General features: G+C 59.6%; 57 protein-coding genes and 3 tRNA genes (1 of these 60 running past the window's edge). 24 read left to right on the top strand and 36 right to left on the bottom strand.

Annotated features, from left to right (window positions below):
• Positions 1 to 1,869, bottom strand: partial view of an AsmA family protein gene (locus tag N7333_RS12575; protein WP_129482859.1) — the 5' portion only. It extends 174 nt beyond the left edge of the window; 1,869 of the gene's 2,043 nt are visible here — the first part of the coding sequence; it begins with the start codon at positions 1,867 to 1,869; its stop codon lies off the left edge, out of view.
• 153 nt (positions 1,870 to 2,022) lie between these two features.
• On the opposite strand from N7333_RS12575, the gene N7333_RS12570 reads away from it, so the two are divergent.
• The gene (locus N7333_RS12570; RefSeq protein WP_129482858.1) at positions 2,023 to 2,802 is read left to right on the top strand and encodes a TatD family hydrolase; all 780 of its coding nucleotides are present in this window, start codon (positions 2,023 to 2,025) and stop codon (positions 2,800 to 2,802) included.
• A gap of 21 nt (positions 2,803 to 2,823) precedes the next feature.
• Here the strand turns inward: N7333_RS12570 and N7333_RS12565 are convergent, their stop codons facing one another.
• The 4 genes from N7333_RS12565 to N7333_RS12550 all read right to left on the bottom strand — a co-directional run bounded on the left by N7333_RS12565 (position 2,824) and on the right by N7333_RS12550 (position 9,257).
• Positions 2,824 to 4,854 carry a methyl-accepting chemotaxis protein gene (locus N7333_RS12565; protein WP_129482857.1) on the bottom strand — a complete coding sequence of 677 codons (2,031 nt, stop codon included), beginning with the start codon at positions 4,852 to 4,854 and terminating at the stop codon, positions 2,824 to 2,826.
• A gap of 339 nt (positions 4,855 to 5,193) precedes the next feature.
• Positions 5,194 to 6,027 carry a regulatory signaling modulator protein AmpE gene (gene ampE / locus N7333_RS12560; protein WP_129482856.1) on the bottom strand — a complete coding sequence of 278 codons (834 nt, stop codon included), beginning with the start codon at positions 6,025 to 6,027 and terminating at the stop codon, positions 5,194 to 5,196.
• A gap of 2 nt (positions 6,028 to 6,029) precedes the next feature.
• Positions 6,030 to 6,581 (bottom strand): 1,6-anhydro-N-acetylmuramyl-L-alanine amidase AmpD, encoded by a 552-nt coding sequence (ampD, locus tag N7333_RS12555; RefSeq protein WP_003242745.1) that lies wholly within the window; start codon positions 6,579 to 6,581, stop codon positions 6,030 to 6,032.
• Between the two features lie 375 nt (positions 6,582 to 6,956).
• Positions 6,957 to 9,257: a DUF1631 domain-containing protein gene (locus tag N7333_RS12550; RefSeq protein WP_129482855.1), complete on the bottom strand. Its 2,301-nt coding sequence runs from the start codon at positions 9,255 to 9,257 to the stop codon at positions 6,957 to 6,959.
• 426 nt (positions 9,258 to 9,683) lie between these two features.
• On the opposite strand from N7333_RS12550, the gene nadC reads away from it, so the two are divergent.
• Positions 9,684 to 10,532, top strand: coding sequence for a carboxylating nicotinate-nucleotide diphosphorylase (nadC, locus tag N7333_RS12545; protein ID WP_129482854.1), 849 nt, complete (start codon positions 9,684 to 9,686; stop codon positions 10,530 to 10,532).
• A 1-nt stretch (position 10,533) separates the two neighbouring features.
• Here nadC and N7333_RS12540 read toward each other — a convergent pair whose 3' ends face one another.
• Positions 10,534 to 10,866 (bottom strand): prepilin-type N-terminal cleavage/methylation domain-containing protein, encoded by a 333-nt coding sequence (locus N7333_RS12540; RefSeq protein WP_129482853.1) that lies wholly within the window; start codon positions 10,864 to 10,866, stop codon positions 10,534 to 10,536.
• Between the two features lie 128 nt (positions 10,867 to 10,994).
• Positions 10,995 to 11,336 (bottom strand): prepilin-type N-terminal cleavage/methylation domain-containing protein, encoded by a 342-nt coding sequence (locus tag N7333_RS12535; protein ID WP_129482852.1) that lies wholly within the window; start codon positions 11,334 to 11,336, stop codon positions 10,995 to 10,997.
• Between the two features lie 228 nt (positions 11,337 to 11,564).
• On the opposite strand from N7333_RS12535, the gene pilB reads away from it, so the two are divergent.
• From pilB to yacG, 5 genes are all read left to right on the top strand, one after another.
• On the top strand, positions 11,565 to 13,268 hold the full coding sequence (pilB, locus tag N7333_RS12530; RefSeq protein WP_129482851.1) for a type IV-A pilus assembly ATPase PilB: 1,704 nt from the start codon (positions 11,565 to 11,567) through the stop codon (positions 13,266 to 13,268).
• A 4-nt stretch (positions 13,269 to 13,272) separates the two neighbouring features.
• Positions 13,273 to 14,499, top strand: a complete 1,227-nt coding sequence (locus tag N7333_RS12525; RefSeq protein ID WP_279858900.1) for a type II secretion system F family protein — start codon at positions 13,273 to 13,275, stop codon at positions 14,497 to 14,499.
• A 6-nt stretch (positions 14,500 to 14,505) separates the two neighbouring features.
• Positions 14,506 to 15,375 (top strand): A24 family peptidase, encoded by an 870-nt coding sequence (locus N7333_RS12520; protein WP_129482850.1) that lies wholly within the window; start codon positions 14,506 to 14,508, stop codon positions 15,373 to 15,375.
• A 167-nt stretch (positions 15,376 to 15,542) separates the two neighbouring features.
• Positions 15,543 to 16,151 (top strand): dephospho-CoA kinase, encoded by a 609-nt coding sequence (gene coaE, locus N7333_RS12515; protein WP_129482849.1) that lies wholly within the window; start codon positions 15,543 to 15,545, stop codon positions 16,149 to 16,151.
• The gene (gene yacG, locus N7333_RS12510) at positions 16,148 to 16,342 is read left to right on the top strand and encodes a DNA gyrase inhibitor YacG (protein WP_003242724.1); all 195 of its coding nucleotides are present in this window, start codon (positions 16,148 to 16,150) and stop codon (positions 16,340 to 16,342) included. Before coaE ends, yacG begins: the two co-directional genes overlap by 4 nt.
• A 52-nt stretch (positions 16,343 to 16,394) precedes the next feature.
• Here the strand turns inward: yacG and N7333_RS12505 are convergent, their stop codons facing one another.
• Together N7333_RS12505 and N7333_RS12500 are read right to left on the bottom strand one after the other, a co-directional pair.
• Positions 16,395 to 16,610 (bottom strand): hypothetical protein, encoded by a 216-nt coding sequence (locus tag N7333_RS12505; RefSeq protein ID WP_003242722.1) that lies wholly within the window; start codon positions 16,608 to 16,610, stop codon positions 16,395 to 16,397.
• Between the two features lie 106 nt (positions 16,611 to 16,716).
• The gene (locus tag N7333_RS12500; RefSeq protein ID WP_011920933.1) at positions 16,717 to 17,406 is read right to left on the bottom strand and encodes an energy-coupling factor ABC transporter permease; all 690 of its coding nucleotides are present in this window, start codon (positions 17,404 to 17,406) and stop codon (positions 16,717 to 16,719) included.
• A gap of 126 nt (positions 17,407 to 17,532) precedes the next feature.
• Here N7333_RS12500 and N7333_RS12495 point away from each other — a divergent pair, with 126 nt between their 5' ends.
• The 4 genes from N7333_RS12495 to N7333_RS12480 all read left to right on the top strand — a co-directional run bounded on the left by N7333_RS12495 (position 17,533) and on the right by N7333_RS12480 (position 20,270).
• Positions 17,533 to 18,162 (top strand): DUF1780 domain-containing protein, encoded by a 630-nt coding sequence (locus tag N7333_RS12495; protein WP_003242718.1) that lies wholly within the window; start codon positions 17,533 to 17,535, stop codon positions 18,160 to 18,162.
• Positions 18,159 to 18,707: an MOSC domain-containing protein gene (locus N7333_RS12490; RefSeq protein WP_011920932.1), complete on the top strand. Its 549-nt coding sequence runs from the start codon at positions 18,159 to 18,161 to the stop codon at positions 18,705 to 18,707. Before N7333_RS12495 ends, N7333_RS12490 begins: the two co-directional genes overlap by 4 nt.
• Before the next feature lie 24 nt (positions 18,708 to 18,731).
• Complete coding sequence (locus N7333_RS12485) at positions 18,732 to 18,905, top strand: DUF3094 domain-containing protein (protein ID WP_003242714.1); 174 nt, start codon at positions 18,732 to 18,734, stop codon at positions 18,903 to 18,905.
• Between the two features lie 63 nt (positions 18,906 to 18,968).
• The gene (locus N7333_RS12480) at positions 18,969 to 20,270 is read left to right on the top strand and encodes an NAD(P)/FAD-dependent oxidoreductase (protein WP_129482848.1); all 1,302 of its coding nucleotides are present in this window, start codon (positions 18,969 to 18,971) and stop codon (positions 20,268 to 20,270) included.
• 413 nt (positions 20,271 to 20,683) lie between these two features.
• On the opposite strand, the gene N7333_RS12475 is transcribed toward N7333_RS12480, so the two are convergent.
• The 3 genes from N7333_RS12475 to N7333_RS12465 form a co-directional block, all read right to left on the bottom strand.
• Positions 20,684 to 20,759 (bottom strand) — tRNA-Lys (locus tag N7333_RS12475).
• Positions 20,760 to 20,765: 6 nt separating this feature from the next.
• Positions 20,766 to 20,842, bottom strand: a tRNA-Pro gene (locus tag N7333_RS12470).
• A 9-nt stretch (positions 20,843 to 20,851) separates the two neighbouring features.
• Positions 20,852 to 20,927: transfer RNA gene (locus tag N7333_RS12465), tRNA-Asn, on the bottom strand.
• 206 nt (positions 20,928 to 21,133) lie between these two features.
• Here N7333_RS12465 and N7333_RS12460 point away from each other — a divergent pair.
• Positions 21,134 to 23,479 (top strand): DUF1631 domain-containing protein, encoded by a 2,346-nt coding sequence (locus N7333_RS12460; protein WP_129482847.1) that lies wholly within the window; start codon positions 21,134 to 21,136, stop codon positions 23,477 to 23,479.
• Positions 23,480 to 23,488: 9 nt separating this feature from the next.
• Positions 23,489 to 23,821, top strand: coding sequence for a PilZ domain-containing protein (locus tag N7333_RS12455; RefSeq protein ID WP_003242710.1), 333 nt, complete (start codon positions 23,489 to 23,491; stop codon positions 23,819 to 23,821).
• Positions 23,822 to 23,917: 96 nt separating this feature from the next.
• On the opposite strand, the gene ettA is transcribed toward N7333_RS12455, so the two are convergent.
• A complete protein-coding gene (ettA, locus tag N7333_RS12450) occupies positions 23,918 to 25,612 on the bottom strand; it encodes an energy-dependent translational throttle protein EttA (protein ID WP_279858897.1) in 1,695 nt (564 codons plus the stop codon).
• A 147-nt stretch (positions 25,613 to 25,759) separates the two neighbouring features.
• On the opposite strand from ettA, the gene N7333_RS12445 reads away from it, so the two are divergent.
• The 5 genes from N7333_RS12445 to N7333_RS12425 all read left to right on the top strand — a co-directional run bounded on the left by N7333_RS12445 (position 25,760) and on the right by N7333_RS12425 (position 32,217).
• Positions 25,760 to 27,022, top strand: coding sequence for a site-specific integrase (locus N7333_RS12445; RefSeq protein ID WP_125880118.1), 1,263 nt, complete (start codon positions 25,760 to 25,762; stop codon positions 27,020 to 27,022).
• Positions 27,019 to 28,614, top strand: a complete 1,596-nt coding sequence (locus tag N7333_RS12440; protein WP_279858896.1) for a site-specific integrase — start codon at positions 27,019 to 27,021, stop codon at positions 28,612 to 28,614. The genes N7333_RS12445 and N7333_RS12440 overlap by 4 nt, the downstream gene beginning before the upstream one ends.
• The gene (locus N7333_RS12435) at positions 28,611 to 30,842 is read left to right on the top strand and encodes a hypothetical protein (RefSeq protein WP_279858895.1); all 2,232 of its coding nucleotides are present in this window, start codon (positions 28,611 to 28,613) and stop codon (positions 30,840 to 30,842) included. The genes N7333_RS12440 and N7333_RS12435 overlap by 4 nt, the downstream gene beginning before the upstream one ends.
• Before the next feature lie 2 nt (positions 30,843 to 30,844).
• Positions 30,845 to 31,243, top strand: coding sequence for a hypothetical protein (locus tag N7333_RS12430; RefSeq protein WP_279858894.1), 399 nt, complete (start codon positions 30,845 to 30,847; stop codon positions 31,241 to 31,243).
• Between the two features lie 470 nt (positions 31,244 to 31,713).
• The gene (locus N7333_RS12425; protein WP_003118387.1) at positions 31,714 to 32,217 is read left to right on the top strand and encodes a hypothetical protein; all 504 of its coding nucleotides are present in this window, start codon (positions 31,714 to 31,716) and stop codon (positions 32,215 to 32,217) included.
• Positions 32,218 to 32,677: 460 nt separating this feature from the next.
• Here N7333_RS12425 and N7333_RS12420 read toward each other — a convergent pair whose 3' ends face one another.
• From N7333_RS12420 to N7333_RS12370, 11 genes are read right to left on the bottom strand one after another with little or no spacing between them, the layout of a single operon-like run.
• The gene (locus N7333_RS12420) at positions 32,678 to 33,139 is read right to left on the bottom strand and encodes an isoprenylcysteine carboxylmethyltransferase family protein (protein ID WP_003118386.1); all 462 of its coding nucleotides are present in this window, start codon (positions 33,137 to 33,139) and stop codon (positions 32,678 to 32,680) included.
• A 4-nt stretch (positions 33,140 to 33,143) separates the two neighbouring features.
• A complete protein-coding gene (locus N7333_RS12415) occupies positions 33,144 to 33,827 on the bottom strand; it encodes a thioredoxin domain-containing protein (RefSeq protein ID WP_003118385.1) in 684 nt (227 codons plus the stop codon).
• Positions 33,827 to 34,258, bottom strand: coding sequence for a disulfide bond formation protein B (locus N7333_RS12410; RefSeq protein ID WP_003118384.1), 432 nt, complete (start codon positions 34,256 to 34,258; stop codon positions 33,827 to 33,829). Before N7333_RS12410 ends, N7333_RS12415 begins: the two co-directional genes overlap by 1 nt.
• Positions 34,259 to 34,306: 48 nt before the next feature.
• Entirely contained in the window at positions 34,307 to 35,203 is an 897-nt protein-coding gene (locus tag N7333_RS12405) for a cation transporter (protein WP_271661259.1), read from the bottom strand.
• 57 nt (positions 35,204 to 35,260) lie between these two features.
• The gene (locus N7333_RS12400) at positions 35,261 to 35,599 is read right to left on the bottom strand and encodes a class II glutamine amidotransferase (RefSeq protein WP_228380056.1); all 339 of its coding nucleotides are present in this window, start codon (positions 35,597 to 35,599) and stop codon (positions 35,261 to 35,263) included.
• A 27-nt stretch (positions 35,600 to 35,626) separates the two neighbouring features.
• On the bottom strand, positions 35,627 to 36,850 hold the full coding sequence (gene arsJ, locus N7333_RS12395; protein WP_017678240.1) for an organoarsenical effux MFS transporter ArsJ: 1,224 nt from the start codon (positions 36,848 to 36,850) through the stop codon (positions 35,627 to 35,629).
• A gap of 18 nt (positions 36,851 to 36,868) precedes the next feature.
• On the bottom strand, positions 36,869 to 37,873 hold the full coding sequence (locus N7333_RS12390) for an ArsJ-associated glyceraldehyde-3-phosphate dehydrogenase (RefSeq protein ID WP_003118381.1): 1,005 nt from the start codon (positions 37,871 to 37,873) through the stop codon (positions 36,869 to 36,871).
• A gap of 23 nt (positions 37,874 to 37,896) precedes the next feature.
• Entirely contained in the window at positions 37,897 to 38,397 is a 501-nt protein-coding gene (locus N7333_RS12385; protein WP_017678239.1) for a cyclin-dependent kinase inhibitor 3 family protein, read from the bottom strand.
• A gap of 19 nt (positions 38,398 to 38,416) precedes the next feature.
• Positions 38,417 to 39,127 carry an arsenical resistance protein ArsH gene (arsH, locus tag N7333_RS12380; protein ID WP_003118379.1) on the bottom strand — a complete coding sequence of 237 codons (711 nt, stop codon included), beginning with the start codon at positions 39,125 to 39,127 and terminating at the stop codon, positions 38,417 to 38,419.
• An 18-nt stretch (positions 39,128 to 39,145) separates the two neighbouring features.
• Entirely contained in the window at positions 39,146 to 39,616 is a 471-nt protein-coding gene (locus N7333_RS12375; protein ID WP_003118378.1) for an arsenate reductase ArsC, read from the bottom strand.
• A gap of 22 nt (positions 39,617 to 39,638) precedes the next feature.
• A complete protein-coding gene (locus N7333_RS12370; protein ID WP_003118377.1) occupies positions 39,639 to 40,421 on the bottom strand; it encodes a metalloregulator ArsR/SmtB family transcription factor in 783 nt (260 codons plus the stop codon).
• A 109-nt stretch (positions 40,422 to 40,530) separates the two neighbouring features.
• Between N7333_RS12370 and arsB the strand changes: the two genes are divergently transcribed.
• Positions 40,531 to 41,610: an ACR3 family arsenite efflux transporter gene (gene arsB, locus N7333_RS12365; protein ID WP_003460650.1), complete on the top strand. Its 1,080-nt coding sequence runs from the start codon at positions 40,531 to 40,533 to the stop codon at positions 41,608 to 41,610.
• 9 nt (positions 41,611 to 41,619) lie between these two features.
• Complete coding sequence (gene arsA, locus N7333_RS12360) at positions 41,620 to 43,374, top strand: arsenical pump-driving ATPase (protein WP_271659930.1); 1,755 nt, start codon at positions 41,620 to 41,622, stop codon at positions 43,372 to 43,374.
• Positions 43,375 to 43,425: 51 nt separating this feature from the next.
• On the opposite strand, the gene N7333_RS12355 is transcribed toward arsA, so the two are convergent.
• From N7333_RS12355 to N7333_RS12340, 4 genes are all read right to left on the bottom strand, one after another.
• Positions 43,426 to 43,698, bottom strand: coding sequence for a hypothetical protein (locus N7333_RS12355; protein WP_003118374.1), 273 nt, complete (start codon positions 43,696 to 43,698; stop codon positions 43,426 to 43,428).
• A 242-nt stretch (positions 43,699 to 43,940) separates the two neighbouring features.
• Positions 43,941 to 44,066: a hypothetical protein gene (locus tag N7333_RS12350; protein ID WP_279858892.1), complete on the bottom strand. Its 126-nt coding sequence runs from the start codon at positions 44,064 to 44,066 to the stop codon at positions 43,941 to 43,943.
• A gap of 51 nt (positions 44,067 to 44,117) precedes the next feature.
• Positions 44,118 to 44,687, bottom strand: a complete 570-nt coding sequence (locus N7333_RS12345) for a hypothetical protein (protein WP_279858891.1) — start codon at positions 44,685 to 44,687, stop codon at positions 44,118 to 44,120.
• A 65-nt stretch (positions 44,688 to 44,752) separates the two neighbouring features.
• On the bottom strand, positions 44,753 to 44,884 hold the full coding sequence (locus tag N7333_RS12340) for a hypothetical protein (RefSeq protein WP_279858890.1): 132 nt from the start codon (positions 44,882 to 44,884) through the stop codon (positions 44,753 to 44,755).
• Positions 44,885 to 45,059: 175 nt separating this feature from the next.
• Here N7333_RS12340 and N7333_RS12335 point away from each other — a divergent pair, with 175 nt between their 5' ends.
• Positions 45,060 to 45,833: a hypothetical protein gene (locus N7333_RS12335; protein ID WP_279858889.1), complete on the top strand. Its 774-nt coding sequence runs from the start codon at positions 45,060 to 45,062 to the stop codon at positions 45,831 to 45,833.
• A gap of 24 nt (positions 45,834 to 45,857) precedes the next feature.
• Here the strand turns inward: N7333_RS12335 and N7333_RS12330 are convergent, their stop codons facing one another.
• From N7333_RS12330 to phnC, 8 genes are all read right to left on the bottom strand, one after another.
• Positions 45,858 to 46,067 (bottom strand): hypothetical protein, encoded by a 210-nt coding sequence (locus N7333_RS12330; RefSeq protein ID WP_279858887.1) that lies wholly within the window; start codon positions 46,065 to 46,067, stop codon positions 45,858 to 45,860.
• A gap of 392 nt (positions 46,068 to 46,459) precedes the next feature.
• Positions 46,460 to 47,545 (bottom strand): hypothetical protein, encoded by a 1,086-nt coding sequence (locus N7333_RS12325; RefSeq protein WP_279858886.1) that lies wholly within the window; start codon positions 47,543 to 47,545, stop codon positions 46,460 to 46,462.
• Between the two features lie 144 nt (positions 47,546 to 47,689).
• Positions 47,690 to 48,310: a tyrosine-type recombinase/integrase gene (locus tag N7333_RS12320; protein ID WP_003118388.1), complete on the bottom strand. Its 621-nt coding sequence runs from the start codon at positions 48,308 to 48,310 to the stop codon at positions 47,690 to 47,692.
• Positions 48,311 to 48,363: 53 nt separating this feature from the next.
• On the bottom strand, positions 48,364 to 49,218 hold the full coding sequence (locus N7333_RS12315; RefSeq protein ID WP_003118389.1) for a LysR family transcriptional regulator: 855 nt from the start codon (positions 49,216 to 49,218) through the stop codon (positions 48,364 to 48,366).
• The gene (gene ptxD / locus N7333_RS12310; RefSeq protein WP_003152798.1) at positions 49,212 to 50,222 is read right to left on the bottom strand and encodes a phosphonate dehydrogenase PtxD; all 1,011 of its coding nucleotides are present in this window, start codon (positions 50,220 to 50,222) and stop codon (positions 49,212 to 49,214) included. Before ptxD ends, N7333_RS12315 begins: the two co-directional genes overlap by 7 nt.
• An 8-nt stretch (positions 50,223 to 50,230) precedes the next feature.
• Positions 50,231 to 51,058 (bottom strand): phosphonate ABC transporter, permease protein PhnE, encoded by an 828-nt coding sequence (gene phnE / locus N7333_RS12305; RefSeq protein WP_003298907.1) that lies wholly within the window; start codon positions 51,056 to 51,058, stop codon positions 50,231 to 50,233.
• Between the two features lie 8 nt (positions 51,059 to 51,066).
• Positions 51,067 to 51,930, bottom strand: coding sequence for a phosphate/phosphite/phosphonate ABC transporter substrate-binding protein (gene phnD / locus N7333_RS12300; RefSeq protein WP_003117866.1), 864 nt, complete (start codon positions 51,928 to 51,930; stop codon positions 51,067 to 51,069).
• Entirely contained in the window at positions 51,927 to 52,754 is an 828-nt protein-coding gene (gene phnC, locus N7333_RS12295; protein WP_003117867.1) for a phosphonate ABC transporter ATP-binding protein, read from the bottom strand. Before phnC ends, phnD begins: the two co-directional genes overlap by 4 nt.
• A 656-nt stretch (positions 52,755 to 53,410) precedes the next feature.
• On the opposite strand from phnC, the gene N7333_RS12290 reads away from it, so the two are divergent.
• The 3 genes from N7333_RS12290 to N7333_RS12280 form a co-directional block, all read left to right on the top strand.
• Positions 53,411 to 53,971 carry a hypothetical protein gene (locus tag N7333_RS12290; protein WP_003245852.1) on the top strand — a complete coding sequence of 187 codons (561 nt, stop codon included), beginning with the start codon at positions 53,411 to 53,413 and terminating at the stop codon, positions 53,969 to 53,971.
• Between the two features lie 286 nt (positions 53,972 to 54,257).
• Entirely contained in the window at positions 54,258 to 54,737 is a 480-nt protein-coding gene (locus tag N7333_RS12285; RefSeq protein ID WP_129482252.1) for a YqhA family protein, read from the top strand.
• A 100-nt stretch (positions 54,738 to 54,837) separates the two neighbouring features.
• On the top strand, positions 54,838 to 55,418 hold a 581-nt coding region (locus N7333_RS12280), incomplete at its 3' end, for a GNAT family N-acetyltransferase (RefSeq protein ID WP_279858883.1).

Genomic DNA, 55,418 nt, shown 5'->3' with positions numbered 1-55,418 from the left:
GAAGGTCCCGCGCACGTACAGCGGCGAACGCAGGGAGAAGATGCGAAAGCCCTTGGTCGCCGGGGTGATGGTGAAATCCAGGCGCTCGCTGGCGAAGTTGGCGCTGCCATCGACCTTGATCACCGCGTTCTCGGTGTCGATGACGAACAGGCGCGTGCTCATCAGGCCCTGCTTGATGCCGAGGTCGGCGGCCGCGCAGTTGATCTTCACCTCCTCGTCACCGAACAGCCGGCCCACCAGGTAATTGCCGACGTTCAGCCCGGCGATCTCCATCAGCCCGCGGCTGACCGCCCCGTCGTTGATCAGCATCTTCAGCTCGCCGTTGGCACCGCCCAGCAGGGCCGCCACCGAATTGCCGCTGCCGCTGAGACTGGCGTCGCCATTGAGCGCGCCGAGGCTGGTCTGCATCGGCGCGAAGGTGGGGAACAGCTGCTTGAGCCTGAGCTCGCGCGCGCTCAGGCGCAGCTGCCCCTGCATGGGCGTGAGCGCACCGTTGAGGCGAATCTGCGCGTCGAGCGTGCCGCCGGCCATGCCGAAGCGCAGCGGCTCCAGGCTGAGCATGCCGTCGTTGAGCAGCACATGGGTGTCGAGGTTCCTGATGGGTAGCTGCTCACTGTGCACGATGCGCTTGCCGACGAAACGCACGTCGGCGTCCATGGTGCGCCAGCGCTCGGTACGAAACTCCGCGACGGGCAGCACCTTGTTCGCCGGCTGGCGATCCTGCTCGCCGCGCTTGCGCTTGTCGGCGGCAGAGTCGGCACCGATCAGCGGCGCCAGGTCGCTGAACAGCAGTTGATTGGAGGTGAGTTGGCCGGACAACTTGGGCCGCGGCTGGCGGGCGACGAAGGTCAGGTCGCCATGAATGTCGCTGGCGCCGATGCGCCCGTTGAAATCGAGGTAGCGGAAGATCGCACCATCGGCGTCGCGCAGGTCCGCCTGCAGCCTGCCGTCGGTGCTGTAGGCGGGCGTGTCGGGCAGGGTCACGCCGGTCAGCGGGTAGAGCTGGCTCAGGCTGTTGCCGGACAGCTGCAGGCGCAGGTCCAGCGCGCCGAGGTTCTGCGGGTCGGTCAGGCTGCCGGCGACGCGGATACGGGTAGCGCCGATGCGCAGATCGGCCTGCAGCGGGAAAGGCAGCGAGGCATCGTGCAAGGCCAGCAGGCCACCAACCTTGCCGTCGCCGATTATCGGCTGGCCGCGGAAATCGCCCTTGGTCCGCCAGGCGAACGCATAGTCCTGCGCCGCCGCCCGATCGGCAGCCCCCTTGCCGACGATATCGGCAAAGGGAATCGGCTCGCCGAGCGGCTCCACCACGGCTTCGAGGCGCGTCTTGCTGCTCCGGTCATCGAGCTGAACATGCCCCCTGGCGAAGGCGATGGTGCCGATGTCCAGGGTCCAGGCCGCGGGCTCGTCGCGTGGCTCGGCCTCGGCGTCCTTGCCGAGGTCGAAGCTCCAGTTGGCGCGGCCATCGCCCAGGCGCTGCAGATCGACGAGGGCGGTGCCCAGCTCGATGCTCGGAATGCTCACCGTCTTCCACAGCAGCGGCAGCGGCGCCAGGCGAAAACGCGCGCTGTCGAGGCTGACGAAGGTGTCGCCCTGCGCCCATTCAGGGTTGCCCAGGCGCACCTGCTCGGCAGAAAAATGCGGCCATGGCAGCCAGCCGCTCAAGCCCCGTTCCCCGGCCTCGGGCCTCCAGACCACACGCAGGTCGCCCTCGATGGCGAAAGGCCGCTGCAGCGCCGTCGACACCTGCTCGTTGATCAGCGGCCGAGCACGGTTCCAGTCGAACAGCGCGAGAAACAACATCAGCACCGCCACCAGCAACAACACCACGGCGACCAGCCAGGCCAAAGCTCTGCGTATGCGCTGCAACCTTCTTCCTCCATCGAAACCAAGCCGCCTGCTTGTATCCGTTCGACTGGAAAAATGCGGCGGCGCTCCCTGCAGCTGGCAGGAAGTGGAACAATACGGCAATCCGCGCCCGGATGCCTGCTGGCCACGAGCGACATCAACCGGAGGCAAGCGATGCACCTGATCGACACCCACACCCACCTGGATTTCCCCGACTTCGACGCCGATCGCGACGAAGTGCTCGCGCGCAGCCGCGCGCTGGGCGTGCAGCGCATGGTGGTGCTTGGCGTATACCAGGCCAACTGGCAACGCCTGTGGCAACTGGTGGAGGCGAACGACGGCCTGTATGCCGCCTTCGGTTTGCACCCGGTCTATCTGGATGATCACCGGCCGCAGCATCTCGATGAACTGCGCACCTGGCTGGGCAGGCTGGCCGGACACCGCAAGCTCTGCGCCGTCGGCGAGTTCGGTCTGGATTACTACCTGGAGGATCTGGATCGGCAGCGCCAGCAGACGCTGTTCGAGGCGCAGCTTGAGCTGGCGAACGAGTTCGAGCTACCGGTGCTGCTGCACGTGCGCCGCGCCCATGCCGCGACCATCGCCACCCTCAAGCGCTGGCGGCTGAAGCGCGGCGGCATCATCCATGCCTTCGCCGGTAGCGCCGAAGAGGCACGCGAGTACATCAAGCTGGGCTTTTGCCTCGGTCTCGGCGGCGCCGCCACCTGGCCGCAGGCCAATCGGCTGCGCAAGGTGATGGCGCAGCTGCCGCTGGAGGCCCTGGTGCTGGAAACCGACTCGCCGGACATGGCCCCGGCCATGCACCCCAATCAGCGCAACAGCCCAGAATACCTGGCGGACATCTGCACCGAGCTGGCGGCGCTGTGCGGCGTCACGGCCGAGGAGCTGGCGGCGGCCAGCAGCCGTAACGCGGATGAGCTGTTCGGCTGGGCATAGTGATGGTGCGCACAGCGCACCCTACACCCGGAACGCGCCGATCAGCTGCTTGAGCCGCGCCACCAGCTCGCTGAGCTCGCGGCTGGCCTGCTCGGTCTGGCTGGCGCCGGCAGCCGTGCGCTCACCGGCATGGTTGATCTCGACGATGTTCTGATCGATATCGTGCGCCACCGCCGTCTGCTGCTCGGCCGCCGCAGCGATCTGCTGATTCTGGTCGACGATCATGCCGACCGCGCCGAGGATGTTCTCCAGCGCCTGCTGCACCTTGCCGGATTCACTGACCGTGCCGTCGGCCATCTGGTGGCTGGCGTTCATCGCCTTCACCGCGGCACCGACGCCACCCTGCAGCTTGGCGATCATCGCCTCGATTTCCTCGGTGGACTGCTGGGTGCGCTTGGCCAGGTTGCGCACCTCATCGGCCACCACGGCGAAGCCGCGGCCCTGCTCGCCGGCCCGTGCCGCCTCGATGGCCGCGTTGAGCGCCAGCAGGTTGGTCTGCTCGGCGATGCCCTTGATCACGTCCAGCACCTGACTGATGGCGGCACTGTCGCTGGCCAGCTGGTTGATCACCGCCACCGACTGGTCGATCTCACTGGCCAGGCGCTGAATCGCACCGACCTGCGCCTCGACCAGCGCGCGACCGCTGACGGTCTCCTGATTGACGCTCTGCGCACTGCCCACCGCCGCGGCAGCACTGCGCGCCACCTCCTGGGCAGTGGCGGACATCTGGTTCATCGCCGTGGCCACCTGTTCAATCTGCGCGCGCTGGCCAGCCACCGCCTGGTTGCTCTCACCGGACACCAGTTCGACGCGATCGGCCTGGCCGCCGACCTCGCCCACGGTATGCCCGACGCGCTCGATCAGATCGTGAATGCGCGCCACGGTCTGGTTGAACACCTGGCCCAGCTCGCCCAGCTCGTCGCGGCTCTGCGCGCGGAAGCTGACCGTCATGTCGCCTGCTGCCACCTTGTCCATCACCTGGCCAAGGGTCTTCAGGGTGGTGCGCGTGGACACGTAGAAACCGCTGTAGAGGTAGACGATCAGCAGGAACACCACCACCAGGGCGACCACCAGCAGCACCATCTGTGCGCGGTTATCGACCAGGCGCTCGCTCAGCTGGCTATCGAGGAAGGCCAGCAGGCCGTCGTTGAAGGCGTAGGTCTTGGCCATCTGCTGGCTGACCTGGTCGTAGAACTGGGTCCAGGGCGTGTCCAGGCTATCGGCGATGATCACCTGATCCTCGAACAGCACGGCACTGTCCTTGAGAGTCTGCCGGCTGGCCTCGGCCAGACCGCCGAGGCCGTTCTGCGCGGCGACGTTGCCGGCCAGCGCATCCTGCAGGTTCAGGCCGTACTCGGCATGCAGCTTTTCCAGTTGCAGCAGCAGATCGTCGAACTTGGTACTGGCCGCGGAGTTGAGAAAACCCTGGCCCAGGGAATAGGCACCGACCGCGCGGCCCTGACTGAGCACGTCGGTGACTTGCGGCGTGACATTGGTGATCAACTCGGTGATCTGCCGCACCTGGCGTTGCGGGTCCTGGCTGAGGCCGGCCTGGCTGGCCACCAGCTTGATGAACACCTGGGAGGAGCCGAGCAGCTTCTCGACTATCACCGTCTTGCTTTGCAGGGATGTCTCGGCCACCGCGCTTTTCAGCTCGGCCAGCAGCTCATCGCGCTTGGCGACGAACTCGGCCGCTTGCTCGGCGTCGCGCGCCACGGGTTGCAAGGCTTGCAGACTGTCGGCCAGCGACTGCTGCAGCTGACCGATGCGACCCTCGAGATCGCCAGCCTGGCCGGACTGGCCGATCATCGCGTTGATCTGCACCAGGTCGTTGAGGCTCTGCAGATCCCGACGCAGCCGCAGGCTGCCGCCGAGCAGCTCGAGGCTCTCCAGGGCCGTCTGCGTACCGACGAACTGGCGATAGGAGTCGCGCACCAGATAGAAATTGGTGACCAGCATGGGCAGGAAGAACAGAACGCTGATCAGGCTGAACTTCATGCCGAAGCTGAGGCGGTTCATCAGCGCGATGGCCGGATACAACACGGTCTTCACTAGACGTCTCCAGTTGCCATTATTGTTATTAGATCACTCGAACGGCCGCGCAGCCTCTCATGGGCTGTCGACGGTGTCCTGTGCAGCCCGACCTGTGAATGCGAGTGAACGCAACGACCACCGGCAGATAAATGTGACGCAACGCACCAAACAGGATCGGCTACGGCACCTTATATACCCGTTATCGACACCGCTCTGTGTAACTTAAGGTTAAGAGCATGCCGCGCTCCTTGTCCCCTTACCCTGGTTCGCAAGCGGATTTGCAAGGCAGTCGGGCGGCGCAACCCGTGCGTTAGTGGACCAGCGCTTCTGCCGGAGCGCTGTATCTGGAAGGCCGTCTTAGACCAGTAGCACCCACAGCGCGTAGCCGGCGTACCAGACCACCGCCGCGCGAATCAGCAGCTGCCACAACTGATCCAGGGTATCGACGCCCGCCTCGCCCATCACCGGCTCGGGCATCTCCCCGGCGGCGCGCCCTGCCCTGATCACCACCTGCGCGGCCGAGATGTCCCAGCTCAGCAGTTCATGCAGCAAGGCGCGGCTGACCGCCACGAAGTTGCCGACCAGGGCAAAGCTGGCGGCCAGTACCCGCGCCGGCAGCCAGTCGAAGGCATGGCGCAGCTGCACGGCACGCTCGCGTAGCGCCGGCTGCTCGGCATGCTCGGCGCTCATGGCCAGCAGACGGTAGGCCAAGGCCGCCATCGGCCCCAGCAGCAGATACCAGAAGATCACCGCGAAGAAACTCTGATAGGCCTGCCACAGCAGATGCCCCTGAACCTGCTGCAGCAGCAGCGTGCCGTCCTCGGGTTGCAGGGCGAGGTCGCGTTCAGCCACATGATAGGCGGCCTGCCCGTCGCCACGCCGCCAGGCATCGCGAAACGGCCCCAGTGCAGCCAGCAGGTCGCCGCGGCCCAGGCTGTAGATCAGCACCAGCAGATGCACCGGCAAGGCCAGCCAGCCATATGCCAGCGGCTCGAGAATCAGCAGCACCAGCCCCAAAGCCAGCACGGGCAACAGCACCAGCACCGCCAGACACAACCAGGGCGCCTGTTGCAGGCTGCCCTGCTGCAGGCGCTGCAACTGCGCGAGCCAGGGACCATCCTGCTGGATGCGCAGGCGCCAGGCGGAAAATTTCTCGACCCACAGCACCAGCACAATCACCAGAAAACTCATCGCTACCGCTCCTTCAATGCGTTGTGCAGGCGCGTCCAGTCGAACGCCGGGCCAGGGTCCGTCTTGCGCCCCGGCGCTATGTCGCTATGGCCACGAATGCGTTGCGTCGACAGCGCCGGGTAAGCGTCCAGCAACTGCCGCGTCAGCGCGGTCAGCCTGGCGTATTGCGCGTCGGTATAAGGCTGATCATCGGTGCCCTCCAACTCCACGCCGAGGGAGAAATCGTTGCAGTTGTCGCGCCCCTCGAACCAGGACACGCCGGCATGCCAGGCGCGGTCCAGACAGGAAACGAATTGGGTCAGCGCGCCGTCGCGCTCGATGAAGAAGTGCGCGGAAACCTGCAGCGTGGCGATCTCGGCGAAGAAGGGATGTTCGTCCAGCGGCAGACGGTTCTGAAAGAATGCCTGCACCCTGCCGGTACCGAACTGCCCGGGCGGAAGACTGATGTTGTGCACCACCAACAGGGATATCTCGCCGTCAGGACGAGCATTGAAATTCGGCGACGGGCAATGGCGAATGCCCTGGAACCAGCCGGTGGAAGGGTCAAGCTGCATGCGGCGCTCCTGATCGAGTCACCACTCTAGAGCAGCCAATCGCAGCGGCCAAGAGCGAGACAGCAACAGGATGTGCGCAGGCGGGGAGGCAATGCTATTCACTCAGAGACCAGGGGATTGGCTCTCCTCTCCCATTTATTGGGGGCACGCCGAGTGGAGAGCGGCCGAGAGAACGGCGAAACGACCTGCCTCCCCTCTCCTCGCAGGAGTGAGAGGCTGACCGTGTCAGAACATTTCTTAGGGGAACGGCATTACACCGAGAGGGAAGCAGTTCAAGGCAAGACGTATACAGGTCGAGACCTGACGGGCCAGACAACGGCCCGCAGGCAACGCGTACGCCAAGCATCTCGCAGGAAGCACTCCTGCGAGAACCCGTCAGCTGTGCTTGAGCTTGCGCAGATTGCCGATGACCGATTCCAGAGCGCGGTCGAACAGCAGAGCATCGTCGAGCAGGCGTACGGCGTTACGGCGGAACTCCACGGCCAGCGCATTGCGCGTCTTTTCCAGCACCTTCATGCCGGTGCGGTTGACGAACACATACTTGCCGGTGGGCTTGATGATGGCCGCCAGCTTGCAGCGCAGCTTGTGCTCCTCATCTTCCTGGATTTCCACCCAGCTACCCACACGCAGACTATCCACCTGCAGCAACGCCTCGTCGTCGTCCGGCAGCACCACGTCAGGCTCCTGCGGACGGGTCTGGCCCGGTGCGAGCAGAACGATCTCCTCGACCACCTCGACCATAGCCGGGGTATCCTCGACCTCTTCGGCCGTCGGCAGCTCCAGCAGCGGCAGTTCGATGCCGGCTTCGCTCGGATCGGTATGCACCGCATCTTCGGCAGCGGCCGTCTCGGTTTCCGGGGTGGCGCGCTTGAAGCGCTGGAAGGCCTGCACGTGCAACGCCTCCAGCTGGCTGAAGAATTCGCTGGTGGAGAACGGATCGAAGGCCGCGCTGGCCATGCCCTCGCGCAGGGACTTGAGCAGGCCGGGCACCAGCTCCAGCAAACGCAGACGGGCTTCCGGATCTTCGTGCGGCGAAACGCTCCAGACCAGATCGTCCATGGTCTGCAAAGCAGCCTGCCACTCGTCCGAATCCACGCCATGCTTGAGGCAGGTCAGCATCAGCACCTTGCTCCAGGCCTCCTGCAGCAGACGCACCACCACTTCCGGCAGAGTCTTGCCCAGCAGACGCTCGTTAAGCGCCTGCTCGACCTGGCGGCGAGCCAGCTCGGCCTTGGCGCTGCCCTCTTCGGCGTCGCGGGTGCGCTGTTCCAGCAGTTCGCTACGACGACGCTCATCGCCAGTGAAGGCCATGAACTCGGCAAGCAGCTCGGAGAAGATCGCCGGGTCATCGACGAAGTCGTTGAGCAGACGCTGCACCACCTGCTCGATCTTCTGATACAGGCTGTCGCGCTGGGCGTCGTCCTGATCGACCCAGCCCAATGCCGCAGAAGCGATTTCGTTGAGCAGGCGACGAGCCGGATGGCTGCCACGGCTGAAGAAGGTCTTGTCCAGCACCGCCACCTTGAGCATCGGAATTTGCAGGCGGCCGATCAGCGCCTTGAGCGAATCGGGCAGCGTGCGGTCGTCGAGAATGAATTCGAACAGCATCGACACCAGGTTGATCACGTCCTCGTCGACCTCACCCACCACGCGCGCCTTGCCAGTCTTGGCACTGGCACGGGCGAGCAGCTGCTCGAGCTGGTCGCGCAGGTCGAAATCCTCGAGGCTGACCTGCATCGGGGTACGCTGCTGCATATGCGACAACAGGCGCATCAGGTCGTTGCTGGTGATCGGCAGTGCATCGGCGACCTGGGCGCGGCGCGGCATGGCACTGCCGCGCACCTGGGAAAGCAGATCCTGCAGGGCACCGAAGACTTCCTGCACGCTCTCGTCAGCCCCTTCCAGCAGGGGCATGCGCTCGTCACCGGCAGAGTGGGCATGACTGGTGGCAGCCGGACGTTGCTGGCGGCGCGGCGGCGCAGACTTGAGTTCGGGCAGAACACCGGCGCTGACCAGCGCCTGGTTGGCCTCGGCGTAAAGCTGGTCGCAGCCGCCCAGCACGTACTTTTCGAACAGTTTGAGAATGATCAGTTTGACCTTGATCTCCACGCCCAGGCCGCTGCAGGCGTCGAGGAAATATTCGCTGAGCAGGGTCGGACCGAGCGGGTTGCTCTTGTCGTCGAGCTTCTTGCTGATCACCGCATTGAGACGGGTGGTGAGATGGCCCAGCGCCATGGCGTCGCGGCTCATCACCTTGGCCACCATGGCGTCCAGCGCCACGGTTTCCTCGAGTTCGTCGTTCTGCACCAGGCTCAGGCTGTCGAACGACACCGCATCCAGCGCAGGCTGCGGCTTGCCGATTTCGTACTGATTGAGGGTGGAGAAGGCTTCGAACACCTTCTGCAGGAAACCGCGCTCAATGTTCTTGCGCTTCAGACGCAGGTCGCGCATCGCCTCGAAGAAGGCATTCTGCTCGGCATTGGTGGTCGCCCGATCCGCCATTTCGAAAAGCGTATCGTCGGCATTGTCGAACAGGCTCTGCAGGCTCTGCTTGAGCTGTTGCGCGGCTTTGTCACGCACCTGAATCAGCGCCACGGGCAGTCTTCCTACCGGCGAAGTTGGCGATTGCTCTGTGGCCGCCTTGTTCAGGTGAACCACGTTCGCGTCGGTCTTCATTCTAGTCTCCCGCAGACTGCTCGAACCCGAGCCTCCTGGTCTGCACAGCGTCAACCGAGCGTCGTCCGTAACGTCAAAGGCCTGGCGTCAATAATGAAAAAAGTAAAGGCATTATAGGGAGGCTGCGCGCCATACCAAGCCAATTTTTCACGCATACATGATGCAGATCACAGATAGCACCCAGCCACCTCCAGACGGTCGTTCGCGCAGGACCGGCGTGGCGCATCTACAGCGTATAGCGCTCGGGCAATAGGCGCTGCACCGGCGGTCGGCCCGAACCATGCCCGCTCACAGCGTAGGAGCCGTGCGCCGCGGCAAAAGTGCCGGGTTTCTCGCGAATGAATCCGATAAGGCGCAGCCCCTGCCGGCCATTGCCCTGCATCCGCCTGCCTCTATAATCGCGGCTCGCCTACACCGGAGCCGATCATGCCCAACCTGACCCTCGCCGACCTCAGCAGCGAAATCGAAGCCAACGTCCGTCGCGCCCTGGCCGAAGACATTGGTAGCGGCGACATTACCGCCCAGCTGATTCCGGCCGAGCGCCTCGCCAGCGCCCGGGTGATCACGCGCGAGGCGGCTGTAGTGTGCGGCACAGCCTGGGTGGACGCGGTGTTCCGCCAGCTCGACCCACGCGTGGCGGTGCATTGGCAGGTCCAGGACGGCGACAAGGTCAGCGCCGACCAGACCCTGTTCCGCCTCGAAGGCCCGGCGCGCGCCCTGCTCAGCGGCGAGCGCAGCGCCTTGAATTTTCTGCAAACGCTCTCGGCAGTAGCGACCCGCTGCCGCCATTATGCCGACCTGGTCGAGGGCACCCAGGTAAAACTGCTGGATACCCGCAAGACCCTTCCGGGCCTGCGGCTGGCGCAGAAATATGCCGTCACCTGTGGCGGCTGCCATAACCACCGCATCGGGCTGTACGACGCCTTCCTTATCAAGGAAAACCACATCGCTGCCTGCGGCGGCATCGCCCAGGCAATCAACACCGCCCACCAGATCGCCCCCGGCAAGCCGGTGGAAGTGGAGGTGGAAAGCCTAGAAGAACTGCGCGAAGCGCTGGAAGCGGGGGCAGATATCGTCATGCTCGACGAACTGTCACTGGAAGATATGCGCGAAGCGGTCAGACTCACCGCCGGCCGCGCAAAGCTGGAAGCCTCGGGCGGGATCAACGACAGCACATTGCGCGTGATCGCAGAAACGGGCGTGGACTACATCTCGCTAGGCACGCTGACCAAGGATGTGAAGGCGGTGGATTTGTCGATGCGGCTTACACTCTGAATCAATTGAGCATTATTGACTGAAGAGCCACGCCAGGTTGTCTAGGCGTCCCAACCAGCGGCACTCCCAATGCAGCTCCAGCACCACCGCCACTAAAAGTACTGCAAGCACCATTAATTGGCTGAGCTGGCAAATCCGAAAGCACGCCCCCTTCATGCAGCCAAACTGTTAGCACAGAGGCATAAGCTCTAGTTTCACTCAAACATGCCCGCTCAGCACTTCGAATGGTATAGGCCTGATAAGTAGGTAATGCGATTGCCGCCAATATGCCGATAATAGCGACTACTATCATTAGCTCTATCAATGTGAATGCTTTTTGAAATTGGCCGCGCATTTAAACCCCACAACTAAACAACAACGTGATGTCAAAGCCGTCCATTACCAGAAGCGCCCCGAGAGCGGGGCGCTTCTGCATCACCTAGACGCAGCTTACGCGAACGCCTGTGACTTGAGCATTAAGAATTATTGCAGCGGGACAGATTGGGTCGCGACGCCGGGTGCGCGGGGAGTACCCACTACCGGAGTACCAAATGCAGCGGCGTTACCGCCGCCGGTAAAGCCAGTGCAAGCACCGTTAGCCGGAGCAGCCGGAGCTACGTTATTCGGAGCGGCTTGGTTGGTCCCCCCCTCATGCAGCCACACCATCAGAACATTCGCATATGCTTTGGTCTCAGCCAAGCAAGCACGCTCTGCGCTGCGTACGGTGTAATTCTGGTATTGAGGAATCGCAATAGCAGCCAGGATGCCGATGATCGCGACAACGATCATCAGTTCGATCAGGGTGAAACCCTTTTGAGCTTTCATGAAAAATCTCCTAAGTTGGTATCAGGCTCTATGACCTACCACATGCGCATGCACGCACCATGCCAACAACCACAACACGATAGATAGAGCTCTTGGAAAGCGGAGACTCCACCCGACCTCCATCTAAAGGCATTAGTTGACCTTTTTTGTCACCATGCCAATCTAAATTTGGAAGTTGCTGACTGCTAGGCTATAAGGCTCGGATTCGCATCACGCAGGCCCCTTCCGATGAACGAAGCGATTTCCCTTTCTGGACTAGCAAAGCAGCTGGTTACCGCTCAATTGCTAGATGAGAAAAGCGCCCTACAGGCCCAAGCACAGGCCAAGCGCAATCAGGTGCCACTGGTAACCTACCTAGTACAAAGCAAGCTAGCTAAAGGCCGCGACCTGGCAGAGCTAGCATCTGAGCAGTTTGGCGTGGCGTTTGTTGATCTCACCGCCGTCGACAAAGAAGGTCAACCTAAAGAGTTAATAAGTGAGAAATTGATTCGCCAGCACCGTGCGATACCACTATGGCGGCGCGGCAACAAGCTCTTTATCGGCGTTTCCGATCCTACCAACCATCAGGCAGTTACCGATATTCAGTTCAGCACTGGCCTGAATACTGAAGCCGTGCTGGTTGAGGATGACAAGCTGGGCGATGCCATCGAAAGGTTCTTCGAAAGCGCCAACAGCGGCATGGAGGACTTGGGCGATGTAGATCTGGACGGCCTGGATGTGGAGGCGGTCGACGACGACAAGAACGACACATCCACTGGAGGCGATGCTGATGATGCCCCGGTGGTGCGCTTCGTCAACAAGATGCTGCTTGACGCCATCCGCATGGGCTCCTCCGATCTGCACTTCGAGCCATACGAAAAGGCCTACCGGGTGCGCTTCCGTACCGACGGCATTCTGCATGAGGTTGCTCGCCCTCCCATCCAGCTATCGCCACGGATTGCCGCACGCCTCAAGGTAATGGCCGCTCTGGATATCTCCGAACGGCGAAAGCCTCAAGACGGCCGAATCAAGATGAAGATATCCAAAAGCAAGGCCATCGACTTTCGTGTCAACACCCTGCCCACCCTGTGGGGCGAAAAGATCGTGATGCGGATTCTCGATCCCACCAGTGCGCAGATGGGTATCGACGCACTGGGATATGAGGAAAGCCAGAAAGAGCTGTATATGAATGCGCTCAAGCAGCCACAGGGCATGATCCTGGTAACCGGCCCCACAGGGTCGGGCAAAACGGTTTCGCTCTATACCGGCCTGAATATCCTCAATACCCCAGACGTGAATATCTCCACCGCCGAAGACCCGGTGGAGATCAACTTGGAAGGCATCAATCAGGTCAACGTCAACCCAAAGCAGGGCATGGATTTCACGGCAGCGCTACGCGCCTTCCTACGCCAGGACCCGGACATCATCATGGTGGGAGAGATCCGCGACCTGGACACTGCTTCCATCGCAGTGAAAGCGGCGCAGACCGGCCATATGGTGATGTCCACCCTGCATACCAACAGCGCCGCGGAAACCCTGACCCGCCTGCGCAATATGGGCGTGCCCTCGTTCAATATCGCCACCTCGGTCAACCTGATCATCGCTCAGCGCCTGGCGCGCAAGCTGTGTAATAGCTGCAAGAAAGAAGTGGATGTGCCCCGTGAAACCCTTCTGGCAGAGGGCTTCCCCGAAGGAAAGATCGGCACCTTCAAGCTCTACGGGCCGGCCGGCTGCGAAAACTGCAAGAATGGCTACAAGGGTCGTGTCGGTATTTATGAAGTGGTTAAAAACACGCCCAACCTGCAACGGATTATCATGGAGGAAGGCAACTCCATCGATATTGCAGCGCAAATGCGCAAAGATGGCTTTAATGATTTGCGTGCCTCCGGCCTGCTCAAAGCCATGCAAGGCGTGACCAGCCTGGAGGAAATCAACCGCGTGACCAAGGATTAGCCCCATGGCGACGACAAAAGCTTTAAAAACCAGCACCTTCGTCTGGGAAGGCACCGACAAGCGCGGCGGCAAGGTGAAGGGAACGCTTAGTGGACAGAACATTGCATTGATCAAGGCTCAGCTGCGCAAGCAAGGCATCAATCCGACGAAAGTCCGCCCCGAATCCAGCTTCTCACTGGGCAAAGGTAAGAAGATCAAACCACTTGATATCGCCCTTTTTACCAGACAGATGGCGACGATGATGAAAGCTGGCGTTCCACTGCTGCAAAGCTTTGATATCATCGCCGAGGGCTTTGAAAATCCCAATATGCGCAAGCTGGTAGACGATCTTAAGCAGGAAGTCTCTGCAGGCAATAGCTTTGCGTCAGCACTACGCAAGCAGCCACAATACTTTGACGATCTGTATTGTAATTTGGTCGAATCAGGAGAACAGTCCGGCGCATTGGAAAACTTACTAGATCGAGTTGCGACTTATAAAGAAAAAACTGAAGCTCTCAAGGCAAAAATCAAGAAAGCAATGACCTATCCGATAGCGGTAATTGTAGTAGCCATCGTGGTCAGTGTAATTTTGCTCGTAAAGGTAGTCCCCGCCTTTGAATCCGTCTTTCAAGGGTTCGGCGCTGAACTACCAGCCTTCACCCTGATGGTACTAGGTCTATCAGAAGCCCTCCAAAACTGGTGGCTTCTAATGGTCTTCATTGTTTTTTCCTTTTCCTTTTTAATCAAAGAGCTAAACCAGCGCTCAGAGAGATTTCGCGACACAAAAGACAGAGCCCTACTAAAACTTCCTATAATTGGAGATATTCTTTACAAGTCCGCAGTAGCCCGCTACGCACGAACCCTATCCACGACTTTCGCAGCAGGTGTTCCCTTAGTGGATGCGCTAGACTCTGTTTCCGGAGCCACCGGAAATGTAGTTTTTCGAAACGCCGTACACAAAATAAAAACCGATGTCTCTAGCGGCACTCAACTAAATTTTTCAATGAGAACCACAAATGTATTCCCCTCAATGGCAGTACAAATGACGGCCATTGGAGAAGAGTCTGGCGCACTGGATGACATGCTCGACAAAGTTGCAAGTTTCTACGAAGCAGAAGTTGATAACATGGTAGACAATCTAACAGCTTTAATGGAACCGATGATCATGGCGGTGTTGGGCGTATTAGTTGGCGGCCTCATCATTGCCATGTATCTACCGATCTTCCAGCTTGGCAATGTGGTCGGCGGCTAAATACGTATGTCCGTTTTTAATGTCATGGCCAGCAACCCGCTGGCCTTTGTTTTATGCGCCCTGCTGCTGGGCCTGCTGGTCGGCAGCTTCCTTAATGTTGTGATCTATCGATTGCCCCTGATGTTGCAACGTGACTGGCAGAGCCAGGCGCGAGAGGTACTGGAGTTACCGGCGGCGCCCCCTGCACAGACTTTCAATCTGATCCTCCCCAACTCATCCTGCCCACAATGCGGTCATGAGATTCGCCCTTGGGAGAACATCCCGGTCATCAGCTACCTCTTCCTGCGCGGTAAGTGCTCGAACTGCAAGACCCCGATCAGCAAGCGTTACCCCATCGTCGAGCTGGTCTGCGGACTGCTTTCCGGCTACATCGCCTGGCATTTCGGTTTTACCTGGCAGGCCGGGGCCATGCTGGTGCTGGCCTGGGGGCTGCTGGCGATGAGTCTGATAGATGCCGATCATCAGATTCTGCCGGACGTACTGGTGCTGCCGCTGTTATGGCTGGGCTTGATCGTCAATTACTTCGGACTGTTCACCAGCCTGGAGGACGCGCTGTGGGGGGCGATTGCGGGCTATCTGAGCCTATGGTCGGTGTATTGGCTGTTCAAGCTGATCACCGGCAAGGAAGGCATGGGTTACGGTGATTTCAAGCTGCTGGCCATGCTCGGCGCCTGGGGCGGCTGGCAGATCCTGCCTTTGACCATCCTGCTGTCCTCGCTGGTCGGGGCGGTGCTTGGGGTGATTCTGCTGCGCCTGCGTGGTAGCGACTCCAGTACGCCGATCCCCTTCGGACCTTATCTGGCCATTGCCGGCTGGATCGCCCTGCTCTGGGGTGACGTGATTACCGGTAGCTATCTGAAGTTTGCCGGGTTCTGAAATACCGGTCCCGGATTGCACCGGGGCCGGCCGCAGGCAGTACGCCTGCGCAGAAACTGCAACTCCCCCACCGAGGCGGTACGCATGGCGCAGCCTACGGCCTCGCATCACTGGCGAATCCCCCCTACAATCGCGGCCTTGAGCAGCAACGAGACCGCAACGGCGTGATGAAACCCTGGATACTCGGCCTGACCGGCGGCATCGGCAGCGGCAAGAGCGCGGTGGCGCAAGGCTTTATCGATCGTGGTGTACACGTGGTGGACGCCGATCACGCTGCCCGTTGGGTGGTGGAACCGGGCCGGCCGGCGCTGGCGAAGATCGTCGAACACTTCGGCACCGGCGTCCTGCAGACGGACGGCCAGCTCGACCGCGGCGCCCTGCGCAAGCTGGTGTTTGCCGACGCCGAACAGCGCCGCTGGCTGGAGAGCCTGCTGCATCCGCTGATCGGGCAGGAGATCGCCCAGGTGCTGGCACGCGCAGAATCGCCTTATGCGATCCTGGTGTCGCCCTTGCTGATCGAGTCCGGTCAGCGCCATCTGACCCAGCGCGTACTGGTAGTGGATACGCCTGTAGAGCTGCAGGTGCAGCGCACCGTTGCCCGCGACCAGAGCACTGAAGAGCAGGTTCGCGCCATTCTCCAGGCCCAGGCCAGCCGCGAAGAGCGGCTGCGCCATGCCCATGACGTGCTGGTCAATGATCGCGATATGGCCTGGCTGGATGCCGAGGTCGGTCGCCTGCACTCCTTCTATCTCACTCTACGCGGAGGCCAGCCATGACCACCACCGTTCAATGCCCCACCTGTGGCGCGCCAGTGGAGTGGAAAGTCGAAAACACCTACCGTCCCTTCTGCTGCGAGCGCTGCAAACTGATCGACCTGGGTGCCTGGGCCGCCGAGGAGCATGCGATTCCCGGCAATGATCTGGAAGACGACCTGTTTAGCGGCGATCTGCCAACGCGGCCGCATTGACTACCAATCGGAGCCGATACGGAAGCGGTGCGCACAGCGCACCCGACGGTTCTCAGGGGCGCATAAAGGCGTAGTCGCGCTCGTCATCGAGGTTGTCGGCGAGAAACTGCAGCTCGTGGGCCAGTTCCTCGGGATCGCGCAGCGCCTTGTTCATCTGCACGACTTCGGCCAGCAACGCGCGCAACGCCGGCACCGGATCGAAACCCTGGTCTTCGGCATCCTGCAAATCGACTTTCAGAACCGCTCTGGCCCAGCTGTGAATGCTCATGTTCGCGTCCTCGGAGGCGTTTTGCACAGCATGGCGGAGGACTCGCTCCAGGCATTGACCAGGATCAAGCTGCCTGCGCCCATTCAAAAGGCCGATAGCGCGCCATTCACTCGCCGCGATCCTCTTCCTTCCAGGGGGCCTGCAGGTAGCGGGTGCGGTTGAAGGTTTCCAGCCAGTCCGGATAGAACACCACCAAGGCGGTGACCACGGTGCCGTTGATAAAGGCCTCGGGGAACGCTACCAGCCACAGGTAGCCGGCAAAGTCGTCGAGCCAGGGTGGCATGGGAAACAAGCCATCCATCCATAGCAGCCCAAGGCCGCCAAGCAGGGTCAGGAGCGTGGCCAGCGCCGCCGGGAAGAAGCCGCAGAAAAAGATGTAGACGAACAGGTTGCGCGGCTGCGCACGCTCGACCCGCAGTGCACAGAGTTCGGTGACCAGCACCGGGATCAATACCAGCAGCACGCCGTTGACGCCGAGCGCGGCCAGATCCAGACGCCCGATGGCCAGCAGCCCCACCTGAGCCGCCAGCCCCGCCAGCACGGCCAAAGGCCAATCCAGCAGCAGCGTCACCGCGGTCATGCCGATGAAGTGATAGGACAGGCCCGAATCGAAGTCGCGGCGCACCAGCCACAACAGGAACAGGGCGAGCATGGTGCCGAACAGTAGGTGCTGACGCCGCAGATCGCTGAACAGCTCCAGCCAGGGCGCGCGCGTTACCGCCCAGAGCAGCGCCATCCCATAGATCAGCCAGCCAGCCAGCAGAGTGCTGAACGCCAGCAGCTCAGACGCGATCATGCCTATCCACCTTGTCGTTGCTCCGTCATCTGCGCAGTCACGCCAGGCAGTCTACACCGGCCCTCGGCACCGGATCAGCAGCACGATGTCTGGCATCCCGGGCCGCGCTGCGGCTAAGCTTTCGGCATGGACGATTCCGACTACCTGCGCCTGCTCACGCACCAGGCTGAACAAGCCAACGCCTTTCTCTCCAACGCCAAGAAGTGGGAGCGTGAGCGCTGGGTCTGTCAGCGTCTGCTGCAGGCGCTGAACGTGCGTCATCAGACCGAGGACTTCACGCCCGGCGCCCAGGAGCCACCGGACGTGCTCTTTCGCGACGCCAACTTCGAGGTGTTCTTCGTGCTGGACGAAGGCCGCAGGCTCAACGACGAGTGGCGCGCCGAACTCGAGCGTCGGCGCAGCGCCTTTTCGCTCAGCCAGCTGGTGCGGCGCGAGGCGCGCCCCAAACGCATTCCCGCCAGCGAGCTGCAGGCCCGCCTGGCCCCTACCCTGCGCAAGAAGGCGCATAACTACCGCGAGCGCGGTCTGGACTTGAGCGAGCTGGACCTGATCGCCTTCGTCAGCCTCAAGCGTGCAGTGCTGGACTGCAACAGCCACTTTCCGCCGCCCACTGAATACCTGCGCCAGGGCTGGCGTTCGCTGTCGCTGGTCGGCCCACGCTTCGCCCGCGTGCTGTTCGCCCATCCGGATGCTCCGGACTTCCTGCGCCAGAATCTGGGCCGCAGCCTGCTGTTCGATATAGGGATCGGCCTGTGAGCCCGCTGCAGCAGTTACTGGCCGAGGTGCCGCAGATCGGCCAGGTGCGCTGGATAGGAGTAAGGCCCAGGGCGCGCGAAGCGATGCTCGAGGTGGAGGCGGTAGAGGCGCGGCGCGAGGCCGGCCTGACCGGCGATCACAGCCGTCCCGGCCCGCGCAATGCGCGGCAGGTGACGCTGATTCAGTGGGAGCACCTGGCGGTTGTCGCCGCCCTGCTCGGCCGCGATGCGCCTCTGCACCCCGACGAGCTGCGCCGCAACATCGCGGTTGCCGGCATCAACCTGTTCAGCCTCAAGGGTCGGCGCTTTCGCATCGGCCAGGCGCTACTGGAAACCACCGGCTGGTGCCAGCCCTGCGCGCGCCTGGAGGAACGCCTCGGCCCCGGCACCTTCCAGGCCATGCGCGGCCACGGCGGCATCACCGCACGGGTGATCGAGGGCGGCATCATCCGCCTGCACGACGCCGTCCAGGTCAGCCCCCTCGCCCTGCCATCTGACCCGCAGGACAACGAAGCTCGCCAAGGCTGGCGGGCAAGCCTAGAATAGCCGCATTCAAGCAGAGGCCTACCGATGACCAGCCGCCTGAGCCCCGATGACCAGCAGAAAGTCGACCAGTACCTGAGCGCGCCGCAGCATCAGGTGGAGCGCCAGCCCTTTCACGTCTGGCGCCTGCTGGTGGTGGTCGTGGCCGTGACCATTGGCCTGGGCCTGCTGAGCCGCTTTCTGAGTCGACTGGTGCTATGAGCTGCCTCGCGCTCGCCCTCTCGCACTCACACCGACTTTTTCAAAGCCTTGTGAGCGTTATCCATGTCCCATCGCATCGTGATTGTCGGCGGCGGCGCCGGCGGTTTGGAGCTGGCCACCCGTCTGGGTAGAAAACTAGGCAAGAGCGGCGCAGCCCGGATCATCCTGGTCGACGCCAATCTCACCCACATTTGGAAGCCCCTGCTGCACGAAGTGGCCGCCGGCTCGCTGAACTCCTCCGAAGACGAACTCAACTACGTGGCCCAGGCCAAGTGGAACCATTTCGAGTTTCAGCTCGGGCGCATGTCCGGCCTCGACCGCGCAGGCAAGAGCATCACGCTGGCAGCGACGCTGGACGACGACGGCCAGGTACTGATGCCCGAGCGCCGCATCGCCTATGACAGCCTGGTGATCGCAGTAGGCAGCACCACCAATGACTTCGGCACGCCGGGCGCGGCCGAGCACTGCATCTTCCTCGATACCCGGGCACAGGCTGAGCGCTTTCACCGACGCATGCTCAGCCACTATCTGCGCGCCCATGCCAACGAAAGCGAAGCCGGCGGCCAGATCGATATCGCCATCGTCGGCGCGGGCGCCACGGGCGTGGAACTGGCGGCGGAACTGCATCACGCAGCCAAGCAACTGGCCGCATACGGCCTCAATCGCATTCGCCCCGAAGACATGCGCATCACCCTGATCGAGGCGGGCCCCCGCGTATTGCCGGCCCTGCCCGAGCGCATCGCCCGCCCGGTGCACAAGACCTTGGAAAAGCTCGGCGTCACCGTGCTGACCGGCGCCGCCGTCAGCGAAGTGACCGCCGACGGCCTGAAGACCGCCGACGGCAATTTCATCCCGGCCAGCCTCAAGGTCTGGGCTGCCGGCATCCGCGCGCCGGGCTTTCTCAAGGATCTGGATGGCCTGGAAAGCAACCGCATCAACCAGCTACAGGTGCGCCCCACACTGCAAACCACGCTGGACGATGACGTGTTCGCCTTCGGCGATTGCGCTGCCTGCCCGCAACCGGACAGCGACGGCCGCAACGTGCCGCCACGGGCTCAGGCTGCGCACCAGCAGGCTTCGCTGCTGGCCAAGTCGCTGCGGCTGAAGATCAGCGGTCAGGCGCTGCCGGAGTACCGCTACCGCGACTATGGTTCGCTGATCTCGCTGTCGAGCTTCTCCGCGGTGGGCAACCTGATGGGCAACCTCACCGGCAGTGTGATGCTCGAGGGCTGGCTGGCGCGGGTGTTCTACGTCTCGCTCTACCGCATGCACCAGATGGCGCTGTACGGCACCCTGCGCACGCTGTTGCTGATGCTCAGCGACCGCATCGGCCGCAGCACCGAGCCGCGCCTGAAGCTGCATTGATAGCGACCGCCGTGCGGCCTGCTGGTGACCCTCTTCCATTCATGGAATAGGGAGCCGCAGGTGAATCTGCAAATTGCCCCTCTCCCCCAGCCCCTCTCCCGCAAGCGGGAGAGGGGAGACAAGCAGCAAGCACGTAGCCCGGATGAGATCCGCAACGACCATTCAACTTTGAGAATTTCCCCGGATTGCATCCGGGCTACAAAACGCCGACCACCGTTGGTGGACTAAAGCCCACCCTACGAGCTGAAGCGCCCGCACGGAGAATGTTGGAATTACCCTTGTAGACAGCCGACCGCCCGTGATGCGCATGGCGCACCTGCGCGAACCGGCCAGCGCGGCCGCGGCAACGCGAGACGGTCGTATGAGGCGCAAAAACGACAAAGCCCGCACAAGGCGGGCTTTGTCGTTCTATATGGTGGGTCGTGTAGGATTCGAACCTACGACCAATTGGTTAAAAGCCAACTGCTCTACCAACTGAGCTAACGACCCGAAAAATGGTCGGGGTAGGGGGATTCGAACTCCCGACATCTTGCTCCCAAAGCAAGCGCGCTACCGGACTGCGCTATACCCCGTCTGGAAGTTGGCTCCGCGACCTGGACTCGAACCAGGGACCCAATGATTAACAGTCATTTGCTCTACCGACTGAGCTATCGCGGAACTTCGGTCTTCCATCTCTGCCGCGTTTCGGCTTTCGCTTTCCCGCTTCAGAGGCGCGCCATTTTACGTAGCAAAACGCCCCTGTCAACCCCTACAAACTGCTTTTACGACAATGCTTTGCAGGCAGAGCATGGACTACTATATGTTTCATCGAACTGCGGCCCGACGCAGGACGCGCCAGCCGACGCCCCCAGCCAGGATAGTCCATGAGCAACCAGGACAAGCCCCCCGTTCATCCCAAGGTGGTCAGCCTCGCCAGCCGCGGCATCCAGCCGCGCTTCAGTGATCTGGTGCAGAGCTGTCGCAAACTGGTGATGAACCGTCTGGCGGAACACCTGAGCGGCGTGTTCGGTCAGGTCGACGACACCCTGTTCGAATGCGCCGAGAAGGCCGAGAACAACAAGGTGCAGACGCTGTTCTTCGACAGCATGCGCGAGATTCGCCGGCAGCGCCCACAGATCGAACGCAGCTACCACCAGACCATCGCCAACAACTTCTCCGACTTCCTCGAAGGCAAGCTGCAGAATCAGACGCAGGCCGAACTGGACCCGGAGCAGCTGGCTCTGGTGCAGAACGAGGATTACGAGGAGACCCTGCAAGTCACCAACATGGTCAGTCGGGTCAAGGCGCGCTGCACCCAGCCGCTGTTCGCCCTGGAGCAGCGCCTGGCGCTGCTCAACAATGGCCAGAAGCTCGGTGAGGACAGCAATCCCTTCGGCCCGCAGGCCATCGCCCAGGCCTTCCGCGATGCACTGGCGCCCTGCCCTTTCCCGCTGCAGATCAAGACCATTCTCTACATGCTCTTCGATCGCCACGTGATGCAGAGCCTCGACTCGCTGTACGGCGCGCTGAACCAGCGTCTGATCGATGCCGGCGTGCTGCCCAATCTCAAGTACAGCGCACAGGTCAATCCGAGCGTCAGTCGCCCGGAAACGCCGAAGACCGAACCGGCGCCGGCAAGAACGGCGCCTCCCGGCAATACCGGACCCCCCGGCAACCCTGGCAGCCCCGGTATCGAGCCAGCCGAGCCGGCACTGCTCGACCTGGACCTCAGCGCACCACCACCCAGCGACCCGGCGGCCCTGTTCAGCGGCCTGTCCAGCCTGCTTGGCGAACATCGCCAGAGCTCGCCGGATGCCCCCTTGCTGGGCGGCACGCGCAGCATCGTCAGCTTTTCGCCGCGCGGAGCCAGCCGCACCTACAGCGCCAGCGAACTGCTCGCCGCGCTCAACCGCATGCAGCAGCAATCCGCCCATGAGCTGGCCCAGCGCCTGCACAAGCCGCAGGCGGTCGAAGGGCTGAAGGCCGATCTGCAGCAGCAGCTGGAATCCCACAGCAGCCTGCCCGGCGACAGCAAGGTGTCCGATCAGGAAGCCGACGTGATCGACCTGGTGGGCATGCTGTTCGACTTCATCCTCGACGACGAGAACCTGCCGGACAGCTGCAAGACCGCCCTCTCCCATCTGCACACGCCCTATCTGAAGATCGCCCTGCAGGACAAGGCGCTGTTCACCCAGCATCACCATCCGGCTCGCCGGCTGCTCAACACCATGGCCCAGGCCGGCGTGCTCTACGGCAACGAAGGCGACGAACGCGGCCTGCTGGCGAAGATGCAGTGGGTGGTGGAGCGGGTCATCCATGGCTTCGTCGGCGACCTGAACCTCTTCGACAGCCTGATCGAGGAGTTCAACGAATACGTCGCCACCCTGCGCCACAAGGTCGAGCTGCGTGAGCGCCGTGCGGTTGAGGCGGCCAAGGGCCGGGATCGTCTGCTCGGCGCTCGCGAACAGGCGCTGGAGGTGATCCAGCAATGCGTCGGGCAGCGCGACCTGCCGGCCATCATTCGCAACTTCCTGGAGCTGACCTGGGCCGACGTGCTGGTCTTCGTGCTGCTGCGCCACGGCGAGCAGAGCGCCGAATGGCTGCGTGCCTGCGAAGTGGCCGAGCAGCTGGCCCGCAGCGGCACGCCGCTGGGCGAGGCCGAGGTGCTGCAGTTGCAGGAACAGCGCGTGCCCATGCTCGCTGATCTGCGCAAGGGTCTGGAGCTGCTCGGCGGCTACCACGAGGACGGCATCCGCCGCCTGCTGCAGGATCTGGTGGCCTGCCAGCACGCAGTGCAGGCCAAGCAGCCGCAGCTGGCTGCCCAGCTCAAGCCCACCCTGCCGGAAAGCCCTCTGGGCGCCATGCTCGGCGAAGACGCCGACCTGGTGCGCCAGGCGCCGACACGCGCCAAGCTGTCGGCACGCGCCCAGGCATTGGCCAGGGAGCTGGCCGATGTCGAGTTCGGCACCTGGTTCGAGTTCGTCAACGACGGGCAGAGCCGCGTGCTCAAGCTTTCCTGGTTCAGCCCCACCACTCACAACTACATGTTCGTCGACCACAGCGGTCAGCGGGTGGCGATCAAGCCCTTGAACGTGCTGGCCAGCGAGATGGAAAAGGGCCTGGCCCGCATCGTTACACCCGAACGCGCGACACCGCTGATGGATCGCGCGCTGACTGCCATTTACCGCGTGCTGCAGCGTTTCACCGGGCGCGCGGCCGAACCCCGCTGAGGAATTACCATGGAAGAGCGTCGCCAACACAGCCGCCATGGCACCGAAATGCAGCTGGAGGTCTTCGACCTGAACAGCGGACAGCGCCTGGGCCGGATCGTCGATCTGTCCGCCGACGGTTTCATGCTGTTCAGCGACACCCCGCATGCAGCCGATGCCGTGCTGCAGTGCCGCCTGGTCTGTACTGCCGGAAAAGAGGAGATACAGGAGGTTCGCCTGGGCGCCGACTGCCTGTGGAGCCGCCCCGGCGCCGACGGCCAGCACTGCTGGGCGGGCTTTCATATCATCGATCTGGCCGAGGACCAGGCCAAGGCGCTGGAAAGCCTGCTGGCCAAACTCTGATCGCTAACAGGCCGAAGGCATCGGTGCGCAGGGCGCACCCTACGCCGCCAACGAAAAACGGAGCCCGCAGGCTCCGTTTTTTCTTCCACTGAACGCTTACTGCGCCAGCTTCTTGTAACGCACGCGGTGCGGCTGCGCGGCGGCATCGCCCAGGCGCTTCTTGCGATCGGCTTCGAACTCGGTGTAGTTGCCTTCGAAGAAGTTGACCTTGCCGTCGTCCTCGTAGGAGAGGATGTGGGTGGCGATACGGTCGAGGAACCAGCGGTCGTGGGAAATCACGATGGCCGCGCCGGGGAAGTCCAGCAGCGCTTCTTCCAGCGCACGCAGGGTTTCCACGTCGAGGTCGTTGGACGGTTCGTCGAGCAGCAGCACGTTGCCGCCCTGCTTGAGGGTCAGCGCCATGTGCAGACGACCGCGCTCACCGCCGGAGAGATCCTTGACGAACTTCTGCTGGTCGGCGCCCTTGAAGTTGAAGCGCCCGACATAACCGCGCGACGGCACCTCGTAGTTGCCCACCTTGATCATGTCGAAGCCGTCGGAGATCTGCTCCCACACGGTCTTGCTGCCGTCGAGCATGTCGCGGCTCTGGTCGACGCTGGCGATCTGCACGGTTTCGCCGATCTCGATGGTGCCGGAGTCCGGCTGCTCCTTGCCGGTGATCATGCGCAGCAGGGTCGACTTACCCGCGCCGTTGCCGCCGATCACGCCGACGATGGCGCCTTTCGGGATGCTGAAGGACAGATCGTCGATCAGCACGCGGTCGCCGAAGGACTTCGACACGTTGTGGAAGTCGATGACCTTGTCGCCCAGGCGCGGACCGGCCGGGATGTAGATCTCGTTGGTCTCGCTGCGCTTCTGGAATTCCTGCGACTGCATTTCCTCGAAACGCTGCAGACGCGCCTTGGACTTGGCCTGACGCGCCTTGGCGCCCTGGCGTACCCATTCCAGCTCGGCCTTCATGGCCTTGGCGTGCGACGCCTCGGCCTTGGCTTCCTGGGCCAGGCGGTTGGCCTTCGATTCCAGCCAGCCGGAGTAGTTGCCCTCGTAGGGGATGCCGTGGCCACGGTCGAGTTCGAGAATCCAGCCGGCGACGTTGTCGAGGAAGTAACGGTCGTGAGTAATCGCTACCACTGTGCCGGGGAAGTCGTGCAGGAAGCGCTCCAGCCAGGCAACCGAGTCGGCGTCCAGGTGGTTGGTCGGTTCGTCCAGCAGCAGCATGTCGGGTGCCGACAGCAGCAGGCGGCACAGCGCCACGCGGCGCTTCTCGCCACCGGACAGGTGTTCGATCTTGGCGTCCCATGGCGGCAGGCGCAGGGCATCGGCGGCGACCTCCAGCTGACGCTCCAGGTTGTGGCCGTCGGACGCCTGCAGGATGGCTTCCAGCTTGGCCTGCTCGGCGGCCAGCGCGTCGAAATCGGCATCCGGCTCGGCGTAGGCGGCATACACTTCATCGAGGCGGGCCTGAGCCTGCTTGATCTCGCCCACGGCCTCTTCGACGATGTCGCGCACCGTCTTGCTCGGGTCGAGCTGCGGCTCCTGCGGCAGGTAGCCGACCTTGATGCCCGGCATCGGCCGGGCTTCGCCGTCGATCTCGGTGTCGACGCCGGCCATGATGCGCAGCAGGGTCGACTTACCGGCACCGTTGAGGCCGAGCACGCCGATCTTGGCGCCTGGGAAGAACGACAGGGAGATGTCCTTGAGAATTTCACGCTTCGGCGGGACGACCTTGCTGACCCGATGCATGCTGTAGACGTAAGAGCCTGTTTTGCCTGCTTTGTCACTTTTGGACATGGTTTGATTCGCCTTTAATCCTGTTTTTTCAGTGCTTTATGGTAGCGGCAAGCGCTTAAATTCTGGAAAGCAAAACGTTAGGTTTTGCGTTGACCTTATCTTGTTCCTGACTATACTTAAAAAAGTTATTTTTTATGAGGGAGCAATATGGGTTTCCAGGTCATAGAGCAGGTGGTGAATGGTGCTCGTAGAAAGCTGCTGGTGCAAGACTACATCCCGGTTTACTACCCCAACCTCTACATGACCATGGAGCACTCGGGCAGAGCACTGGAAACAACAAAGAAGTACCTTGAGCATCTGGTTGTGCTTGAGCAGTTTCTGGCTTTTTCCTCTATTGATCTGATTTCTCGCATCGAACAGCGCCCTGCCAGCCAATACCTGACAGACAGTGAGCTTTCCAGATTTGTGTCGGACGCAGGGTTTAATAAGGAAACCTTGGCCATGAAGTATGCGGGGATGCGTTTGCATCCGACTGCCTACAAATCAGTTGGCAAAGTCCATGCGCAGCAGCGAATCGAGGCGGTACGCGACTATCTGGCCTTCCTTTATGACAAGTTGGGTGATCACTCAACACGATATGAGGCGATTGACGACCTGAAGGGGCGCATCAAACGCAAGATCAAAGCGGCCCGCCCTTCGTGGAAAGAAACGCGAATCGACGAAATGAAAGGGCTTACCAGCCAGGAGCGAACTCGATTGCTGGAAATCATGCATCCGGATAGCGCCGAGAACCCCTTTTCAGATGAAGCTATCAGGCTACGTAACTACATCATTTTGCTGCTGGGTCTCGACATGGGGCTGCGCCGCTCCGAGATGCTGCTGATCAAGACCAGCGATATTCACTGGCACAGTCGTCAACTAGCGGTGGTCAACCTAGAGGATGAGAGCCTCGACCCAAGAACCATGGCCCCGCAATTCAAAACCAACGAGCGCATGCTGCTCATGACCGATGACCTGTATGACGCAATCACTGAGTACGAATCGAAATATCGCCACAGAAAGCCTCGTAGCGGCACATCGCAAGCGAGAAAGCATCCGTTTTTGCTGGTGGCCCACAAGCGAAATGAGGGCGGACCTCTGACCATCAAGGCAGTTGATGGCGTCCTGTCCAGGGTCCGAGAAATAGCGCCGGAACTGGCTCATGTGCACCCGCATATTCTGAGGCATGACGCGGTCTACACGATGCTGGAAAGCATGCGGGAGGAACTGGCAGCGCTCACGCCGGAGGATCGCACCACGCAGGTTCAAAAAACCCTCACATGGATGTTCGGCTGGAGTCCCGGATCGGACATGCCTGGCCTCTACGGCGAGAAATTCTGGAAAGAAGAGGCGGACAACGCGATACAGAAGCGGGCCGAGAGGTTTAAGGCCATCCGTCAAAAGGCCGAGACACCGGGCGGTTCAAAGTGAAAATCTCCGTCGAAGCACTTCAGGCACCCACGAAGGACAGCCTCGATGCGTGGCTGAACACGCCTCGCCTAGCGAAATGTGGGAAGGTGTTCACACCCGCCGAACCGATGTGGAAACCCGATCAATCAGCTAATCATTCAGTCAACTGGAAAGCGGCTGTTGCCTGCGTCTCGCTAGATTGGCAGCCTTGGTTGCACGCCGCCCTGGCGTACCGAATGGCCGATATGGCAGCGGGCACGGTAGCTAGCGCCGCCAGTGGGTTGTCGCGGGCTGCACAAGCCGGGCTTGACCCGCTCAACGAGGATCACCTGATCGCTCTGCGGGAGCGCTTTAACCATTCTGAGTTTAGTGTCATTGCCTCTTTCATGGCGTTTTGGCACGACTGCGAATCCCTCGAACAGCGCCCGTCGCAACCCCTTATCGATGCCTACCAAGCATTGCCCAGGAAAAAGAGATCCAGCCACGATGTGATCCTCAGCCTGGACCCCGAACAAGGCCCGTTCACGCAGGTGGAGCAGGACGGTCTGTACCAATGGATACATGAGCAGTTTTGTCACGGGCAGTTAGATTGCGAGCAATACCTGTACCTGCGCATATTGATGATTTACGGGTCGCGAGGCACTCAGGTGCGAGCGATGGTTTTTGGTGATTTCACGAAGAGCGATCAGGGCTGCATGATCAGGATACCCTGGGCAAAGCAAAGATGGGACGAGGAAGGCTGGCGAGTAAAGTTCGAAACATTCAGCCTGGATGATGACTTCTACCGCGTGGTGCAGGCCTACAAGGCAATGGTACTGGCGCAACTCTGGCAAACGTATCCAGACGGTACCGATTGGAATGTAGCCATTGAGAATGTGCCCCTCTTTCGTCGGAAGCTGGATGATGAAACAGAACTTAGGGAGCGGATTAATCCCCCTGTTTTGCTCGATAGTCACCTTCAAAAAAGCCTCGAAGACGCGCCGCAGGCGATCTTTCATGCCGGAAAAACAACGATCAGCGCTTGGCTTGAGCGCATCGAGCGGATGGAGGGCTTTCCGATTTCGCCTCGCACCCATCAGTCGCTAAAAGTGACGCGGGGTCACCGGTTCAGGCACACCCTCGGCACGGACCTGTCCAATGCAGGGATGAGTGAGTGGGCGATGGCCCGCGCATTGATGCACAAGGGTACTCAGACAGTGCGAAAGTACCGACAGGTGTCGGCAGAGTTGCTGGCGTTGATCGACGCGAAGATGACCGACCATCTGACCTTGGTTGTGAATGCGTTCACCGGGATCATCGTCACAGATCGTACCTCAGCGAAAAACGGGGAACTAGCGGATCGACTAATCGAGGATCTGGCGGTGTGTGGTGCCGATGCCGCCTGCCATCTCGATGCGCCTTTTACCTGTTACGCCTGCGGAAAGTTTCAGCCACTTCTGGACGCTGACCACAGTTCGGTCCTCGAGCGATTGGAACGTCGTCGGGAGCAAACCATTGCCACGGACAAAACCACCGGCGTCCTCTGGGATCGGGCCATTTTGGCTTGCCGCAAGGTGATTCTGGATTGTGAGGCCATGCGCCAATCATCGAGCTCTGGGAAGACAGAAGAATGACCGAAGTGTTTGATTCTGAACCGTCTGAGCCGACGAACAACATTGTCGATTTTAAGCCCAGAAGCCAGCTGGCTGCGGAGGCTCAGCTCGTGGCGTTTATCGAATGGGCAAAACAGACCCTGCCCAAAGGCATTCCCAATCGAGTGCACGCGAGTATTCGCTGGGAGGACGACAGTTGGCACCCGCATGGCTTCAAAGGCTGTAGCTTCACGGCGCTCGGATCGACCAAAGTTGCCCCAAAGGCGATGCAGGCACCCTTCACGGAGTTTGCCAAAGCACTTGTGGTGTACCGAAGGGTGTATTTGCAGAAAAAGTCGGTGGATGAGTGGCTGTTCGCCCTGAGGGAACTGGAAGCCGTCCTGTTCGAGCTGACCGGCACGCGGGATGTGACACGGGTGTCCGCCGCTGTCTGTAGTACAGCGTGCGAGCATATGAACCGTCACTGGACAAAAGGCAATACCGCATACGGTATCAGTAAGGCACTTGAGGCCATCATCACCCTGATGCGGGACAAAAAATTGCTCAAGTCGGATTTCCGATGGACTTCTCCGCTGAAGCTGAAGCCGACTGGCACGCTCAAGCAGCAAAGAGCCGATCGGGAACAGAAGCTGCCCAACCCTGAAGCAATCAAAGCCCTCGGGGAGGTGTTCAATAACGAATTGACCCGCCCCCTCGATATCGTTGTGACATCCGCCTGTGCGCTGTTGCTGAGTGCACCTAGTCGCGTTGGTGAATTGGCTGATGTCGAATTGGATTGCCTAGTATTTAAAGAGGATACCCAAGGCAACCCGCGCATGTTCTTGCGCTGGTACGCGGAAAAGAAGAACCAGGTAATGCTGAAGCCCGTCATTACGCCTGAGATGGAGCCGGTAGTCGAGCGGGCCATCACGTTACTGAAACCGATCACCGATGAGGCGCGGGCTTACGCCGCCTGGCTGGAGGATCATCCTGATGAGTTTCCGCCCCATGAAGGACTGCCATCCAAGGGGCCTGATGAACCGCTCACTTACACCGAAGTCTGTGCCGCGCTGAAACTCAGCGCTGGTAACGGCCCGCGAAGGAGATTCAATGCCAAGTTCTTGAAAGGCATGGAGAAGCAAAAGGCACTCAGCCCCGTCGCCCGAGCCCTATTGGCCGAGATCCGAGACGGGTGGGATTCCAGCGCGGGGAGGCGCATATTTGTTAAGGGCAGGATAGAGAGCTATGAATTTGACGACCGGTGTGTCATCACGCTGCGCAAGCTCAATGTACTGCTGCGGGAGAAGTATCTTCCAAAGGATTTTCCATACACCACGCCGTACACTGAGGGCAAAGCTCGGGTGAAGTACCGTGATGCGTTGTTTACCGTGCGCACGGGAGCAATGGCTGAAGACTCAGCTTTCGTTGTGACACACGGGTTTGGCGTGGAGATCGCGGCGAACACTAAACGAATGAATACGCAATTAGGTGGCACGAACGACCCGACAAAGAAAAGCCTGTTCGAGCGCTATGGCTACCCTGGAGTCAAGGTCAACACGCATGCGTTTCGGCACGAACTGAACACGCAGATGCACCGGGCGGGCCTGTCGCAGCTACTGATTGACGCCTTCTCCGGGCGCACGACGTTGGGGTCGGTCTACAACCATGAAACCGTCGAGGAACGCACCCAAAGGGTTGCGGATTACCACCCACAAACGAAGCACAGCACCGCTGCTCAGCGCCTGGAAAAGGTCAAAACCAATCAGCCGCTGAACCTGATTGAGGTGAGGGAACTGCGCGAGGGTGAGCAGGACCGCATTATCCATCTAACCCCTTACGGCGTTTGTGTGCACAACTTTGCTTCCGAGCCCTGCCCGAAAATGGGTGCCTGTTTGGACTGCGGGCGGCTCGGTTGCGTCAAAGGGGATGACGTAAAGCTGAGCAATCTTAAGGAAGAACGCGACGACCTTAAACGTCGTCTCGATAAAGCCCTGGATGCGCAGTCTCGGGGCTTGTTTGGGGCATCGGAGTCGGCCAAAAAACTGGGTGAGAAACTCTTTAAGTGCGAGGCGCTCATCCATACGCTGGAAAACCCCGAACTCGAAAACGGTGCCATCGTGTGGAACGCCGATAACGGTTGGACGCTGACCAAGAACGCCGCTGCAATGTCGGGGCTGATCGAAGTCAAAGTCATTGAAGAGAACCAGGCGCAAGAGGCGTTGCCATCGTTGGATGACGTCTTGGCCTTGCTGGATGAGATCGAGGGTTAACGATGGGGCATTTAACGCCAAAGGATGAGAAACGCATCATTAAGCTAATTGAGGAATGGTCAGAGCCGAAGCTGACCTGGCCTTTGCTTGTTGATGCCTGCAAAGAAAAACTGGGTATCAGTCGTGCTCGCCAGTCCCTGATGAATCTACCTGCCGTGGATTTAGCAATGAAGAATGCCAAGGCGGGATTGAAGGCTCAGAAGCTGAAGCCGGGCTGGATTAGCGATATTCAGGCAGCCAACGAGCGCATTGAGGAACTGACAGAGAACAATCAGAAGCTGTCAGCTGCTGTTCGAGATATGTATCGCCGGTTTTTGATCTGGCAAGCCAATGCGGATATGCACGGGCTAACGCAATCGATGTTGGAGCAGCCGGTTTCACAGCTTCAAAAGAAGATCTGATCCGGTGTTCGGAAACTTATACCTGGAAAAGACTCATGGCTGCTACGTCCTGAAATTCGAGCACTTGGACCATGCTCCGCGCTCAGTTCTGGAGGGGTGCGAGTTGATGACCCGGCCATATTGCAAGCCATAGCCGGGGATGAGGGTACCAGAGGAGCAACAGTAGCAAATCACATACTCAATCATGGCTACCGTCGCCAGCGATTTGATTTCCATGCTCACACCTGAATATTTTTCTTGTGAATGAAGCGGTCTGTTGCCGCTGGCCAACAATGACCGCTTTTGACCGCTTTGAGCCTGTCGGATTAGGCAGGAACCGGCCAAAAGCGGCCATGCACGCCCCTCATCATTGCGTGTGTTGAGGCGTCAGGTCACCCTTTGACTTACATCAGTTTGCGCCCTGAATCGAGGCCTATATTGATTAGTGGCAATCCACTCCCTGCCCACTATCCCGTACAAGGATCTGAATTATGAAAGCATCCAAACTCGCCGCCCTCGCTTTGGCGGCTGTACTTTTCCCAGCCTTAGCTTTTGCGCAGCAGGACGCTAACGCCGCCAAGCCGACTCAGCAGTCTATGAGCATCGAGCAATTTGACCAGGAGATGGCGAAGGCGCAGGAAAACCTGAAGAACATGCAGGAGCAGATGAGCCTAATCCAGAAGGCGGCCGATCCTGCGCAGCGCCAGAAATTGATGCAACAGCACCAAGTCATGATGCAGCATGGAATGCAAATGATGAACGGGATGTGGGGCGACGGAATGATGGATTGCTGCGGAGGCGGCAAGATGGGTGGGCAAATGATGGGGGGCGGCCACATGATGGGCTGGGGCCAAATGGGCAGCCACTACTCCCAGATGTCGCCTGAACAGATGAGGCAACATCAATACATGATGGACAGATACATGGGTATGCAACAGATGATGATGGATCAGATGATGCAGCATCAGCAGCACATGGGCACTCCGCCTCGCTAAGCCCTAACGCTTGTTCCACGGGAACCGCCCGACTCCCATCACTAAGCGTCTGCCCACCTCACCTTGCGTGAGGTGGGCAGGACCTCATGCGGTAGCAACTGCTCGGTCTCACTCGCCCGCTGCGTCGGCTGCCGCGTTAGCACATCTTTCAATTACCCAGTAAGTGCCCTCGCTCCAGATGCTAGGAAGCTCTGCGGGAGCCAGCGGGCTGAAACTCGGTAATGGTGATGCAGTCTGACGCCGAAGACGTGGCGTGCGTGAGTATTCGCATTGGTTCTGGGGTTAGTCGGGAGGTCTTGGAGTCAGTCGAGCGTGATGTACTAGATAGTGGAGGCTCTGCATCGCTCTTGCCGATCAATGATCCTAAGGGCGAGCGCTTTACCTCTCGTCGATCGAGGCGACGATTACTCCAAGTTGCGCTCGGAGGTTGAGCCACAGCCAGAAGCAGACATTCGATGATTTAGAGCCAGCGCCTCACCTGCGAGCAGTAACGGGCGAAATCCACACCGAACAGCATCGTTAGTGCCCGTTCCTCGGGAACAATCTGGAAGCGGTTCATGTACAGCACGAAGACGACCACACCGAGCAGTGTGAGTGGCGAGGCCAGCAGCAGCGACCAAGCCACCAGGGCGGTGGCAAAGCCCAGATACATTGGGTTGCGGGTGTACTGGTAGATGCCACCATCGACCAGAGCGGAGGCGCTCTCCGGACGTAGCGGGTTGACCGTGGTGCGAGCACGATGAAATGACAATACACCAGCAAGACATACGCCGAGCCCGAGTAACAGCACCGGCAGAGCGGCGGCTAGGCGCCAGCCAAGCGTCAGCTCAAAGCCTGGCAGGTAGCGATAGGAAGCCCCCATCAGCACTCCAATGATGGTTGCAACCAAGGGCGGCGGAATTCGGTTTTCTAACACGCCCATCGTGTCACTTCCTTACCTTGGCGACTTCGCTGCTCACCAGCTGGCGCAGCGGCTCTAGGCCGAACTCATCCAACGGCTGGCCATTGACGAAGAAAGTCGGCGTGCCCTGAACGCCCACGGCCTTAACATCTTGCATATCCTGCTTCAGTACGGCGTCGACACCAGGACTATTCATGTCCGCACGAGCCTTCTCCACATCCAGACCGACTCGTTCGGCGACGACCCAGGCCTCTTGGGCCTTGGGGTCGTCGTGCCAGCCCGGCTGGGCTTCTAGTACCGCTTCCAACACCTGCGGATACAGGTTCTGTTTACGCGAGGCCTCCAGCAGGCGCGCCACCTCCTCGGATACTTGGTGGAACAGCACATAGCGCAGCACCAAGCGCACTTCGGCGGGGTTCTCGGCGAGGATTTTCTTCACATGCGGGTAGAAGGCCCGGCATGCCTCACAAGACGGATCGAAGAACTCGACAATGGTCACCGGGGCTTTAGCTGGGCCGAACACCGGCGAGTGGAAACGGACCAGGTTGCTGCTGTCTGAGGTGGCTTCCGTTGCGGCTTGTGCTGGCGCGGTTGCCTGGGGCTGCTGCGATGTCTGGGACGATTTGGATGGCGCGTACAGGTAAGCGGCGGCAGCGAAGACAGCTAGGATCACCACACTGATGATCAGGACCAGGGGGCGGCGGTTCATTAGATGGTTCTCCGGCGGATGATGATGAGTAGAACGGTGATCAGGATGAATGCGAGCAGAGCCAGCACTGGCAACGGCACGCCGCCGAATATGGTCATCTCGGCTCCTGAGCAGGACGGGCCGGTAGCCGTGCAAGGCTGAATCGGCTGGGGAATCAGTCCGGCGTAGAGCAGCGTGTGGGCGAAGGCCAACACCGCGCCAATAGCGGCCAGCGGCAAGGCATAACGCCAAATGGCGAAGTCTGAGCGGTAGCAGGCGATAGCCAGAACCACCGCCAGAGGGAACATAAAGGCACGCTGGAACCAGCACAGCACGCAAGGTGCCTGACCCATTACCTCGCCGATGAACAGCGCGGAGAGAGTCGACACCAAAGCTACTAACCAGGCGAGCAGCAGCAGATTCCAGCTGCCGGAGGAAGGTTGAAGGCTCATCGTAATTTCCTTATGCCTAGCGGGCGCTACGGCAGACGATCCTGTTGATCAGGCCTTCAAGGCCAGTATGCGGCGCGCACCGTTCAGCACGAACAGTCCTACTACAGTGCCAATGACCAGATCTGGGTAGGGTGAGCCTGTCCAGGCAACCAATGCCCCTGCAGTGATTACACCGATGTTCGCGAGCACGTCGTTTGCTGAAAAGATCCAGCTCGCTTTCATGTGAGCACCACCTTCGCGGTGGCCATAGATCAGCAAAAGGCAGCTGACGTTTGCCACCAGTGCGACTAGACCTACCCCCAACATCAGCATCGACTCAGGCTCACTACCGTAGAAGAAGCGCCGAATCACTTCTCCGAGTACACCCAGAGCCAATACGATTTGAAGGAAGCCCGCCAGATGGGCTGCGCGCACTTGCAACTGCGCGCTGCGGCCGACCGCGTATAGAGCCAATCCATAAACGGCAGCATCAGCAAACATGTCCAAAGAGTCGGCAACCAGGCCAGCCGACTGAGCGATTAAACCAGCGGTCATCTCGGTGACAAACATCGCGCCATTGATGCCGAGCAGGATTTTCAGCGTACAGGCCTCTTTCGAAGCAGTTAGCTCTTCACTAGCACTGTTGGCCGAGACGGACTCCTGGCTGGCTGGTTGAGTGCCTAGCAGTGTTGCGCCCAGGCCAAGTGACTCCAGCTTGCTGGCAATCTGATCAACCGACCCATCATGAAATGCGCGTACTTGCCTGCCGGCTAAATCAAAGGACAACGAGTGAAGTTCAGGCAAGCCATTGAGTGCGAGCCGAATCATCCGCTCTTCGGAAGGGCAATCCATTTTGGGCACAGAAAAACTGCTGACCCAGCTTCCTTCACTCGAAGATATGGCCGCTGCTTCAATGGCTTCCGCAGTAGAACCGCAACCACAGGACTTTTCACAAGAGCTCACTATCCATATCTCCTATTGAACTTGAGCCTGCGGATTACAAACCATGTAGTAGCTACAGGGTCAAGCATGCATGCCATTGTGTGCAAATACGTGCATTCGACCCGCTAACTCTCGGGTAAAGGGTGCAGTGTTAGCCAGCGTCCTGGCACCTTGGGTTGCATGTCGAATATGCCCGAGTGCCAGTGTCGTGCAGGGCCCTCCAGCCAGCAGGAACTGTACTAGCGGGCTCTCGCTAGCCCGGCCAGTTTCTCTAAAAACTGCCACGTCGCGCTCATCGTAGAGCGCAATGCCCCAGCCATCGCTGTTCCTGCTGGCACCCCCTGCGTGTGCTGCCAGACTCATCAGTGACGAGGTCAGTCTCGCGGGATACCGACTAGACATTCCCAGCAACTCACACATGGCGCGTGCTCCGGATAGGGTATTGGCTTAGCTCACCAACTGCTGATGCCTGGGCAGACCGATGGATATCAGCGCGGCCAACACGACAAAGGCGCTGGAGACCCACAGGCAGGCTTCCAGGCCGTATTGCTGGAAGACCCAGCCGGACAACAGCGTCCCGACCAGCCGGCCAAGCGCGTTGGACATGTAGTAGAAACCGACATCCAGTGACACGCCGTCTTCCTTGGCGTAGCTGACGATCAGGTAGCTGTGCAGCGACGAGTTGATGGCAAACACGGCACCGAAGATCAGTAGACCACCTACCAGTACCGCCTGCTTGGGTAAATCGCTATCCAGGCCCAGAGCAATCGCAACCGGAATGCCGGCTAGCAGCGCCGCCCAGAGAAACGCCGCACGGCCATCGGGCACATGCCCGCTGCGCTTGCCGGTCAGGGCCGGAGCGAAGGACTGCACGATGCCGTAGCCGATGATCCAGCTGGCCAAAAAGCCACCCACCATCCAGAAGTCCCAGCCGAAAACCGTGCTCAGGTAAACCGGCAAGGCAACCACAAACCAGACATCGCGGGCGCCAAAGAGGAACAGGCGCGCGGCGGAGAGGATGTTGATCGCCCGGCTTTTGGAAAGGATGTCCTTGAACTTGGGCTTGGCTTTGGCCTTGCCCAGATCCTTCTTCAACAGGAACAGACTGGCGATCCAGATCACCGCCAGCACGCCGGCCATGGTCAATACCGCGCCGGCAAAACCCAGCACGGCCAGCAGGGCGCCGCCGAGGAAGAAACCCACGCCCTTGAGCGCATTCTTCGAGCCGGTGAGGATTGCCACCCACTTGTACAGCGTGCCCTGCTGGGCATCGGGCACCAGGAGTTTGATGGAACTCTTGGCCGACATCTTGTTGAGGTCTTTGGCGATCCCCGACAGCGCCTGTGCGCCCATGACCCAAGGCACGGTTAGCCAGGCGGCGGGCACGGTGAGCATCAGTAGTGCGACCACCTGCATCGCCAGGCCGATATTCATGGTGCGATTAAGGCCCAATCGGGCGCCGAGGTAGCCGCCGACCAGGTTGGTGACTACGCCGAAGATCTCGTAAAACAGAAACAGCGCGGCAATCTGCAAGGGGCTGTAGCCCAGGCTGTGGAAGTGCAACACCACCAACATGCGCAAGGCGCCATCGGTGAGGGTGAATGCCCAGTAATTGCCGGTCACCAGCAGGTACTGTTTGACCTCCGGGGCCAGGGCTGACAACGCCTTCATGCTTGCATCCCTACTTGGTTAAACGGCCAGGCCGACCAGTTTGGCCAGCTCCACGGTGCGGTTGGCATAGCCCCATTCGTTGTCGTACCAGGCATACAGCTTCACCTGAGTGCCGTTGATGACCATGGTCGACAGCGCATCGATGATTGAGGAGCGCGGGTCAGTGCGGTAATCGATGGAGACCAGCGGGCGTTCCTCGTAGCCGAGGATGCCTTTCAGCTGGCTGTCGGCAGCAGCCTTCAGCAGTTGGTTGACTTCCTCCACCGTGGTGGCCCGTTCGACTTCGAACACGCAGTCGGTCAGCGAGGCGTTGGCCAGCGGCACGCGCACGGCATGGCCGTTCAGCTTGCCGCGCAGCTCGGGGAAAATCTCGGCGATGGCGGTGGCCGAACCGGTGCTGGTCGGGATCAGGCTCATGCCGCTAGCGCGTGCACGGCGCAGATCCTTGTGCGGGGTGTCGAGGATGCTCTGGGTGTTGGTCAGGTCATGAATGGTAGTGATCGAGCCATGGCGGATGCCGAGGTTCTCGTGAATCACCTTGACCACCGGAGCCAGGCAATTGGTGGTACAGGAGGCAGCGGTGACGATGCGGTGCTCGGCTGGATTGAACAGCTGCTGGTTGACACCCATCACCACGTTCAGTGCGCCTTTCTCCTTCACGGGCGCGCAGACCACGACCCGCTTCACGCCCTGATCCAGGTAAGCCTGCAATACCGCCACGGTCTTCATCTTGCCGCTGGCCTCGATCACCAGATCGCAGTCCGACCAGTCGGTGTCGGCAATCGCCTTGTTGGCGGTGACCTGGATGCGCTTGCCGCCGATCACCACGCAATCGCCTTCGCTGCCGGCTTCGTGGTGCCAGCGACCGTGCACCGAGTCGAAGTTGATCAGGTGCGCATGGGTGGCGGCATCGCCTGCCGGATCATTGATGCGGACAAATTCGAACTCGGGCCAGTCCCAGGAGGCGCGCAGCGCCAAACGACCGATGCGACCGAAACCGTTGATACCAATTTTGATAGCCATGTTTTTCGACTCATCTACTGGAGTTAGTGGGCAGCATCGAACTGGGTGATCCAGTTGATGTGGGCAGGGTGTTGAATAGCCTTGGGACGCAGGGCTTGCACCAGGGCAATGGCATCGGCGCGGGGAATGCCGGCCTCGATCATGATTCGCGCCGCAATCAGCCCGGTGCGTCCCGAGCCGCCCTTGCAGTGGATGGCGATGTCCTGGCCCGCATTGAGCCGCTCAAGGATGCTCTGTTTGCAGGCTTTCCAGCCCTGGCCGAAATCTTCGAGCGGTACTTGCTCATCCGCCACCGGCAGGTGGAACCAGGCCATGTCCTGCGCCTGGCATTGCTTGCCGATGTCCTCGGCCCCGTTGGAGGCCAGTTCGCTTGCCGGCATCAGGCTGATCACGGCAGAGGCACCGGCCTGTTTCAGCGTGGCCAGCGAGTCGACAAGGCTGCTGTCTTTGGTGCCGGGACAGGGCGTGAAGATGAGTTTGCCTTGGATACCGGGAATGCTGAGCCGGTCGTAGGGGTGATTCATTGAGAGGGTTTCCTGGTAGTCAGATGGCGCGCTGGTTGACGCGCTTGGAGAGTTCTTCAGCGGACTCTTTACGTTCCGAGTAACGGTCGACCAAATAGTCGCTGTGGCCGCGCAGCAGCAGGGTGAACTTGACCAGTTCCTCCATGACGTCCACAACGCGGTCGTAATAGCTGGAAGGTTTCATGCGCCCGGCCTCGTCGAATTCGAGGTAGGCCTTGGGCACTGAAGACTGGTTGGGGATGGTGAACATGCGCATCCAGCGCCCCAGCACACGCATCTGGTTAACCGCATTGAAGGATTGCGAGCCTCCACAGACCTGCATCACGGCCAGGGTCTTGCCCTGACTGGGACGGATGGCACCCATGGTCAGCGGTATCCAGTCGATCTGCGACTTGAATACGCCGGTCATAGCGCCGTGGCGCTCGGGTGAACACCACACCTGACCTTCAGACCAGAGCACCAGGTCGATGAGTTCCTTGACCTTGGGATGGCTGCTGTCGGCATCGTCCGGCATGGGCAGGCCGGAAGGATCGAATATTCGGGTTTCCGCGCCGAAGGCTTCCAGCAAGCGCGCCGCTTCCTGGGTCAGCAGACGGCTGTAGGAGCGCTCACGATTGGAGCCATAGAGCAGCAGAATGCGCGGCTTGTGCTCGCCTTCGGCGAGGCCCAGGTTTGTCGGGATAGAGCGGGCAAACAGCTCCTCGGCGACGTTGGGCAGGTTGTCGATCATGGGTTCTTACCTCTTGGGCTACAACGAGCCGATCCTGTTCAGCTCGGCCTTGAGCGCATCGCTGTCGAGTTGAGCAAAGGGCAGCGCGATAAATGCGCTCACTCGCTTCTGGATCTGCTGGATGGTGGCTGCAAACGCTGCGTTTATTTCCGCCTCAGATCCGTTAACGTCGGATGGGTCACTCAGTCCCCAGTGACAACGAGACGCCGGGCCAAAGAAAACTGGGCAGGCCTCTCCGGCTGCCTTGTCGCAGACGGTAATGACGATGTCAGGGGCGAGAGCCTGATGGGCATCGGTTGATTTGCTGTACAGGCCTTCAACATCGAATCCAGCATCAAGCAGTGCCTGCAAAGCCAACGGATTGACCTCCCCCTTGGGGTAGCTGCCTGCGCTAAAGGCCCGCATGCCCTTGGGAGCCATCGCATTGAAGATAGCCTCCGACAGGATGCTGCGGCAGCTATTGGCGGTGCAGAGAAATAAAACTTTCATGGTCATCCTCAATGGCTGGTATTCAATCGCAGGCCGGCTTGCGCCCAGGGCGATCTCGCATTTGCCAGAGGCGTTGCACATCCTGGCGTAACCACTCGGCATTGTTGTCCAGGGCCTGTTTGAGGATATCGGTCACCCATTCCGGCAGCTGCGGGTGCAGGCGGTAGTACACCCACTGGCCATTACGCCGATCCTCCAGCAGGCCACAGCCGCGCAGCAGGGCCAGGTGACGAGATATCTTGGGTTGCGCCTCTTCCAGTGCCGAGGTCAGTTCACAGACACAGAGTTCCTGTTCCAGGGTCACCAGCAAGGCGATTCGCGCCCGCGTTTCCTCGGCCAGACATTTGAAGACTTCGGTTGGCGACATGGCATGCAGAGTGGAAGCTTCTTTAGCCGGTTTGCTTTTGATCAGCACGAACATCTTTATCCGTTCATGAATCTCATGCAGGGTCTTGCGATAGGCATCTTTCTGCGAGCTGGTTGCCGGGTCTTCAAAATTCCAGGCGATGTACTCACCAGCCCCTGGCAGGGCCTGGCACTCCAGGGCGGACTTGTCACACAGGGTGATCACGTAGTCGAAAGGCTCGCCAGCGACCTGTTCGATGGACTTGCTGTAAAGCCCATCAGTGGGAACACCAAGCTGCTCCAATGCGTTGCGGGCTCGGGTGTCGACTTCAGTGGGGGCGGAGCCTGCGCTGTAGACTTCAAAATGTTCTGAGTCGGTGTGGCGCAGCAGGGCTTCGGCCATCTGCGAGCGTGAGGAGTTCGCGACGCAGAGGAACAGGACGCGCTTTTTCTGGCTCATGTTGATCCCTATCAAAGATGCACATGAGCAAATATATTATTTTTCGAATATGCAGTAAAATGAATATTCGGCGCGTTGCGCGCCAAGGGAACGAGGATAGGCAGCAAAGATGACAAATGCGTGTGAAGTCGCGATGAAGCAGGCCTCTGGGGCTCCACTGGGAGTTTTTGAGCGCTACCTGACCCTGTGGGTGTTCCTGTGCATCGTGGTGGGCACCGTGCTTGGCTTGGTTGTGCCGCAAGCGGCTCAGGCCGTCGGCGCCCTGGAGGTGGCGAAGGTCAATATCCCGGTTGGCCTGCTGATCTGGGTGATGATCATTCCGATGCTGATGAAGATCGACTTCAGCGCCATCAGCGAAGTGCGCCAGCAGAAGAACGGCATGTTCGTCACCCTGTTCGTTAACTGGGCGGTCAAGCCGTTTTCCATGGCGCTGATTGGCTGGTTCTTCATCAAGCAGGTGTTTGCGCCCTGGCTGCCCGCCGAAGAGCTGGATAGCTACATGGCCGGCTTGATCCTGCTCGGTGCGGCGCCCTGCACGGCGATGGTGTTTGTCTGGAGCAACCTGTGTAAGGGTAATGCCAACTTCACCCTGACCCAGGTGGCACTGAACGATCTGGTCATGGTGTTTGCCTTTGCGCCTATCGTGGCGCTGTTGCTGGGCGTTTCTTCGATCCCGGTGCCTTGGGACACCCTGCTGCTTTCCGTGGTGATGTACATCGTCATCCCGCTGGCCATCGCCCAGTTTCTGCGGGCTCAACTGATGAAGCGCGGCGAAGCCTATTTCGAGAATGTGCTGGCGAAGATTTCGCCATTTTCCATCATCGCTCTGCTGGCCACTCTGGTTCTGTTGTTCTCCTTCCAGGGTGAGTCCATCGTCGAGCAACCCCTGATCATCGGCATCATCGCGATTCCTCTGTTGGTGCAGACACTGTTCATCGCGGCACTGGGTTACTGGCTCTGCCATACACTGAAAGTGCGCCACGACATAGCGGGCCCGGCCACCATGATCGGCGCCTCCAACTTCTTCGAGCTGGCCGTAGCCGTGGCCATTGTCTTGTACGGATTCAACTCGGGTGCCGCCCTGGCAACCGTGGTCGGCGTACTGATCGAAGTGCCCGTGATGCTATGGCTGGTACGCATGGTCAACAGCACACGCAACTGGTACGAGAGCAGCCTCAACAATCGCTAGGGGGTCAGCATGCGCTTTATCGACAATGCACCACGCTTCCTGTTCTTCACCGGTAAGGGCGGGGTCGGAAAGACCTCCATTGCCTGCGCGACAGCCCTGGAACTGACCCGTCAGGGCAAGCGCGTGCTGCTGGTCAGTACCGATCCGGCCTCCAATGTCGGGCAGGTATTCGGTCTGGAGATCGGCAATCAGATCACCGCTGTACCCGCCGTGGAAAACCTGGCGGCCCTGGAGATCGACCCACAGGGCGCAGCTCAAGCCTATCGGGATCGGATTGTGGGCCCGGCGAGGGGTGTCATGCCTGCTGATGTGGTCAAAGGCATGGAGGAGCAATTATCGGGAGCCTGCACGACCGAGATCGCAGCCTTCGACGAATTCACCTCACTGCTGGTCAACGATGAACTGAAGGCCCGCTTCGATCACATCATTTTCGATACCGCCCCGACCGGGCACACGATTCGACTGCTGCAACTGCCGGGTGCCTGGAGTGGATTTCTGGAGGCGGGGCAAGGTGATGCATCGTGTCTTGGCCCGCTGGCCGGTTTGGACAAACAACGTGATCAGTATCGCGAGGCGGTAGAGGCACTCTCTGATCCAGCCAAGACCCGTCTGGTTCTGGTTGCCAGGGCGCAGGCCGCCACCCTGCGCGAGGCTGCCCGCACACGCGAGGAGTTGGCAGCCATCGGGCTGCAAGAGCAGTACCTGGTGATCAACGGCGTGCTGCCGGCGAGTGAGGCGCAGAAGGATGTACTGGCCGCCGCCGTCTATAAACGTGAACAGGCCGCAGTCGCTGCCATGCCGCCAGCGCTGCGAACACTGCAGCTCGACCTGTTGCCGTTGAAAGCATTCAACCTGGTGGGATTGGATGCCCTGCGACAACTTTTGGTTGAGGGTTCTGCTGACAGCACGCAGGCACCGGCCAGTGCGCCGATTGAATTGAACGCTCCACGACTCAAGTCCCTGATCGACGAGATCGCCGCCGATGGTCATGGCCTGATCATGGTGATGGGCAAAGGTGGTGTCGGTAAAACGACTTTGGCCGCAGCGGTTGCCGTCGAATTGGCTCGACGTGGGCTGCCCGTGCACCTGACTACTTCTGATCCTGCCGCGCACCTTGCCGAGACACTGGATGGCACGCTTGAGCACCTGACGCTGAGCCGCATTGACCCGCATGCCGAGACACAGCGCTATCGTGATCACGTCATGCAAACCAAGGGCGCGGGCCTGGATGAGCAGGCTCGGGCGCTGCTGGCCGAGGATCTGCGTTCACCCTGTACCGAGGAGATCGCTGTATTCCAGGCCTTCTCGCGAATCATCCGTGAAGCCGGCAAAAAGTTCGTGGTGATGGATACGGCCCCGACCGGCCATACCTTGCTGTTACTGGATGCCACCGGGGCTTATCACCGCGACATTGCTCGGCAGATGTCGGGCAGCAACATGCGTTTTTCCACGCCGATGATGCAACTCCAGGATCCTAAGCAAACCAAAGTGCTGCTGGTGACCCTGGCTGAAACCACTCCCGTGCTGGAGGCCGCGAGCCTGCAAGCTGATCTGCGTCGTGCCGGCATTGAGCCTTGGGCATGGGTGATCAACAATAGCGTGGCAGCCGCAAGGACAGAATCACCGCTATTACATAAGCGGGCGGTCAATGAGCTGAAGGATATTGAGCATGTCGCGACCGAGCACGCGCAACGCTATGCGGTCATCCCGCTCATGGCGGAGGAGCCGGTTGGGGTTGAGCGTTTACTCGCTCTCAGCAAGTAATCTGCACCAATGAAAAGGCCCGCATTCTGCGGGCCTTCTGCTTGAAAGCGCTTACTTCTTGATGACCTCAAGGTAATCCTTGAGGGTTTTCTCGTCAGCCGCTTTGACCGTCATGCCATTCGGGCCGGAACCGATATCGGTGAACTGCTTGGCTGGCTCGCCAGTGGCTTTGAAGTCCTTCAGTTCCTGAGAGTCTTCGCGGAAAACCCAGAGACGACCATCCTCAACCTCGGTAACAAAACCAGGCTTATCGAATTCGCTGGCCATAATGGAGCCGGTGAACAGGGACGAGAGGAGCAGGGCTGAGAGGGTGAGGTTCTTCATGGCACTACCTATTGAGTGGGGAGAGCCATAATTTACTAAGGCGACCATTTCAGAAAAGTTACAATATGCGTTAATTCGAATGTGCGTATGTAACCATTCGTTTCAGGCCTCAAAGAGCTTCGCCGAGCTATGAAGAAACCAAGGCAATGGCTGCTTCTGGCCGATCTGCGCCCCTTGCGAGAGGCCTCCTCCGACCAGTCGAGAACGGATTGCTCTGTAAATAAGCCCGATCTATTTTGGGCTCAGCTGTCCGACTCGTAAGCCGCTACTCCCTCGCCGAACGGAATCCACTCAGCCTCGGGCGCCGACCCTTCGCGGCAGATGAACAGCTCGGCCGGCTTGATGCGCGCCAGGCGGTTCGTCTTCACGCCGAGGATCTAAGAGCCAAAAAAGAAAACCTTCACTACGGCAGAACGACACTATCCCTGCTTCGCGTCAATGCAGGCATCGTAAGCCTGAAGCGCCGTGAGAATGATTTGTGCAAGACTGATAGCCATCGCAATGGAACCTATACCGGTTGCGGCGGTTGGCACCACCAGAGCTGCTGAGAGCCCTGAGGCAGCCAAGTCGGAAAGCGCCGCTATACACTTCGCCTGCTTGTCATCTTTACCGATCATCCCAAATGCAATTGCGGTTTTTTTAGCGAATGCAGCTCCTATGGCTGTGGCTGCAGACCCCGGCCCCTTACCCACCTGCGTGATGAGGTTTGCCGTAACTATCAATAGTTGAGCGGCGGAGAGCCCAATGATTACACTCGTTGAGTCGGTCGCCTTGCCGGCCAGTTTCCCAGTGGTCACCGCCTTGTTGCTAGCAGCAAATGCAAATTTCAGAGTATCGTCCGGCGCCATCTTCAGTGTGCTGTTAAAGATGCCTAGCAAGGCAAGATAGAGCTCTCTGTCTCTCTGTACCGCCCTTACGTTTTCTGACTTTACCGCTACTGCCTTTATGCTGTCGCTCAGTACCTGTTCGGTAGTCAACTCATGAGCCATGATGCTCTCCACGCTTGATCCAGCCGACCGGCTAACACCCGCAAATGTAGTTCAGCTTTCGAACTTCACCACCTGGGGCTCGGGCACGTCAGCACCTGGCCGGCGCAGCTCAATAGCTCGGCCTCGGCGGCGTCCAGCGCCCGCCGCCAGTCGTCATTGATCACCAGCGGCAGGCGGGCCGGGAGGCGGCACGGCACCAGGCTGCACTCCAGGCGGGGCGGTGTAGGCGGTGGGGAATGTGCGTAATAATCGGCCGGAGCGGATTCAACCAGCCACGGACGAATAGGACACCAATATCGCAGCCAGACAGCGAAGGTGGCGATTCACTGCTAAACATTCAGAAGCCACTGAATAACGCAGGGACAGCAAACCATGCGCAGACTAAAGCAAGCCTCAACCCTGGTGGTTGACTTCATCACCAACCACAAGCTCGGCGCCGGTGTTTCCTTGGTCGGCGGTGTAATCGGTATTGCCACCGCGCTATGGGGCACGAACGCCCCCATCGTCATCGACAGAGACTCGCTTCAGTTGTCATTCAGCCAGCCTGGGGTACGGGTTGGTGAGTCGCTCAAGGCCACCCTATCCAGCACCACTGAACTGAATTTCAAAGACCTGGAATGCGAGTGGCACCTATCGCCTGCCGGCTTTATGAGCATCACCGAGCAAGCAACCTTGAGTGATCGCTGCACCGCTACCGTGAAGTCAGTTTCCAAACCGAGCGCACGGCTGGGTCAGATGGGCAGTGCGGACGCACACCAGACCTATACAGTCGAAGCTGTATTGAAGTACGGCGACAGTGTACTAGGCCGAGTCATTGGTAATCTGAAAGGCATCAACTACCTGACGCCAAAAACCAAAGTCACAGGGGCTAAGCTCTCCATATCCACCCCTGTTAAAATTTCATTGGTCGACGCCAACAACGAAAGCCTGCACTCAGACTACACATGCGTTTGGCCACAACTCCCTCCAGTGTTCCTATTTGAAGCGGACATACCGGACGGCTGTAGCGGCACTTACAGAATGACGGCAGAAAAACCGGTCAACGGAAACTTCGACACGCTGCAGATATTCCAGAACGTAGTCTCTATCAATCTTGACGGTCAGCGCGTCGGGGTTAGTCGTTTTCAAATCCCCATCCAGAGATAAGGCAGGCTCATCAGCAGCCGGGAGCTACGCATTGCTGCTGACAGTCGCGTCGCCGCTCTCCTTCCGAGCAAGCCACACCGCCGAAGCCCGCTCAAACCCTACCCACTTGCCCCGCTCATCCAGACCCCGCCCAGCCATCAGCTTGGCGGCAACCTCCTGCACATCCACCTCCCCCCTGGCCATGGCCTTGAGCAGCTCGGACGGCAGCGGTTGCAGGTGCTCGTGCAGGGTCATGGTGACGCTCCTTGATAGTTTCTGCTGGCACCAGTAACGCTCTGGTGCCAAGGCATAGCAAGAGGTTCAGGGCCCATCGAACAGACCGACCAGCAAAACCAATTGAATGGTGGATCCAGAGAAGCGCTTGGCGGAAATAGTGAATCGCCCCAGATTTTGTAGAGACCTCCAAGCCTCAATTAAGGTCTTTTTGGCCACTGAAGAACCGTCCGCTTTTGGCCGTTTTGAGCCTGTTGTATCAGACTGGAGTCGGCCAATAGCTCCTCTCACCAACAGCTGCTATCGGTCGGGTTATCCCCTCGACCGGCGAGCACTTCTGCCCCATACATAAGCTCTTGAAAAGGCACACGTAAGCCACTGACACGGATTACAACCGGGTGGTGGCTATTCCTTCAGTCGGCGACAGCATTCGATCGCTGGAGAGTGTGTGTCGGATGGCGTCCTACCTGAAGCTTGTAAAGATGAAATAGGCCCTCCGGCATCGGCAGACCATCTTCGTAGTCTCGCCAGCGATCTTCGGTAACGAACACCAGCGCTGCTGCTTGGGCTTGGGTATGCTCCATTGCCTCACGCAGAGCAATAATCTCCTCAATCTTCGGTTCACGATGACTACGGCGGGGCCAAAGCCGTGGAAGGCTGCTGTTCTTATCGACAAGCCGAAGTCGAACGTCATCCCAGTCCAGCAATAGGGCGACATCTGCGCTGGTATCCCCGACGCGTCGAGCGCCAAGACCGATGGCTGACGTTGCACCAGCTTCCTTGTATTCGCGGATTGCCAGCTCAATTGCTGACCTAGCTCGCGCTACCTGGTCTTTGGACAAGTTGCGTAGAGCCATATGCACCTCGCCTACCGCTTGCACACTTCGTCGCGCACGCCGCCGAATATCGATCTTCTCCGGTTGCTCATCTAGAACTCGGAGCTTGAAGTCCTTATCTGCCCTAAGAGTCACTTTGTTTGCATAAAAACTGACTGTCTCGACCCAGCCGTTGGCATCTCTCGTCCCATCATCGTTCGCTATAAAACCGTGAACAGCAGTAGCCTTATGCTGAACGTGGTTCCTTAAACTGTACATAAATCGATAGTCCGAGCTTCGGGCAAATGCCTCATTTAGCTCCGACTTAGCCACCTCGCTGAAGCTAGGAACCAGCCCCAAGCATTTGAAGTCCTGCACTACCTGGTCGGCATAGGCTCGCATAGCCGTAAGCATATTCACGACATGGCGATTTGCTTCCTCTAGGATTTCTGCTGAATCCACATACCGATGTTGAGGCTCCACTTTGGTACGCAGGCAAATTTCGGTGAAAGCCAGTTCCATGGCCAAAAAATTACCAATCAATAATTCGTAGCGTTGCTCGAAAGCCAGAGCCTCGGACAACACGTTTCGTGCATATGCAAGCTCCTTGTAGCGCTCCTCGGAGATGCTCAGCTGCAAGCGCGGGCCAATAATGAATTGTTCAAGAATGTACTCAGCAGACACTTTCCAACACCCTCTATTCGATCTTCCGTGAGCATAGCTTCACCGCCAAACCGGTGGCTAGGCTCTACTCGCAGCGGCTAGCTGAATCACCGTCCGCTCTTGGCCGGTTAGCGACGGCCTGACTTTGGCCGTCGCTAAACATGGTCACACTTCGGTCTGTTCCGCCATTTCCAAGGCGTCATCGACCTCAATTCCCAGATATCGAACGGTGCTCTCCAGCTTCGTATGGCCGAGCAGCAGTTGAACGGCCCGCAGGTTCTTCGTCCTGCGATAGATCAGTGATGCCTTCGTGCGTCTCATTGTGTGAGTGCCATACATGGCTGGGTCAAGGCCAATGGCTTTCACCCAGCCTTTGACGATACGGGCGTACTGACGAGTGGATAGATGGTCTGAGTTATGCAGTCGACTCGGGAACAGGTAGTCCTCGCCGCGGAGCTGTACTTGATGTATCCAAGCCGCGAGCGCCGCCCGAGTTTGCTCAGTGATCTCGAACTGCACTGGCCGCTGTGTTTTCTGCTGCATCACTATTGCTCGTGATGACACCTGCTCACCATGGGCAACGTCCCGCACACGGAGCTTGGTTAAGTCGCAGGCTCGAAGCTTGCTGTCGATGGCCAGGTCGAAGAGAGCCAGATCCCGAGTTCTTTCTGCAATTTGAAGCCTTACTCGGATGGCCCAGATATCTCTCAGTCGGAGTGGGGTTTTCTGTCCGACCAGTTTTCCTTTGTTCCAGGGCTGGCGGCTGCAGGTAGCGATGATGTTCATAGCAAGTCCTCCACGTGTGGGAGGACAAGAATGGCTAGCCTGAACGGTGGTCGCTAACCGGCCAATAAGTGCCGCACAAATCCCGGCGGGTGCAGATTTCCGGGCGGTTTGCGCCAGATCAGTTGGAGACGCTTTTCAAGCCCCGGGATGGGAAGAGCTACCAGCGCGCCACTGCGAACTTCGTCTTGTACTGCGGAAGCCATCACCAACGACACGCCGAGTCCCGCCCTGACTGCTTGTTTGACTGCCTCGGTGCTGCCTAGCTGCATACCGCTGCGAGGCACGCCCAGCTCGCCAAAGTATTCGGTCAGAAGCCGTCCGGTACCGCTACCCGGTTCACCTCCCAGCATCGGCAGGTCCACCAGACGATCGCGTTCTATGCACCCTGCTTCAGCCAGCGGATGGTCGGGGCTGACGATAAGTACCAGCGGCTCGACCCGCCAGAGGCGGTGTTCGAAGTCGGGGTGAGGTAGCCACCATTCCATGATCGCGGCGTCGAGCTGGCCCGCCAGTAGCTGGTCGGCCACATCCGGGTTGGCGGCGATGCGCAGATCCACCTCGCCCCTCTCATTTGCGGTCGTCAGATAGCTGCGCACGAATGGCTGGAGAAGGTAGGTGCCGATGTTGGAGCTGGCCCCGACGCGCTCACTATTTCCATGCAGGGCTTCTAGCGCCCGGGCGTGCATGTCGAGCAAGGCGGTCGCATGCGGCATGAAGGCCAGCGCACGTGTGGTAGGCTGGCAGCCGCTACGACTGCGCTGCACCAGCGTTACGCCGACCTGCTCTTCAAGCTTCTGCAAGTGCTGCGACACCGTCGGCTGGGCCAGCCCCAACGCCCTCGCCGCGCTCTGAAAACTGCCTGTTTGAACGATCGCTACCAGGCTCTTCAGCCAGACCGGATTCAACATGCGGCAGGCTCGGCCTGGGGCAGACGGTTCGCAGCGTTGATTGGGCGCGCACCTGCCAACGCCTGGATGATGCTCTGCGCTGCACAACGTTCAATCTCCAGGCGCACCGCGCGCACTGCCGACCCTATGTGCGGAGTGAAGAGCGTATTCGGATGCGCGAGCAGCGCAGGATCGATCAGCCGCGGCCGGTCCGCGCGAGCCCAGTCTTCCATTTCGAATACATCCGCCGCATACCCGCCGAGCTGGCCTCGCTCAAGCGCCGCGAGCACGGCGGCTTCATCCACTACCGAACCACGACAGGGGTTTACAAGCAGAGCGCCCGGCCGTACGAGGGCAAGCAGCTCGGCGTTGACCAGATGCTCAGTATCGGCATTCAAGGGAAGCGCCAGCAGGATGAAGTCCGAGCTGGCGAAGAGTTCGCTGCACGCCACCTGGCGCAGGCCGAGCCGTTGCTCGGTTTGTGTATCCAGAGCCTTCGCCTCGTGGTACTGCAGGGTCGCGCCCCATCCCTGCAAGCGCTCAGCCATGGCCTGTCCGATGGCGCCCATGCCAAGGATGCCGACCGTCGCGTTATCCAGCCCCGTGCCGTAGAACTGTGGTTGCCAGCCCTGGAACTCGCCAGAGCGGACGAACGCATCTGCTGCGCGCAGATGCCGCCCCAGCCCCACCGCCAGTCCGATCGCCAGCTCGGCAGTCGGGACCGTCAACAGATCAGGCACGAAGGTCAACCAGACCCCGCGGGCAGTACAGGCGTCCACATCGAAATTGTCGAAGCCCTTGAGCGCGCAGCCGACCACACGCAGCTCGGGGCAGGCTTGGAGAAATTCTGCATCGACCCGATCGGGCATGAACGCCATCATCGCCTGAGCATCGCGGCAGCGGCGCAGAATTTCCTCGCGCGTCAGCGTGCTGTCGCTCTGGTTGGTCATCAGCTCGCAATGTGGCGCCAGCAGTTGCAGGATCTCATCGTGTACTCGGTGAGTTATAACGAGTTTCGGCAGCATGGTTTGTCCTATTTGAAACGTTTGCGCAGCACGCCACTGAAGGCGTCTACTAGCGTGACCATGGCCAGGATGACCAGCAGGATTGCTGCAACCTCCTGGTACTGCATGATGCGCAGCGAGCCCATGAGTTCGAAGCCGATACCGCCGGCGCCAACCATGCCCATCACGGTGGAGGCGCGAAAGTTGTATTCCCAGCGGTAGATCGCCACGTCGGCGAACTGCGGAGTCACCTGTGGCAAAACCGCGTGCAGCAGCACTTGCATCGGCGTAGCCCCCGCCGCCCGAGCGGCTTCCACCGGCGCTTCGTCGACGTGCTCGATGGCCTCGGCGAAGAACTTGCCGACCATGCCGATCGAATGCAGACCCAGGGCAAGCACGCCCGGCAAGGCGCCGAACCCTACGGCTGCAACGAAGATGATGCCCATGATCAGCTCCGGCACCGACCGCAGGGCATTGAGCAGCACCCGGGCAACACCGAACACAAGGGGGTGCGGCGCCGTATTGCGCGCTGCAACGAAGGCCACCACCAGCGAGAACACCACTGCGATGGCCGTGCCGGCGATGCTCATCGCCAGCGTGTCGATCAACGGGCGAATCCAGCTTCGATAGCCCGAAAAGTCTGGCGGCATGGCCTCGCCTGCCAGGGTCGCGATGGAGGGCAGCCCGTTCAGCAGCGTGGTGGCATCGAGCAGCCCCACGTACCAGCAGGCCAACAGCACCACTCCGAGTACAATTGCCACCTGCCCCAGCTGGCGCCACCAACCGAGGCCGAAGCCTCGAAGGATGTGCTCGCGTTGCTCTGCAGGCAGCGCCTGCACGTCATGATGAGTAGACATATCGGTGCTCACATCGTGGCGAAGTCGAGGCCGAGCAGCGATCCCATGTTGCGAATCACATCGTAGTCGGCGTCGGTGATTGGCGCGAAGGCCTCGGCTTTGAAGTTGCGCAGCACTTCGGGATCGTCGATACCGACGAATACATCCCGCACCTTGGTTTTCAGCTCGGGGCTCAGGTTCGAGCGCATCGCCCAGGGGTATTGGGGATATTCGCCGCTGTAACCAAGTACTTTCACCTTGCTCGGATCGATTAGGCCACGTTCGGCTACTTGATTGAAAATTACCTCCGACAGCCCACCCGCATCGGCGTTTCCGTTCGCCACGTTGACGGCAACGGCGTCATGCGTGCCCACAAAATGTTGTTCGTAGTCCTGCCCACCCGTCAGCTCGGCCGTCTCAAGAAGCACGGTTTTGGGAATCAGATGGCTGGACGTCGATGCCCGGTCACCATAGGCCATCTTCTTGCCCTTAAGGTCGGCATACTCATTCACGCCTGACGCCACATTGGCGATAATCACTGAGCGATAGGTCGGCTTGCCGTCGATGACCATGGCAGCGAAGGGCTCGATGTCGCTTTTGCTTTTGGCCATGACGTAGGACAGCGGACCGAAATACGCCAGGTCGATACGGCCAAAGCGCATCGCCTCAATCATCGAGGAATAGTCGGTGGTTACGATCAGCTGCACCTTCTTGTCCAGATGCTCTTCCAGATAATCCTTCAGCGGCTGGTTTCGCTTGATCAACTCCGAGGCGTTTTCGTCCGGCAGCAGCGCAACCTTTAGCACATCCGGATCGGCATCGGCCGCTACGGCGGACAGACTTGAAACAGCGGACAGCAAACAGGTCAATAAGAGAGCGGATAAGCGTTTCATCGGGACATCTCCAGTGAAGGTGCGAGCATGACAGGGGTTTCAGCCGGAGCAGTTGCTGGCTGAGTCGTAGAGCGGCCTGCATAGATGCGCTCAAGCTGCGCATCGGTGAGTTCCGAGGGCGCGGCATCGAAAACGATCTGAGAATCGGCCAGCCCGACGACGCGATCGGCGAAGCGGCGGGCATATTCGAGTTGATGCAGCGAAACGATGGCGGTGATGCCGTCTTCCTTGCAGATGTCGCGCAGCAGTCCGAGAACACGGACCGAAGTGGCCGGGTCGAGACTGGCTACCGGCTCATCGGCAAGAATGATCGCGGGCTGTTGCGCTAGCGCACGCGCGATGCCTACCCGCTGCTGCTGGCCACCGGACAGTTTGTCCACCCGGCTTAGCGCCTTGTCTGCCAGACCGACCCGAGCGAGGCAACTGAGCGCAATCTCCTGATCGGCACGCGGCAGAGGAAACAGCGAGCGGAGCGTGTTGTGAAAGGCCAGCCGACCGGTAAGCACATTAGCCAGTGCGCTTTGACGTTCGATTAGCTGGTGGTGCTGAAAGATCATGGCGGTACGCCGACGATGCTGACGCAAGGCCGAGCCGCTGCCGAGCTCACCGAGCTCGCTGGTGACACTGCCGCGAGTGGGCGTGACGAGTCGATTGAGGCTACGGAGCAAGGTCGACTTGCCTGCGCCCGAGAGACCAAGCAGCACGGTGAACTCACCACGCCGAAATGCAATCGAGGTATCGCGTAGGGCTGTCACGCCGCCTGGGTAGACGACGCTCAACCGGTCGACCCGCAGCACGGCGTCCTGTATCGGATGGGGCGTCATTTGATCACCTTTCGCAATATTGCTGGCCGCACAATTGCGGTTCGCGATGCAAAGGGTAGAAATTCCTTGTTAACGCACTGCTTCTAAATGATGACATTTCGATGAATGCTTCGAATCTGCCGTAGCGGGGCGGCAAGCGAAGCCGTGGAAGAACGGGCGCAACGTAGCGTCTTTCTTCACGCGGGATACAGGAGGCTTTGATTGATACTGCTGCGGATTCGCTACAGTAACGTTGGGCCAGAACGTAATGCCATCCAAGCAAGAGAGCGCACACTAGCGGCCAGAAGCGGCCACTAATTTCTTGGCAATCAACAGCAGAAAAAGCATTATGGAAACAACTGCTCACGCGCAGTCCCATCTTCGGCGGCATGAATGCCTTGCTTATCTCACACAAGCATTCATTCCTGCTAGCTTTGGCGACATGCTGTGAAGCGCGGGCTTATGCCGCATTCGGCTATAACTGGCTTATACCGCGTTCGATATAACGTCGCAGCAGAAGGGAGTGAAAGATGCATAAAACACTGATCCGCAAGAGAAAAGTCAACATTGTTAGCGAAATGTTAGGCTGCGTATTAGTCGAGCGTTCGGTCTAATCACTGTTAGGCACAGTCAAACACGCAACAATCCAATTCTTTCAACCCAGAGGTCTCCCAACTATGAAAGTCAAACTTGTAGCATTAACAGCATTAGTCGCACTTACCTCAAATATTGCGAACGCAAACGAGCCCATCGTTGTAAATCAGGCAGTAACAGAGAAGGAAGCATTAACAGCTCAGCAAGCATGGTGTGCTGCTCTTCTTGATATCAACGCCGCATACGAAAAGGATGGAAAAGTAGCAGCGAGAGCATTGGCCGAGAAAGTCATAGATTCCGCTTACGCCTACCAAATGGGCGCAGTACTCTTTAAGCCTACGCTCACGGTGAACCCTCAAACATTTCGCCCCACACGTGCCGGTGCGCTATCTTATTTCGTTGGCGGTGACCCATCCTTCCCTGCCGACACAGGTTTTGCTCTAAAAGGCTGGAAAAAATGTGAGCCTGTCACTTCTGCTATTTTTCTTGATGGCAATAGCGCAATTACTATGGGGAAAGTTCACTTCACAGATAAAAATGGGAAAGTGACTACCGTTGACAAAACGTGGGGTTACGTTAAAGACGATGCGGGAAATTTGCGCATTAACCTTCACCATTCATCATTGGAGTACCAACCTAAGTAAATCCGCTATAAACCCATAGGCAGTGGAGTTGTTGCCTAACAAGTCATTCCAGCGGACTGCCTACGGCAGCCGCTGAATTCCAACGTTAGTGGCTTTTCTCCAGGTCATGTCAGGGTCACGAACGTTTGAAGTAATCCAGCAGTAATCCGACAGCTCCAGTGTTCGGCTAACGCCGTAGAAAGCACAATCTAGAGGTTGATTAACGAGATAGTAGATAGTCCGGTGAAACCGACTAAGAGAAAATTGTGAGTCTGTAACTGACGTTGTGACGCGGCCCGGAGAAATTATGATCGAGAGAGTTTTCAGAAGTAGTCGGTTTATGGTGTGGGTGGCAGTCGTTATCTGTGCGGTGTCATCTTTGCTCTTGTATGGTGCCTCGGTTAACATAATCTGGAATACCGCACTGGATGTAGTACGTGATATACCTGTCTCTGCTGACAACGGCAAGAGCCTCGCGGTTCGCCTCCTGAAGCTGTTGGATCTCCTGCTGATCGCTATTACTTTTCAGATCATGGCGGTTAGCCTGTATCGTCTGTTCATCCGTCCGGTGTCTGATGATGACAGAGAATCCCAAAACCCTCTGGACATTAAGAGCTTCCATGATTTGAAGATAACAGTAAGCCAAGTGGCTGTTGTGATACTGGTGGTTCTGTTCCTTGAGCAGGCGGTAGAGATTGGCGCTACGATCGCTACATTATACTTGGGTGCTGCCATCGGTATCATTATTTTGGCCTCGGTATTCGCGTGGAAGAATATGAAAGACTGATGCACAGCACGCGGTTAGACGTCACCTGCTGGTTGCCTGAACTAGAGAGGCAACCACTCCGCAGAGAATGTAGGCGGCCAACGCTTCATGGGAGCCTGCTTTGGGCAAGAGCCAACGTCACGGGCGTCTGCCACTAACCAATCCAAGCATAGCGACACCATTTCGGTTGCGGCTTCGCCTTCACTACAAAGCTGCGCGTGTTGGCGGCGTTATGCGCATCCATAGAGAGGGTACTCTTATTATTGAAATCAGGAAGGCAGAAAAAGCGGACGTTCCTGCGATACTCGACCTTGTTCGAGGAAAAGCGGAATTCGATGGGTGTTTGAATTCGCTTCAATCTACGGAAGCTGACATTGAGGAAGCTTTCTTCTCCGAACAACCCAAGGCGTTTGCGCTCTTGGCCATGAAGTCAGGCGAGGCCGTGGGTATCGCGACGTACTACAGTATCTATTGCACGTTCATTGCCAAGCCTGGCATCTGGCTAGACGATCTGTTTGTCTATCCGCAGTTCCGGGGAAGCGGTGTGGGCGAAGCTCTACTCTCAGAGCTGTGTATCCTCGCTCAGAATACTGGCTGCGGGCGTATTGACTGGATCGTGGCTACCGACAATGATCGAGGAAGGAGCTTCTACGAGCGCTCGGGCGCTCGGATATTCGAAGAGGTACGGCGTGCCCGGTTAGA

The sequence above is a fragment of the Pseudomonas sp. GD04158 genome (assembly GCF_029834875.1).
GTDB classification, from domain to species: domain Bacteria; phylum Pseudomonadota; class Gammaproteobacteria; order Pseudomonadales; family Pseudomonadaceae; genus Aquipseudomonas; species Aquipseudomonas hydrolytica.
The sequence above is the reverse complement of the archived record's forward strand: the minus strand, read 5'-3'. Positions and strand labels throughout refer to the sequence as shown.

Excerpts from the sequence above, each read along its gene's own strand:
- arsJ (WP_017678240.1), bottom strand. The coding sequence starts at position 36,850 with ATGAAGGCGTTGTCAGCCCTGGCCCCGGAGGTCAAACAGTACCTGCTG.
- N7333_RS12355 (WP_003118374.1), bottom strand. The coding sequence starts at position 43,698 with ATGAAGAACCTCACCCTCTCAGCCCTGCTCCTCTCGTCCCTGTTCACC.
- N7333_RS12410 (WP_003118384.1), bottom strand. The coding sequence starts at position 34,258 with ATGAGCCTTCAACCTTCCTCCGGCAGCTGGAATCTGCTGCTGCTCGCC.
- ettA (WP_279858897.1), bottom strand. The coding sequence starts at position 25,612 with ATGTCCAAAAGTGACAAAGCAGGCAAAACAGGCTCTTACGTCTACAGC.
- N7333_RS12520 (WP_129482850.1), top strand. The coding sequence starts at position 14,506 with ATGTCCGTTTTTAATGTCATGGCCAGCAACCCGCTGGCCTTTGTTTTA.
- N7333_RS12315 (WP_003118389.1), bottom strand. The coding sequence starts at position 49,218 with ATGTTGAATCCGGTCTGGCTGAAGAGCCTGGTAGCGATCGTTCAAACA.
- arsH (WP_003118379.1), bottom strand. The coding sequence starts at position 39,127 with ATGATCGACAACCTGCCCAACGTCGCCGAGGAGCTGTTTGCCCGCTCT.
- N7333_RS12500 (WP_011920933.1), bottom strand. The coding sequence starts at position 17,406 with ATGATCGCGTCTGAGCTGCTGGCGTTCAGCACTCTGCTGGCTGGCTGG.
- phnE (WP_003298907.1), bottom strand. The coding sequence starts at position 51,058 with ATGTCTACTCATCATGACGTGCAGGCGCTGCCTGCAGAGCAACGCGAG.
- N7333_RS12435 (WP_279858895.1), top strand. The coding sequence starts at position 28,611 with ATGACCGAAGTGTTTGATTCTGAACCGTCTGAGCCGACGAACAACATT.
- N7333_RS12535 (WP_129482852.1), bottom strand. The coding sequence starts at position 11,336 with ATGAAAGCTCAAAAGGGTTTCACCCTGATCGAACTGATGATCGTTGTC.
- N7333_RS12445 (WP_125880118.1), top strand. The coding sequence starts at position 25,760 with ATGGGTTTCCAGGTCATAGAGCAGGTGGTGAATGGTGCTCGTAGAAAG.
- N7333_RS12335 (WP_279858889.1), top strand. The coding sequence starts at position 45,060 with ATGCGCAGACTAAAGCAAGCCTCAACCCTGGTGGTTGACTTCATCACC.
- N7333_RS12495 (WP_003242718.1), top strand. The coding sequence starts at position 17,533 with ATGGACGATTCCGACTACCTGCGCCTGCTCACGCACCAGGCTGAACAA.
- N7333_RS12480 (WP_129482848.1), top strand. The coding sequence starts at position 18,969 with ATGTCCCATCGCATCGTGATTGTCGGCGGCGGCGCCGGCGGTTTGGAG.
- N7333_RS12370 (WP_003118377.1), bottom strand. The coding sequence starts at position 40,421 with ATGAGCCAGAAAAAGCGCGTCCTGTTCCTCTGCGTCGCGAACTCCTCA.
- yacG (WP_003242724.1), top strand. The coding sequence starts at position 16,148 with ATGACCACCACCGTTCAATGCCCCACCTGTGGCGCGCCAGTGGAGTGG.
- arsB (WP_003460650.1), top strand. The coding sequence starts at position 40,531 with ATGACAAATGCGTGTGAAGTCGCGATGAAGCAGGCCTCTGGGGCTCCA.
- N7333_RS12540 (WP_129482853.1), bottom strand. The coding sequence starts at position 10,866 with ATGCGCGGCCAATTTCAAAAAGCATTCACATTGATAGAGCTAATGATA.
- N7333_RS12505 (WP_003242722.1), bottom strand. The coding sequence starts at position 16,610 with ATGAGCATTCACAGCTGGGCCAGAGCGGTTCTGAAAGTCGATTTGCAG.
- N7333_RS12345 (WP_279858891.1), bottom strand. The coding sequence starts at position 44,687 with ATGGCTCATGAGTTGACTACCGAACAGGTACTGAGCGACAGCATAAAG.
- coaE (WP_129482849.1), top strand. The coding sequence starts at position 15,543 with ATGAAACCCTGGATACTCGGCCTGACCGGCGGCATCGGCAGCGGCAAG.
- pilB (WP_129482851.1), top strand. The coding sequence starts at position 11,565 with ATGAACGAAGCGATTTCCCTTTCTGGACTAGCAAAGCAGCTGGTTACC.
- phnD (WP_003117866.1), bottom strand. The coding sequence starts at position 51,930 with ATGAAACGCTTATCCGCTCTCTTATTGACCTGTTTGCTGTCCGCTGTT.
- N7333_RS12570 (WP_129482858.1), top strand. The coding sequence starts at position 2,023 with ATGCACCTGATCGACACCCACACCCACCTGGATTTCCCCGACTTCGAC.
- nadC (WP_129482854.1), top strand. The coding sequence starts at position 9,684 with ATGCCCAACCTGACCCTCGCCGACCTCAGCAGCGAAATCGAAGCCAAC.
- N7333_RS12420 (WP_003118386.1), bottom strand. The coding sequence starts at position 33,139 with ATGGGCGTGTTAGAAAACCGAATTCCGCCGCCCTTGGTTGCAACCATC.
- N7333_RS12425 (WP_003118387.1), top strand. The coding sequence starts at position 31,714 with ATGAAAGCATCCAAACTCGCCGCCCTCGCTTTGGCGGCTGTACTTTTC.
- arsA (WP_271659930.1), top strand. The coding sequence starts at position 41,620 with ATGCGCTTTATCGACAATGCACCACGCTTCCTGTTCTTCACCGGTAAG.
- N7333_RS12330 (WP_279858887.1), bottom strand. The coding sequence starts at position 46,067 with ATGACCCTGCACGAGCACCTGCAACCGCTGCCGTCCGAGCTGCTCAAG.
- N7333_RS12455 (WP_003242710.1), top strand. The coding sequence starts at position 23,489 with ATGGAAGAGCGTCGCCAACACAGCCGCCATGGCACCGAAATGCAGCTG.
- N7333_RS12290 (WP_003245852.1), top strand. The coding sequence starts at position 53,411 with ATGAAAGTCAAACTTGTAGCATTAACAGCATTAGTCGCACTTACCTCA.
- ampE (WP_129482856.1), bottom strand. The coding sequence starts at position 6,027 with ATGAGTTTTCTGGTGATTGTGCTGGTGCTGTGGGTCGAGAAATTTTCC.
- ampD (WP_003242745.1), bottom strand. The coding sequence starts at position 6,581 with ATGCAGCTTGACCCTTCCACCGGCTGGTTCCAGGGCATTCGCCATTGC.
- N7333_RS12385 (WP_017678239.1), bottom strand. The coding sequence starts at position 38,397 with ATGAATCACCCCTACGACCGGCTCAGCATTCCCGGTATCCAAGGCAAA.
- N7333_RS12460 (WP_129482847.1), top strand. The coding sequence starts at position 21,134 with ATGAGCAACCAGGACAAGCCCCCCGTTCATCCCAAGGTGGTCAGCCTC.
- N7333_RS12430 (WP_279858894.1), top strand. The coding sequence starts at position 30,845 with ATGGGGCATTTAACGCCAAAGGATGAGAAACGCATCATTAAGCTAATT.
- phnC (WP_003117867.1), bottom strand. The coding sequence starts at position 52,754 with ATGACGCCCCATCCGATACAGGACGCCGTGCTGCGGGTCGACCGGTTG.
- N7333_RS12525 (WP_279858900.1), top strand. The coding sequence starts at position 13,273 with ATGGCGACGACAAAAGCTTTAAAAACCAGCACCTTCGTCTGGGAAGGC.
- N7333_RS12285 (WP_129482252.1), top strand. The coding sequence starts at position 54,258 with ATGATCGAGAGAGTTTTCAGAAGTAGTCGGTTTATGGTGTGGGTGGCA.
- N7333_RS12375 (WP_003118378.1), bottom strand. The coding sequence starts at position 39,616 with ATGAAAGTTTTATTTCTCTGCACCGCCAATAGCTGCCGCAGCATCCTG.
- N7333_RS12320 (WP_003118388.1), bottom strand. The coding sequence starts at position 48,310 with ATGAACATCATCGCTACCTGCAGCCGCCAGCCCTGGAACAAAGGAAAA.
- N7333_RS12415 (WP_003118385.1), bottom strand. The coding sequence starts at position 33,827 with ATGAACCGCCGCCCCCTGGTCCTGATCATCAGTGTGGTGATCCTAGCT.
- N7333_RS12485 (WP_003242714.1), top strand. The coding sequence starts at position 18,732 with ATGACCAGCCGCCTGAGCCCCGATGACCAGCAGAAAGTCGACCAGTAC.
- N7333_RS12550 (WP_129482855.1), bottom strand. The coding sequence starts at position 9,257 with ATGAAGACCGACGCGAACGTGGTTCACCTGAACAAGGCGGCCACAGAG.
- N7333_RS12400 (WP_228380056.1), bottom strand. The coding sequence starts at position 35,599 with ATGTGTGAGTTGCTGGGAATGTCTAGTCGGTATCCCGCGAGACTGACC.
- N7333_RS12390 (WP_003118381.1), bottom strand. The coding sequence starts at position 37,873 with ATGGCTATCAAAATTGGTATCAACGGTTTCGGTCGCATCGGTCGTTTG.
- ptxD (WP_003152798.1), bottom strand. The coding sequence starts at position 50,222 with ATGCTGCCGAAACTCGTTATAACTCACCGAGTACACGATGAGATCCTG.